Source organism: Streptomyces sp. NBC_01537 (assembly GCF_045040445.1).
GTDB lineage: Bacteria > Actinomycetota > Actinomycetes > Streptomycetales > Streptomycetaceae > Actinacidiphila.
The window spans coordinates 1,246,799-1,302,454 of the sequence record NZ_CP109392.1 but is presented as its reverse complement, the minus strand read 5'-3'; the positions used below and the strand labels follow the sequence as shown (position 1 = coordinate 1,302,454).

Annotated in this window: 55 protein-coding genes and 1 pseudogene (2 of these 56 only partly in view); 22 read left to right on the top strand and 34 right to left on the bottom strand. The window is 71.3% G+C overall.

The annotated features are described in order from the left end of the window. Positions 1-261, top strand: partial view of a MarR family winged helix-turn-helix transcriptional regulator gene (locus OG607_RS06075; RefSeq protein ID WP_405719746.1) — the 3' portion only. 246 nt of this gene lie to the left of the window's left edge; the window shows 261 of its 507 coding nt (coding positions 247-507); its start codon lies off the left edge, out of view; the stop codon is at positions 259-261. Here OG607_RS06075 and OG607_RS06070 read toward each other — a convergent pair. From OG607_RS06070 to OG607_RS06060, 3 genes are all read right to left on the bottom strand, one after another. Further along, entirely contained in the window at positions 258-1,001 is a 744-nt protein-coding gene (locus tag OG607_RS06070) for an EthD domain-containing protein (protein ID WP_405719744.1), read from the bottom strand. The genes OG607_RS06075 and OG607_RS06070 overlap by 4 nt on opposite strands. A gap of 37 nt (positions 1,002-1,038) precedes the next feature. Beyond that, a complete protein-coding gene (locus OG607_RS06065) occupies positions 1,039-2,325 on the bottom strand; it encodes an MFS transporter (protein ID WP_405719742.1) in 1,287 nt (428 codons plus the stop codon). Between the two features lie 262 nt (positions 2,326-2,587). Beyond that, on the bottom strand, positions 2,588-3,532 hold the full coding sequence (locus tag OG607_RS06060; protein ID WP_405719740.1) for a LysR family transcriptional regulator: 945 nt from the start codon (positions 3,530-3,532) through the stop codon (positions 2,588-2,590). Between the two features lie 127 nt (positions 3,533-3,659). Between OG607_RS06060 and OG607_RS06055 the strand changes: the two genes are divergently transcribed. Genes OG607_RS06055 through OG607_RS06025 form a run of 7 tightly spaced genes read left to right on the top strand, consistent with a single transcriptional unit; the run spans position 3,660 to position 10,414 of the window. Further along, positions 3,660-4,658, top strand: coding sequence for a fumarylacetoacetate hydrolase family protein (locus OG607_RS06055; RefSeq protein ID WP_405719738.1), 999 nt, complete (start codon positions 3,660-3,662; stop codon positions 4,656-4,658). After that, the gene (locus OG607_RS06050; RefSeq protein WP_405719736.1) at positions 4,655-5,614 is read left to right on the top strand and encodes a cyclase family protein; all 960 of its coding nucleotides are present in this window, start codon (positions 4,655-4,657) and stop codon (positions 5,612-5,614) included. The genes OG607_RS06055 and OG607_RS06050 overlap by 4 nt, the downstream gene beginning before the upstream one ends. Positions 5,615-5,636: 22 nt before the next feature. Beyond that, positions 5,637-6,767, top strand: a complete 1,131-nt coding sequence (locus OG607_RS06045) for an FAD-dependent oxidoreductase (RefSeq protein WP_405719734.1) — start codon at positions 5,637-5,639, stop codon at positions 6,765-6,767. Beyond that, positions 6,764-7,762: an amidohydrolase family protein gene (locus OG607_RS06040; RefSeq protein WP_405719732.1), complete on the top strand. Its 999-nt coding sequence runs from the start codon at positions 6,764-6,766 to the stop codon at positions 7,760-7,762. The genes OG607_RS06045 and OG607_RS06040 overlap by 4 nt, the downstream gene beginning before the upstream one ends. A gap of 4 nt (positions 7,763-7,766) precedes the next feature. Then, positions 7,767-8,699 (top strand): VOC family protein, encoded by a 933-nt coding sequence (locus OG607_RS06035; protein ID WP_405719730.1) that lies wholly within the window; start codon positions 7,767-7,769, stop codon positions 8,697-8,699. 12 nt (positions 8,700-8,711) lie between these two features. Then, positions 8,712-9,638 carry a fumarylacetoacetate hydrolase family protein gene (locus OG607_RS06030; RefSeq protein ID WP_405719728.1) on the top strand — a complete coding sequence of 309 codons (927 nt, stop codon included), beginning with the start codon at positions 8,712-8,714 and terminating at the stop codon, positions 9,636-9,638. Further along, a complete protein-coding gene (locus OG607_RS06025) occupies positions 9,635-10,414 on the top strand; it encodes an SDR family NAD(P)-dependent oxidoreductase (protein ID WP_405719726.1) in 780 nt (259 codons plus the stop codon). The genes OG607_RS06030 and OG607_RS06025 overlap by 4 nt, the downstream gene beginning before the upstream one ends. A 33-nt stretch (positions 10,415-10,447) precedes the next feature. Here OG607_RS06025 and OG607_RS06020 read toward each other — a convergent pair whose 3' ends face one another. Next, on the bottom strand, positions 10,448-10,900 hold the full coding sequence (locus tag OG607_RS06020) for a LysR substrate-binding domain-containing protein (protein ID WP_405719724.1): 453 nt from the start codon (positions 10,898-10,900) through the stop codon (positions 10,448-10,450). Between OG607_RS06020 and OG607_RS06015 the strand changes: the two genes are divergently transcribed. Together OG607_RS06015 and OG607_RS06010 are read left to right on the top strand one after the other, a co-directional pair. Next, positions 10,883-11,257 (top strand): SDR family NAD(P)-dependent oxidoreductase, encoded by a 375-nt coding sequence (locus tag OG607_RS06015; RefSeq protein WP_405719722.1) that lies wholly within the window; start codon positions 10,883-10,885, stop codon positions 11,255-11,257. The two genes, OG607_RS06020 and OG607_RS06015, sit on opposite strands and share 18 nt — an antisense overlap. 103 nt (positions 11,258-11,360) lie before the next feature. Beyond that, positions 11,361-12,491, top strand: a complete 1,131-nt coding sequence (locus OG607_RS06010) for an ABC transporter substrate-binding protein (protein ID WP_405719720.1) — start codon at positions 11,361-11,363, stop codon at positions 12,489-12,491. Positions 12,492-12,560: 69 nt separating this feature from the next. Here the strand turns inward: OG607_RS06010 and OG607_RS06005 are convergent, their stop codons facing one another. Continuing rightward, positions 12,561-14,099 carry a carboxylesterase/lipase family protein gene (locus OG607_RS06005; RefSeq protein WP_405719718.1) on the bottom strand — a complete coding sequence of 513 codons (1,539 nt, stop codon included), beginning with the start codon at positions 14,097-14,099 and terminating at the stop codon, positions 12,561-12,563. 371 nt (positions 14,100-14,470) lie between these two features. Here OG607_RS06005 and OG607_RS06000 point away from each other — a divergent pair, with 371 nt between their 5' ends. The 3 genes from OG607_RS06000 to OG607_RS05990 all read left to right on the top strand — a co-directional run bounded on the left by OG607_RS06000 (position 14,471) and on the right by OG607_RS05990 (position 23,323). Next, the gene (locus OG607_RS06000; RefSeq protein ID WP_405719716.1) at positions 14,471-14,845 is read left to right on the top strand and encodes a CU044_2847 family protein; all 375 of its coding nucleotides are present in this window, start codon (positions 14,471-14,473) and stop codon (positions 14,843-14,845) included. A gap of 36 nt (positions 14,846-14,881) precedes the next feature. After that, positions 14,882-19,216, top strand: coding sequence for a trypsin-like peptidase domain-containing protein (locus tag OG607_RS05995; protein ID WP_405719714.1), 4,335 nt, complete (start codon positions 14,882-14,884; stop codon positions 19,214-19,216). Between the two features lie 156 nt (positions 19,217-19,372). Beyond that, on the top strand, positions 19,373-23,323 hold the full coding sequence (locus OG607_RS05990) for a translation initiation factor IF-2 N-terminal domain-containing protein (RefSeq protein WP_405719712.1): 3,951 nt from the start codon (positions 19,373-19,375) through the stop codon (positions 23,321-23,323). 33 nt (positions 23,324-23,356) lie between these two features. Here OG607_RS05990 and OG607_RS05985 read toward each other — a convergent pair. Continuing rightward, positions 23,357-23,578, bottom strand: a pseudogene (locus OG607_RS05985) (hypothetical protein); the annotation flags it as partial. 143 nt (positions 23,579-23,721) lie between these two features. Here OG607_RS05985 and OG607_RS05980 point away from each other — a divergent pair. After that, positions 23,722-24,216 (top strand): SUKH-4 family immunity protein, encoded by a 495-nt coding sequence (locus OG607_RS05980; RefSeq protein WP_405719710.1) that lies wholly within the window; start codon positions 23,722-23,724, stop codon positions 24,214-24,216. Positions 24,217-24,278: 62 nt separating this feature from the next. Here the strand turns inward: OG607_RS05980 and OG607_RS05975 are convergent, their stop codons facing one another. The 5 genes from OG607_RS05975 to OG607_RS05955 all read right to left on the bottom strand — a co-directional run bounded on the left by OG607_RS05975 (position 24,279) and on the right by OG607_RS05955 (position 29,076). Continuing rightward, a complete protein-coding gene (locus tag OG607_RS05975; protein ID WP_405719708.1) occupies positions 24,279-24,404 on the bottom strand; it encodes a hypothetical protein in 126 nt (41 codons plus the stop codon). Between the two features lie 104 nt (positions 24,405-24,508). Further along, the gene (locus OG607_RS05970; RefSeq protein ID WP_405719706.1) at positions 24,509-26,155 is read right to left on the bottom strand and encodes an AMP-binding protein; all 1,647 of its coding nucleotides are present in this window, start codon (positions 26,153-26,155) and stop codon (positions 24,509-24,511) included. Positions 26,156-26,269: 114 nt separating this feature from the next. Beyond that, the gene (locus OG607_RS05965) at positions 26,270-27,091 is read right to left on the bottom strand and encodes a LuxR C-terminal-related transcriptional regulator (RefSeq protein WP_405719704.1); all 822 of its coding nucleotides are present in this window, start codon (positions 27,089-27,091) and stop codon (positions 26,270-26,272) included. Between the two features lie 109 nt (positions 27,092-27,200). After that, entirely contained in the window at positions 27,201-28,181 is a 981-nt protein-coding gene (locus OG607_RS05960) for an NADPH:quinone reductase (protein WP_405719702.1), read from the bottom strand. Between the two features lie 22 nt (positions 28,182-28,203). Continuing rightward, positions 28,204-29,076, bottom strand: a complete 873-nt coding sequence (locus OG607_RS05955; protein ID WP_405719700.1) for a helix-turn-helix transcriptional regulator — start codon at positions 29,074-29,076, stop codon at positions 28,204-28,206. Between the two features lie 217 nt (positions 29,077-29,293). Between OG607_RS05955 and OG607_RS05950 the strand changes: the two genes are divergently transcribed. After that, positions 29,294-30,058 (top strand): SDR family NAD(P)-dependent oxidoreductase, encoded by a 765-nt coding sequence (locus OG607_RS05950; protein ID WP_405719698.1) that lies wholly within the window; start codon positions 29,294-29,296, stop codon positions 30,056-30,058. Between the two features lie 49 nt (positions 30,059-30,107). Further along, positions 30,108-30,953, top strand: coding sequence for an SDR family oxidoreductase (locus tag OG607_RS05945; protein WP_405719696.1), 846 nt, complete (start codon positions 30,108-30,110; stop codon positions 30,951-30,953). Positions 30,954-31,034: 81 nt separating this feature from the next. Here the strand turns inward: OG607_RS05945 and OG607_RS05940 are convergent, their stop codons facing one another. The 3 genes from OG607_RS05940 to OG607_RS05930 form a co-directional block, all read right to left on the bottom strand. Continuing rightward, a complete protein-coding gene (locus OG607_RS05940; RefSeq protein WP_405719694.1) occupies positions 31,035-31,532 on the bottom strand; it encodes a heme-degrading domain-containing protein in 498 nt (165 codons plus the stop codon). A 107-nt stretch (positions 31,533-31,639) separates the two neighbouring features. Beyond that, positions 31,640-32,959 carry an acyltransferase gene (locus OG607_RS05935; protein WP_405719692.1) on the bottom strand — a complete coding sequence of 440 codons (1,320 nt, stop codon included), beginning with the start codon at positions 32,957-32,959 and terminating at the stop codon, positions 31,640-31,642. A 94-nt stretch (positions 32,960-33,053) separates the two neighbouring features. Next, complete coding sequence (locus tag OG607_RS05930; RefSeq protein WP_405719690.1) at positions 33,054-34,139, bottom strand: DUF5937 family protein; 1,086 nt, start codon at positions 34,137-34,139, stop codon at positions 33,054-33,056. Positions 34,140-34,238: 99 nt separating this feature from the next. On the opposite strand from OG607_RS05930, the gene OG607_RS05925 reads away from it, so the two are divergent. Both OG607_RS05925 and OG607_RS05920 read left to right on the top strand, forming a co-directional pair. Beyond that, positions 34,239-35,516, top strand: coding sequence for an MFS transporter (locus tag OG607_RS05925; protein WP_405719688.1), 1,278 nt, complete (start codon positions 34,239-34,241; stop codon positions 35,514-35,516). Further along, on the top strand, positions 35,517-35,864 hold the full coding sequence (locus OG607_RS05920; protein WP_405719686.1) for a DUF779 domain-containing protein: 348 nt from the start codon (positions 35,517-35,519) through the stop codon (positions 35,862-35,864). It abuts the gene before it with no gap. Positions 35,865-35,880: 16 nt separating this feature from the next. On the opposite strand, the gene OG607_RS05915 is transcribed toward OG607_RS05920, so the two are convergent. Genes OG607_RS05915 through OG607_RS05900 form a run of 4 tightly spaced genes read right to left on the bottom strand, consistent with a single transcriptional unit; the run spans position 35,881 to position 38,294 of the window. Then, positions 35,881-36,345: a DUF1003 domain-containing protein gene (locus OG607_RS05915; RefSeq protein ID WP_405719684.1), complete on the bottom strand. Its 465-nt coding sequence runs from the start codon at positions 36,343-36,345 to the stop codon at positions 35,881-35,883. Positions 36,346-36,369: 24 nt separating this feature from the next. Beyond that, positions 36,370-37,149: an SAM-dependent methyltransferase gene (locus OG607_RS05910; protein WP_405719682.1), complete on the bottom strand. Its 780-nt coding sequence runs from the start codon at positions 37,147-37,149 to the stop codon at positions 36,370-36,372. Beyond that, positions 37,146-37,430 (bottom strand): DUF397 domain-containing protein, encoded by a 285-nt coding sequence (locus OG607_RS05905; protein ID WP_405719680.1) that lies wholly within the window; start codon positions 37,428-37,430, stop codon positions 37,146-37,148. The genes OG607_RS05910 and OG607_RS05905 overlap by 4 nt, the downstream gene beginning before the upstream one ends. After that, positions 37,431-38,294, bottom strand: a complete 864-nt coding sequence (locus OG607_RS05900) for a helix-turn-helix domain-containing protein (protein WP_405719678.1) — start codon at positions 38,292-38,294, stop codon at positions 37,431-37,433. 133 nt (positions 38,295-38,427) lie between these two features. Here OG607_RS05900 and OG607_RS05895 point away from each other — a divergent pair, with 133 nt between their 5' ends. Further along, positions 38,428-38,907, top strand: coding sequence for an ATP-binding protein (locus OG607_RS05895; RefSeq protein ID WP_405719676.1), 480 nt, complete (start codon positions 38,428-38,430; stop codon positions 38,905-38,907). Continuing rightward, positions 38,904-39,284, top strand: coding sequence for a hypothetical protein (locus tag OG607_RS05890; RefSeq protein ID WP_405719674.1), 381 nt, complete (start codon positions 38,904-38,906; stop codon positions 39,282-39,284). Before OG607_RS05895 ends, OG607_RS05890 begins: the two co-directional genes overlap by 4 nt. 218 nt (positions 39,285-39,502) lie before the next feature. On the opposite strand, the gene OG607_RS05885 is transcribed toward OG607_RS05890, so the two are convergent. From OG607_RS05885 to OG607_RS05855, 7 genes are all read right to left on the bottom strand, one after another. Next, complete coding sequence (locus OG607_RS05885; protein ID WP_405719672.1) at positions 39,503-40,297, bottom strand: GNAT family N-acetyltransferase; 795 nt, start codon at positions 40,295-40,297, stop codon at positions 39,503-39,505. Positions 40,298-40,391: 94 nt separating this feature from the next. After that, positions 40,392-41,612, bottom strand: coding sequence for a cytochrome P450 (locus OG607_RS05880; protein ID WP_405719670.1), 1,221 nt, complete (start codon positions 41,610-41,612; stop codon positions 40,392-40,394). Next, on the bottom strand, positions 41,537-42,832 hold the full coding sequence (locus OG607_RS05875) for a cytochrome P450 (RefSeq protein ID WP_405719668.1): 1,296 nt from the start codon (positions 42,830-42,832) through the stop codon (positions 41,537-41,539). Before OG607_RS05875 ends, OG607_RS05880 begins: the two co-directional genes overlap by 76 nt. Then, positions 42,829-43,407, bottom strand: a complete 579-nt coding sequence (locus tag OG607_RS05870; RefSeq protein ID WP_405736584.1) for a GTP-binding protein — start codon at positions 43,405-43,407, stop codon at positions 42,829-42,831. The genes OG607_RS05875 and OG607_RS05870 overlap by 4 nt, the downstream gene beginning before the upstream one ends. A 16-nt stretch (positions 43,408-43,423) precedes the next feature. Next, positions 43,424-43,780 (bottom strand): DUF742 domain-containing protein, encoded by a 357-nt coding sequence (locus tag OG607_RS05865; RefSeq protein ID WP_405719666.1) that lies wholly within the window; start codon positions 43,778-43,780, stop codon positions 43,424-43,426. Next, positions 43,777-44,211: a roadblock/LC7 domain-containing protein gene (locus OG607_RS05860; RefSeq protein WP_405719664.1), complete on the bottom strand. Its 435-nt coding sequence runs from the start codon at positions 44,209-44,211 to the stop codon at positions 43,777-43,779. Before OG607_RS05860 ends, OG607_RS05865 begins: the two co-directional genes overlap by 4 nt. Next, positions 44,208-45,599: a sensor histidine kinase gene (locus tag OG607_RS05855; protein ID WP_405719662.1), complete on the bottom strand. Its 1,392-nt coding sequence runs from the start codon at positions 45,597-45,599 to the stop codon at positions 44,208-44,210. Before OG607_RS05855 ends, OG607_RS05860 begins: the two co-directional genes overlap by 4 nt. Before the next feature lie 392 nt (positions 45,600-45,991). Here OG607_RS05855 and OG607_RS05850 point away from each other — a divergent pair, with 392 nt between their 5' ends. Beyond that, the gene (locus OG607_RS05850) at positions 45,992-47,896 is read left to right on the top strand and encodes a hypothetical protein (protein WP_405719660.1); all 1,905 of its coding nucleotides are present in this window, start codon (positions 45,992-45,994) and stop codon (positions 47,894-47,896) included. A gap of 43 nt (positions 47,897-47,939) precedes the next feature. On the opposite strand, the gene OG607_RS05845 is transcribed toward OG607_RS05850, so the two are convergent. Continuing rightward, positions 47,940-48,599: an SAM-dependent methyltransferase gene (locus OG607_RS05845; RefSeq protein ID WP_405719658.1), complete on the bottom strand. Its 660-nt coding sequence runs from the start codon at positions 48,597-48,599 to the stop codon at positions 47,940-47,942. 10 nt (positions 48,600-48,609) lie between these two features. Then, on the bottom strand, positions 48,610-49,149 hold the full coding sequence (locus OG607_RS05840; protein ID WP_405719656.1) for a DUF402 domain-containing protein: 540 nt from the start codon (positions 49,147-49,149) through the stop codon (positions 48,610-48,612). Between the two features lie 86 nt (positions 49,150-49,235). On the opposite strand from OG607_RS05840, the gene OG607_RS05835 reads away from it, so the two are divergent. Beyond that, positions 49,236-50,159 (top strand): GNAT family N-acetyltransferase, encoded by a 924-nt coding sequence (locus OG607_RS05835; protein ID WP_405719654.1) that lies wholly within the window; start codon positions 49,236-49,238, stop codon positions 50,157-50,159. A 216-nt stretch (positions 50,160-50,375) separates the two neighbouring features. On the opposite strand, the gene OG607_RS05830 is transcribed toward OG607_RS05835, so the two are convergent. The 7 genes from OG607_RS05830 to OG607_RS05800 form a co-directional block, all read right to left on the bottom strand. After that, the gene (locus tag OG607_RS05830; RefSeq protein WP_405719652.1) at positions 50,376-51,719 is read right to left on the bottom strand and encodes a M14 family metallopeptidase; all 1,344 of its coding nucleotides are present in this window, start codon (positions 51,717-51,719) and stop codon (positions 50,376-50,378) included. A 113-nt stretch (positions 51,720-51,832) separates the two neighbouring features. After that, positions 51,833-52,084: a ferredoxin gene (locus OG607_RS05825; protein WP_405719650.1), complete on the bottom strand. Its 252-nt coding sequence runs from the start codon at positions 52,082-52,084 to the stop codon at positions 51,833-51,835. 2 nt (positions 52,085-52,086) lie between these two features. Further along, positions 52,087-53,352 carry an NADH-ubiquinone oxidoreductase-F iron-sulfur binding region domain-containing protein gene (locus tag OG607_RS05820; protein WP_405719648.1) on the bottom strand — a complete coding sequence of 422 codons (1,266 nt, stop codon included), beginning with the start codon at positions 53,350-53,352 and terminating at the stop codon, positions 52,087-52,089. A 3-nt stretch (positions 53,353-53,355) separates the two neighbouring features. Continuing rightward, positions 53,356-53,934, bottom strand: a complete 579-nt coding sequence (locus OG607_RS05815) for a ferric reductase-like transmembrane domain-containing protein (RefSeq protein ID WP_405719646.1) — start codon at positions 53,932-53,934, stop codon at positions 53,356-53,358. Further along, positions 53,931-54,881: an FAD:protein FMN transferase gene (locus tag OG607_RS05810; protein ID WP_405719644.1), complete on the bottom strand. Its 951-nt coding sequence runs from the start codon at positions 54,879-54,881 to the stop codon at positions 53,931-53,933. The genes OG607_RS05815 and OG607_RS05810 overlap by 4 nt, the downstream gene beginning before the upstream one ends. Next, positions 54,881-55,177, bottom strand: a complete 297-nt coding sequence (locus OG607_RS05805; protein WP_405719642.1) for a hypothetical protein — start codon at positions 55,175-55,177, stop codon at positions 54,881-54,883. The genes OG607_RS05810 and OG607_RS05805 overlap by 1 nt, the downstream gene beginning before the upstream one ends. A 184-nt stretch (positions 55,178-55,361) precedes the next feature. Next, positions 55,362-55,656, bottom strand: the 3' end of a protein-coding gene (locus OG607_RS05800; protein WP_405719640.1) for a TetR/AcrR family transcriptional regulator. The gene runs 335 nt beyond the window's last position; the window shows 295 of its 630 coding nt (coding positions 336-630); its start codon lies off the right edge, out of view — the gene reads right to left on this strand; the stop codon is at positions 55,362-55,364.

Below are 55,656 nucleotides of genomic sequence, written 5' to 3'. Positions count from 1 at the left end.
TGCGAGGCCGGTCTCGTCGACCGGAGCGAGGACCCCGCCGACGGGCGCGGCCAGCTGGCCGTCCTCACCGACGAGGGGCTCACTCTTCTGGAGCGGGCCGCGCCCGGTCACGTGGAAGCCGTACGCCGGGCCGTCTTCGACGCCCTCACCCCGGACCAGGTACGACAGCTCGCCGATATCGGCGAGACGATCAGCGAAGCCCTGCACCGGGTCGAGGCCACCGAGACCGACCCGGCGGTGCTGCCCTGGCGCCGTCGCTAGAAGACGGTCACCTCGCGGCTGTAGAGGACGAACGAGTGTGAGGGGTCGTAAAAGGCGCCGGCCCCGGCGGAATGCTCCCTCAGCGACCGTTCGTAGGAGGGGAAGTGGGTCAGCGCGTCGTCCGGGGAGTCGTAGCAGAGGGCGGCGACCCCTTCGTACGCGGGCTTGTCCCGGCCGCCGAAGTGGCGCAGCACCTTCTCCGCCCCTGGCACCGGCCGGTGCTGGACGTAACCGCGCAACGCCTTGGCCAGTGACTCCTCCCCGCCCAGCGCCTTCTCGTGCGCGGCGTGCCACCGCTCCGTGAAGCCTTCCGGGTCCAGGGCCGGCCCTTCCGACCTGCGGAGGAAGTGAAGCACCTTCACCCGGCCCTCGTTCTCGGAGGCCGGCGGGGGGATGAGAACCGTGGGGCGGGCCAGCAGGGCCAGGGCGCTGGGCATGTCGTTGAAGTGGGCGCCGTCGGGGCCGATGACCTCGCGGGTGTACGGATCGGCCATCGTGGCGGCCAGCGCCTCCATGTTCTCGAAGTGCAGCTCGGTGACGGAGTCCCGGCCGACGTCGGTCAGGTACGCCGGGTCCTCCTCGCTGCCGAATGACGAGTCGAACACGTGGTTCTGGACGTAGCGTCGAACCTGGAGGGGATTCGCGGCGGCGAGGGAGCCGTGCACGTACTGCAGGTAGTGCAGAAATGCCTGGTGCGTCATTCCCGGCCTGCGGCGGATGGCGGCGATCAGATTCAGCATGTTTCTCCAGCTCAAAGAGTCCCGTCTCGATGGGTGTTCAGTGGGCCGTCTGCTCGCGCAGTTCCGCCGCCGCGACCGGCCGGCGCCGTCGGCCGGCAAGGCCGAGTGCGACGGCGGTGCCTGCGGCGACGACCGCGAGTACCCCCAGAGCGTCTGCCCGGCTGCCGACCGCGGAGGTGAGCGCGAGCACCACGAGCGGGCAGATGAACTGGCCGATGAAGAAGGAACCCGTCCACAGGCCGGTGCCGCGACCGCGGTCGGCGTACTCCAGCTTGGACATGGCGAGGGTGAGCAGGCTCGGCAGCATGACGCCGCCACCGAAGCAGTTGATCACGGCGCCGACGGTCAGGACGACAGGGTTGGGCGCGAACCAGATCACCGAGAAGCCGAGGGCGCACACGGCGAAGACGGCGGGCAGCCAGGCGTCCGGGCTGCGGCCGAGTCTGGTGAAGACAGCGGCGCCGATCACGGTCGCGAGGCTGGCGACGGCGATGGCCAGTCCGATCACGCGGGTGTCGGTCACGCCCATGTCGTCCAGGAGGAAGGACATCTCCACCTGGACGGTGTAGAAGACGACGCTGCCGAGAACGGTCAGCGCGCACGTCCCGGCGAGCAGCCGCCAGGGGAAGGGCCGCTTGGCGGCCGGCTCCGAGGCGGTGGGGGAGGGGGCTTCCGTCCGGCCGGCCGGACGGGGCCGGGGCAGGAAGGCGGCCATGGCGGGGGCGAGCAGCAGGCTCATGGCGTATGCCCAGAACGGTGTGCGCCAGCCGGCCGATCCGGCCGCGCCGCCCAGGACGAAGAAGGCCGTCGCGGAGATCGAGGCGCACATCGTCTGCAGGGCCAGGTAGCGGTCGCGTTGCCGGCCGGAGTAGTAGTCGCCGATCAGCGTGGTGCAGCAGGTCATGATGGCGGCTTCGGCGACGCCGACGAGGGCGCGGCTGGCGACGATCGCGCCGAGGGAGTCCAGCCACAGCGGGGCGGTGCCGAGGACCGCATACAGCAGGGTGGCGATGACGAGCAGGCGCTTGCGGCCGAGCCGGTCGACGATGACGCCGGCGAAGGGGGCCAGCAGCGCCAGGGACAGTGCGGGGATCGTCAGGGCCATCGGGACCAGCGCGGCGGCGCCCGGCACGTCGGCGAAGTGGTCCTGCATCTGCGGCAGGACCGGGGCGATGAGCACGGCGCCCAGGATGGGCAGACAGCTGCCGGCCATCAGCAGGGTGATGCGGAGCCGGTGGCCGGGACCGGACACGGTCTGCTCGGACGGGACGTCCTGCGCGGCTGCGAGCGGCGGGGACGGGAGCGGGGGCACGGGTGCGGGCATGCGGGAACTCCACCTGGCGTAGCGGGAAGGGAAAGGGCTGGTGCGGCCACCGTTTCCGAGGCCGCCCGGAGCACGGGGCAGGGCCGGAGCCTGCGGCACCGATGACCGCCGTGACGTCCGTCGCGCAGGGCCGGGTCGCCGAGCGCTTGCACCGGCCCGGCAGCGGTGAGCGGGGCGGCTCCGGCGCCGGGTGAGACGACTATGGGCCACTGGCCAGGTCCTGCCTAGCCCCCTCCCGATCGAGATCGAAGATGTTGATCATTCATGTCCTGGATGCCGCGGCGGCGACGGGGCCGGGCGCGGACGCCGTCAGCTCCGCTCCCACGCGGGCGGCGGTCTCGCGCAGCCAGATGTGGGCCGCGTCATGGGTGTGGACCGGGTGCCACCACAGCGCCTCGTGCAGGGTGACCGCCTCGTAGGGCGCGTCCATGACGCGTACGGCGGCCACCCCGCTCAGCCGCTCGGCCAGGCGCTGCTGCACCAGGGCGATCCGGCGGGTGCCGGCCACCAGGAAGGGCAGCACCTGGAAGCTGTCGACGGAGACCTCGACGCGGGGGTCGACGCCGAGCATGCTCAGCTGCCGGGCGGCAGGCGCGTCGTAGGTGCGCTGGTAGGTGACCCAGGGCAGCCGGGCCAGGTCGTCCATGGTCAGCCGGTCGCCGACCTCGTCATTGGCCTCGGCGACGAGTACGGCCCAGCGGTCGGCGAACAGCTCGACGGCGGGGAAACCGCTGATGACGCCGTGCGGCATCAGCAGCCCGTCGGCCGTGCTGAGCAGCGTCTCGGTGTCCTCCGTGACATCGGCCGGGGTCTGCTGGAAGCGCAGCCGTACGCCAGGGGCCTCGGCGTGCACGGTACGGGCGAGTTCGGCGCCGAAGACGGCAACGGCGTAGTCGGAGGCGAGCAGGGTGAACTCGTGCTCCTCGCTGCCCGGGGCGAAGTCGGCCCGGCTGCTGAAGACGCGTTCCAGCAGGTCGCAGGCGGTGGCCGTGCGGTCGAGCAGGGCTCGGCCGAGGGCCGTCAGTTCGTACTGTCCGCCGACGCGGGAGAGCAGCTCGTCGTCGAAATGGCGGCGCAGGCGGGCCAGGGCTGCGCTCATCGCGGGCTGGCTGAGCCCGATGCGCTGCCCGGCGCGGGTGACGTTGCGTTCCTCCAGCAGGGCGCGCAGGGACAGGACGAGATTGAGATCAAGGCCGGACAGGTACACAGCGCCTCCAGGTCGAGGCCGCCCCGAAAGCAGCACTATTCACACAGTGGATGATCGAGATCCAAAGAATCGATTTCCCAGATTACGGGAGGTGCGGCCAGATTAGTCACATCGCAATCAGGAGGACATGCCCGTGAAACCCGCAGCCCCTTCCACGTCCTTCTCCGGACCTTTCGCCCTCGGCACCCTCTCGGCCCCTGACCAGGCAACTTTCCCCGGTCTGGTGATACCCGACGGCCGTGTGCTGGACCTTCGCACGGCCCTCGGAGAGCCCGCCCTGACAACCCGGGGGATCCTCGAGCGCTGGGACGAGGTGCTCCCGCGTCTGCGCGCCCTCGCGGCGGAGACGACGGCCGCCTGGCAGCCGCTCGACGGCCTGCGGGTGCACGCACCCGTCGAGCCCCGCCAGGTCTTCCAGTCCGGCGCCAACTACCGGCAGCACGTGATCGACCTGGAGGTGGCACACCGCGCGCCCGACGATCCGCGCACAGTGGAGGAGGCACGGTCGGAGATCGCCGCGGTCATGGACCGGCGGGCCGCCGAGGACCTGCCGTACGTCTTCATCGGCCTGCCGAGTGCCATCACCGGCCCGTACGACGACGTGGTCCTTCCCGCGTGGGCGGAACAGCCGGACTGGGAGCTGGAACTGGCGGCCGTCATCGCCAGGCCCGCCTACCGGGTCTCGGTCGAGGAGGCCCTGGAGTACGTCGCCGGGTACACGATCGCCAACGACCTCACCGACCGTGCCACCGTCTTCCGCCGGGACATGAAGGCCATCGGCACCGACTGGCTGCGCAGCAAGAACGCGCCCGGCTTCACCCCGCTCGGCCCGTGGATCCTGCCGGCGGAGTCGATCGCGGACCCGGGCGACCTGCGGGTCACGCTGAAGCTGAACGGCGAGGCCATGCAGGACGAGTCCACCAAGGACATGATCTTCGGCGTCGCCCGTCTGGTGTCGTACGCCTCCCAGAGCGCCCGGCTCCTGCCAGGTGACCTGGTGCTGACGGGCAGCCCGGCCGGCAACGGCATGCACTGGGGGCGCCTGCTGCGCGACGGCGACGTCATGGACGGCTCGATCACCGGGCTCGGCGCCCAGCGCACCCGCTGCGTCGCGGAGGCGTCATGAACCGGCTCGACCCCGAGGGCGCGATCGCCGAAGCCGCCAAGGCGTACTCCAACTGGGGGCGTTGGGGCGAGGACGACGTCCTCGGCACCCTCAACTTCCTCGACGCGGCCAAGCGCCGCGAGGGAGCCGCGCTCGTACGGCGGGGCGTGAGTTTCTCGCTGTCGCAGCGGTTCGACATGGACGGCCCGCAGAAAGGCTGGCGGCGCCGCACCAACCCCGTCCACACCATGCTGGACACGGGCACGGACGCGGCGCTGGGCAACCAGGGCTTCCCGCACGGCATCGGCGGCGCCGACGACGTGATCGCGATGCCGCTGCAGTGCTCCACCCAGTGGGACGGCCTGGGGCACATCTTCGACCACGGCAAGGCGTGGAACGGGCGGGCTGCCGAGAAGACCGTCACCTCGGACGGCGACCTGGTCACCGGCATCGAGCACATGGCTCCGTACGTCGCCGGACGCGGAGTCCTCCTCGACGTCGGCCGCGTGATCGGCGGCGAACTCGGTGAACTGCCGGACGGTTTCGCCATCACCGAGGAGCACCTGACCGCGACGGCCGAGGCGCACGGCGTGGCGGTCGGCCGTGGGGACATCGTCGTCGTGCGGACCGGGCGGCTGGCCCGCGCCCGTCGCGAGGGCTGGGGCGACTACGCGGGCGGAGGCTCACCCGGCCTGTCCTTCACCACGGCCGGCTGGCTGCACCGCACCGAGATCGCCGCCATCGCCACCGACACCTGGGGCTTCGAGGTGCGGCCCAACGAGTTCGACAACGCCTTCCAGCCGCTGCACCAGGTCGCCATCCCCAACATGGGCCTGCTCATCGGCGAGATGTGGGACCCCGACGCGCTCGCGGACGACTGCGCGCACGACGGCGTGTACGAGTTCTGGCTCACCGCCGCCCCCCTGCCCATCACCGGAGCCGTCGGCTCCCCCGTCAACCCGCTCGCCGTCAAGTAACCAGCGGAACAAGGGAGTTCCCGTGACAGACCCCCGTAGTGTCCTCGTCGTCGGCGGCGGCGCCTCCGGCAACGCCGTGACGATCCTGCTGCGCCGCGCCGGTCTCGCCGTGGACCTGATCGAGGCCCGGCCCGACTGGAACGCCACCACCGGCTCCGGCATCACCCTCCAGGGCAACGCCCTGCGCGTCCTGCGCGAACTCGGCGTCTGGGAACAGGTGGGCGCCTCGGGCTGCGCCTTCGGCTCGCTGGGTGTCATCGCCCCCGACGGCACCCTGCTGCACGTGGCCGAGGACATCCAGACCGGCGGCGACGACCTTCCCGCCACCCTCGGCATGCAGCGACCCCGGCTGCAGCAGATCCTCATCGACGCCGTCCGCGCTTCCGGCGCCACCGTCCGCCTGGGCACCACCGCCGACATCCTGGACCAGGACGCCGACGGCGTCTCGGTGCGCTTCAGCGACGGCACGACAGGCCGCTACGACCTGGTGATCGCCGCCGACGGGCTGGGCTCCGCCACCCGCGCCGCGATCGGCATCACCGCGAAACCCGAGCCCACCGGCATGGCCATCTGGCGCACCCCGGCACCCCGCCCGGCGGGCGTCACGCGCACGGACCTGGCGTACGGCGGCCCGGCCTACATCGCCGGCTACTGCCCTACCAGCGAGAACACCATCTACGCGTACGTGGTCGAGGGCTGTCGCGACCGTGCCTCGATCGATCCGGCTTCGTACGCGGACGAGATGCGCCGGCTCACCCAGGGCTACGGCGGCGCCTGGACCGAGATCACCCGGCACATCACCGACCCGGCGAAGGTCAACTACACCTGGTTCGACCGGCTGCTGGTCGAGGGCTCCTGGCACCGCGGCCGGGTCGTCCTGATCGGCGACGCCGCCCACTGCTGCCCGCCCACCCTCGCGCAGGGCGCGGCCATGTCCCTGGAGGACGCCACCGTCCTGGCCGAGCTGCTCACCAGCGGCCGGGCCTGGGACGACGAGCTGTTCCAGGCGTACTACGAGCGCCGCATCCCCCGGGTCCGGACCGTCGTCGAGGCCTCCGTACAGCTCGGGCAGTGGCAGCTGGACGGCGTACGGGACGCCGACGTGCCCGGCCTGTTCGGCCGCACGATGACGATGCTCAAGGAGCGGCCGTGACACCGCCCACGGTCGACGTGCACGCGCACGTCCTCCTCCCCGAGGTCGAGGCCCTCGTGGCCGGCCTCCCCGGTCTGGCCGAGGCCAGGGCGCTGGACGCCCGGCGCAACGGCCCCGCCTCCCTGGCCGTCAGCGGGCCCATGGTCGGCGAGCGCATCCCGAAGCTGACCGACGTCACCGTACGGCTGGCCGCGATGGACGCTCAGGGCGTGGACGTACAGCTGGTCAGCCCGTCGCCCTCGCACTACCACTACTGGACCGACGAGCAGACGGCGGAAAAGGTGTACCGGCTGGCCAACGAGGCGACGGCCGCGCACTGTGCCCAGGCGCCCGCCCGGCTGTACGGGCTCGGACTCGTCCCCCTGCACCATCCGGACCTGGCGGTACGCGCTCTCGACGACGCCCTGGAGCAGGGCCTGCTGGGCGTCGAGCTCGCCGGCCACGCCCCGGGGCGGGAGCTGTCCGATCCCGCGTACGAGCCGTTCTGGTCGCGGGCCGAGGAGACGGGCGCGATCCTCTTCCTGCACCCCTTCGGCTGCACGCTCGACGAGCGGCTGGACCAGTGGTACCTGTCCAACACCGTCGGCCAGCCCACCGAGAACGCTGTCGCGCTCTCGCACCTCATCTTCTCCGGAGTGCTCGACCGGCACCCCGGGCTGACCCTGATCGCCGCCCACGGCGGCGGCTACCTGCCCACCCACATCGGCCGCTCCGACCATGCCTGGTCCACCCGCTCCGACGCGGGCGCGGGCTGCGCCCACCTGCCCAGCAGCTATCTGCGCCGCCTGTACTTCGACTCCCTCGTCCACGACCCGTACGTCCTGCGGGAGCTGGTCCGGGTGGCCGGAGCCGACCGCGTGCTGCTCGGCTCCGACTTCCCCTTCGACATGGGCACCGAGGACCCGGTCGGCGCGCTGCGCGCCGCGCGGCTGCCCGACGCCGACTTCCACGCCGTACGGGGCGGCAATGCCGCCGCCCTCCTCCTCAAGGACTGACACCATGCGCCTGCTCACCCATCTGCGGCACGTCGATCTCGCCGTGCCCGACTACGACAAGCAGCTCGACTTCTACGCCGGCGTCTGGGGCCTGACCAGGACCGCCGAGGACTCGGGCATCTCCTTCCTGGCCGCCGAGGGCTCGCCCGAGCAGTACGTCGTCCGGCTGCGCAAGGCCGACGAGAAGCGCCTGGACCTCGTCTCCTACGGGGCCGCGAGCGCCGAGGACGTCGACACGCTCGCCGAGCGACTCCTCGCCGATGGCGTGCAGCTGATCTCGCAGCCGGGCAAGGTCGACACCCCCGGCGGCGGCTACGGCTTCCGTTTCTTCGACGTCGACGGCCGCACCATCGAGGTGTCTGCCGATGTCGCCGTCCGGCGGCACCGCAGGATCGAGGAGAAGGAGGCGATCCCGGTCAAGCTGTCGCACGTCGTCCTCAACTCCCCGGATCTGAACCGCACCCGGGAGTGGTACGAGCGCCACCTCGGCTTCCGCCTCTCCGACACCCTCATGCACCCGAGGATGGGCGAGGCGATGCACTTCATGCGGATCAGCAACCAGCACCACTCCATGGCCATCGCCCAGGGCCCGCACACCGCCCTGCACCACATCTCCTTCGAGATGCGCGGCCTCGACGAGTACATGCGCGGCTCCGGCCGTGTGATCCGGTCGGGTGCCCGCAAGCTCTGGGGGCCGGGCCGGCACCTGGCGGGCGACAACACCTTCACGTACTTCCTGGACCCGCAGGGCAACACGGTCGAGTACACGACGGAGCTGGAGGCCCTCGACGAGGACACCTGGCACCCGCACGTCTACGACTTCTCCCGGCCCGAGGTAAGCGACCAGTGGGGCACCGCGAACCCGATGAACGAACTGGTCGCCAAGGAGTCGTTCAACGACGTCGACCGCGGCGTGTTCGTCGCCCCGCCGGTGTAAGGGGCGCCCGCCATGCGTATCGCCACTTACCTGTACGAGGGCCGTCGCCACTGCGGCGTCGTGGAGGGAACCGTCGTACGGGCCCTGCCGGACGGCACCTCACCACTCGACGCCCACGGGGCCGGCCCCGTGGGCCCGGCCGTCCCGCTCGCTGACGTAACCCTGCTGCCGCCGCTGGAGCCGCCGACCATCCGGGACTTCGTCACCTTCGAGGAGCACGTCGAAGGCGTACGGCGCTCCGTGGACGGCGCCGGCGGGGTGCCGGAAGCCTGGTACGACGCCCCGACCTTCTACTTCACCAACCCGTACGCGGTCATCGGCCCCTACGACGACATCCCCGTGCCCCCGGGGTCACACCTCCTCGACTTCGAGCTGGAGGTCGCCGCCGTCATCGGCCGGGAGGGGCGGGACCTCACGCCCGAGCAGGCCCGGGACCACATCATCGGCTACACGATCCTCAACGACTGGTCCGCGCGCGATCTCCAGTCCCGTGAGATGCAGGTCCGCCTCGGCCCGTGCAAGGGCAAGGACACGGCCGCCACTCTCGGCCCGTACCTCGTCACCGCCGATGAACTGGAGCCCTACCGCGACCCCGACGGCTTCCTGCGCCTTGCGCTGACCGCCGAGGTCAACGGCGAGGTCGTCGGCAAGGACCTGCTGTCCAACATGAGCTGGACCTTCGAGGAGATGACCGCCTACGCCTCGCGCGGCACGATTGTCCGACCGGGCGACGTGCTCGGCTCGGGCACCTGTGGCAACGGCGGCTGCCTGGCCGAGCTGTGGGGCGTACGGGGCGCGCTGTCCCCGCCGCCGCTCAAGCCCGGCGACACCGTCACCCTGACCGTCGAAGGCATCGGCTCCGTCTCCAACACGGTCGTCGCGGGCGCCGCCCCGGTCCTTCTGCCGACCGCCCGCCGCCGCACCCGGGAGCGGCCGTGAAGAGGCTCGACGGCAAGGTCGCCCTCATCTCCGGGACGGCCCGCGGCCAGGGCCGGGCGGCGGCGCTGCGTTTCGCGGCCGAGGGTGCGATCGTCGTCGGCGGCGACCTGCTGCACGAGGCCGCGCTGGAGACCCAGCGCATGGTCGCCGAGGCGGGCGGCACGGCCCTCACCCCCGGCCCGCTGGACGTCACCGACGAAGGCTCCGTCCGGGCCTGGGCCGAAGAGGCCGTGGACGCTTTCGGAGGCATCGACATCCTCTACGCCAACGCCGGCGCCGTCCGTTTCGGAGCCGTCGACACCCAGCCGTACGAGGACTTCGCCTTCACCATGCGCGCCGAACTGGACTCGGTGTGGTTGGCCGCCCACGTCGCCTGGCCCCATCTGGTGCGCAGCCGGGGCTGCATCCTGACCGTCGGCTCGACGGCCGGACTGACCGGCTCGCTCACCAACCGCCGCACCGCGCACTCCGCCTCCAAGGGCGCGGTGATCGCGCTGACCCGCCAGCTCGCCGCCGAGGGCGCCCCGCACGGCATCCGTGCCAACTGCGTCAGCCCCGGAATGATCGACACCGAGGGCTCACGCGGTGACCTGCTCGCCGGCGACCACCCCATGCGCACCATCGCCCGCCACATCCCGCTCGGCCGCGTCGGCCTCCCCGACGAGGTGGTCAACGCCGCCGTCTTCCTCGCCTCCGACGAGGCGTCGTACATCACCGGCGCCAACCTCGTCGTCGACGGCGGCTGGTCGACGGTGCTCCCCGGAGCCGCCGACTGAGAGGCGATGAAGCGATGGCCCAGAAGCCATGGTTCAGGCCGTGTCCGGGCCGGGCGATCCGTCGCCGGGCAGGCGGGCGAGGGCAAGGCGCAGGAACGCCTGGGCCGCGGGTGAGGCCGGGGCCGGGTCGCGGTGGGCGAGAGCAAGTGGCTGGAGCGCCTGGGGGTCGTCGAGGCGCAGCACGCAGTCGGCGTGGTCGTTCGGGACGATCTCGTCGGCCACCGGGCGCGGCACGATGGCCACGCCGATGCCCTCGAGCGCCAGCGAGGCGAGATCTCCCGCGCCGCGCAACGCGCAGACGCCCCGGCGGCGCGCTCGCGCGCGGTCGAACGCGGCGTCCACCTGCACGCGCAGCCCCGTGTCCGGAATGCATTCGAGGACGCGCTCGTCGGCCAGCTTCCCAGGGTCGGTGACGCCGCTCCCGCGCAGGCGGTGCTGGCGGCCCACGACCACGAGTTCGGCGCCCGCATGCTGGACCAGGGCCACGGCTCGATCGTCAACATCGGCTCCACGGTCATCGTCCGCGGCAGCGCGCGGGCCCCGCAGTACGCCGCCGCCAAGTACGGCCTCCTCGGCATCACCAAGTCCTACGCCCAGGCCTTCGCCCCCACCGTCCGGGCCAACACCTTCGCCCCCGGCTTCATCGAGACCGAAAGGCTCCTCAGCCGCCAGGACTGGAAGTCCGGCCGCCGCGAGGAGCTGATCGCCAAGACCCCACTGGCCCGCATCCCCGGCCCCGCCGAACTCGCCGGCACGGCCCTCTTCCTCGCCACCGACGACGCCGCACACATCACCGGCGCCTGCCTCGACGCCGACGGCGGCTTCAACATGATCGGCGCCTGACAGCCGCGGTGTGATGTTTGAAGTTTCAAGTCACGTGTTGTAGCGTGCTGCGGAGAAGTGTTTGAAGAATCAAACATGAGCGCACGAAAGGCAGCACATCGCCATGAAGCTCACCAAGAAGAAGCGACTGGGCGCGGCCATCGCCACCGGTGTGGTGTTCGCCGCGGTCGCCACGACCGCGATCGCCCAGGCCACCCCGTCGGCAGCCGTGAGTGAGCAGGACCAGCTGCAGGCGCTCTACCGGGCGGCCAAGGCCGAGGGCGGCAAGGTCACCGTCTACATGGGCGGCGACGCGCCCGGCCAGTGGGACTCGCTGGCCTCCGCCTTCACCCAGCAGTTCCCCGGCATGAAGATCCACCTGGTCACCGACCTGAGCAAGTACCACGACGCGCGGATCGACAACCAGCTCGCCACCCACCACGTGGTCGCCGACGCCGCGATCCTGCAGACCGCCCAGGACTTCGACCGCTGGAAGAAGGACGGCGACCTGCTGAAGTACAAGCCGGTCGGCTGGGACAAGGTCTTCACCAACGCCAAGGACAAGGACGGCTACTACACCGGCGTTTTCTACGGTGCCTTCTCCTACATCGTCAACACCAAGCAACTCCCCGCGAGGGCGAGCGACTTCAAGGGCACCGACCTGCTCAAGCCCGAGTACAAGAACAAGCTGATCCTGACCTACCCCAACGACGACGACGCCGTCCTGTTCGGCTACAAGCAGATCGTCGACAAGTACGGCTGGCGTTACCTGGCCAAGCTCGTCCAGCAGAACCCCAAGCTGATCCGCGGCGTCCCCGGCTCCTCGGCCGGCGTGGCCGGCGGCGACTACCTCGCCTCCATAGCCGTCGGCGGCGACGCCCGCCCCAACGGCGCCCAGGTCTTCTCCAGCACCGAGCGCTTCAACTCCTGGGCCCAGCGCGGCGCGATCTTCAAGCAGGCCCCGCACAAGGCCGGCGCCAAGTTCTTCCTGAGCTGGCTCAACGCCAAGGCCACCCAGCAGAACGCCATCGCCACCTGGACCTGGTCCGTACGCAAGGACGTCGCCCCGCCGGCCGGCCTCCAGGCGCTGTCGTCGTACAAGAACACCGACCCCGCCGCGTTCGCCAAGTTCATGTCCAACCGCGCGGCGGTCGAACGCTTCCGCTCCCAGGTCGAGCTGTACTTCGGCCAGGTCCAGGGCACCGACCCCGGCGACCCCGACGGCACCCTCGGCCGTACCCCCGGCGCCTTCTGAGACGCCGGATCGTGGGCGGGGTCTTCCGACCCCGCCCACGATCCGGAGGGCTGCGGGCGAAAGTCCGCGCTACCGGCTGTTCAGCGGCAGCACGGGGAAGGTGTGGCTCTGCCAGATCAGGCGGGAGGGCTCTTCCGGGTAGGCGGTGACGGCCGACTGGCTGTCGAAGCGCTGAACGAGGCGTTGACCGGTGTCGTACGCGGGCCAGCCGGGGTCGCCGTGGGCGGCGAACGAAGCCCATGCGGCGCGCATCCGGGCGGACAGCGCCTCTGCCTCCGGGGAGGGGGTTTCACCGATCAGCATGGCCGGCTGGCCGCGGTCCAGGTTGCCGAAGACGAGGGGTACGTCGAGGCCGTGGCAGGCGCCGAGGGCACCGCCCATGCCCGGGGCCGGCCAGGCCAGCTCGTAGACGTGCGCGCGGCCGCCGGCAGCCGTCTGGGCCTCGGCGAGGTGGAGCGACGGCATGCGGAACAGCCAGTCGGAATGGACCAGTTCGTACAGCTCGTCCGGGCCCGCCGCCGGGAAGGCGTCGCGGTAGCGGCGCGCGCCGTCCGCGCCGGGTGCGAAGACATGGAGGGCGTTCGCCGCCTGCTCCTCGGTCACCTCACCGAGCAGACCGTTGAGGGCGGTGAACAGGCGCTGCTCGTCGCGGGTGTGGCCGACGAGGAGCTCGATGTCGCGGCCGGCGCCGTCGGCCAGGGCCTGCCACGGTGTGACGGCCAGGACCTCGCCGTCGACGACGGGCGAGAAGGGGATCGTTCTGTGCGCGGGCAGGCCCCAGCGTTGCACCCACTGGTCCATCTTGGCGCCGACCGTGTCGGCGGCGGTGGACAGCCGCTGCGGGGCAACGCCGGACAGGTCGGCCACCGTGGGCCGCAGCCCCAGCTCGGCGGCGCAGGCTGCAGCGATGTCCGCGGCAAGCTCCGGCGAGAAGAACGTGCCCGGCGCGCTCTGCGCGACGGCCCGGCGGAAGAGCCCGGCCGCACGGCCCATCGCCAGCAGCGCGGCGACCGATCCGCCACCCGCCGACTGGCCGAAAACCGTGACCCGGTCAGGGTCGCCGCCGAAGGCCCGGATGTTGTCGCGCACCCACTCGAGAGCGGCGACCTGGTCGAGCAGACCCCGGTTGGGAGGAGCCCCCTCGATCTGCGCGAAGCCCTCGATACCCACGCGGTAGTTGAACGTCACCACGATGACGCCACCGTCCCGCGCGAGCCGGCCACCGTCGTACTCGGGGAGGCCGGACATGCCGATCACGTAGGCGCCGCCCTGGATCCACACCATCACCGGCAGCCCCGCGCCCGGGTCGGGTTCGGGCGACCAGACGTTCACCGTCAGCCAGTCCTCGCCCGCCGCGTCCTGCGACAGCGCGTCCATGCCGAAATGCCCGCCCTGCGGGGGCGGCGGGCCGTACGAGACGGCCTCCCGCACCCCGCTCCAGCCCCCCACCGGTCGCGGCGCGGCGAAGCGCAACCCGCCCACCGGGGGCTCGGCGAACGGGATCCCACGGAAGACCGCCACCCCCGCCTCCCGGCTGCCGCGCAGCCTCCCGGCCGCCGCGCGGACTTCGGGCCGGGACCCGGATGGCTTGGACTCGGCAACGGTCATCACAACTTCCCCTCAACCAGGAGGAGAGGGCTCGCGGCGGCCCCGGACCCTGCGGATCATCCACCGCGGCTGGATGCCGCGCCAGCGATTTACGGACGACTCGGACTGCTGCGGACTGTCCGTCCGGTGCGGTAATCGTGCTGATTGCCACGTCCAAGGAGCATCTGAGCTTGCGCCAAACCTGATGGAGGGCCGGCGCCTCGCTCGCCGCGCGGTCAGCGCTGTGAGGACGGCCTCGGGTCCGTCGAGATCGACGGCTGGCTCGGCCCGCACATCGAAGGCGTCCGGGCTCACGTACAGCAGTGTGCTGCTCAGGCCACGGCTCCGCCGTGCCGCTACGATCTCCAACTCCCGAGTAATGGAGGAGAGACATGAGCGATCGCCCTGTCCACACGGTGGAAGTTCCTCTGGGTGATGGCAGCGACGAGTGCGTACGTGTCCAGATCCGGGAGGTGGACGAGACGCTTGTCCGCGTGGGCCGAGGGGGCCGCTCCATCGCGCGGGCCGAACGGTCGCTCGGTCAGATGCTGGACACCGTACGCCCTGTGGCGGAGAGCTTCGTGGGGCGGTTCAAGGGGCTTGCGCATCCGCCGGACGAGATCACGCTGGAGTTCGGGGTGTCGCTGTCTGCCGAGGCGGATGTGGTGATTGCCAGCACGGCGACAGCGGCCAATTTCTCCGTGAGCCTGACCTGGAACAGGAGTGACGCGAGAGGCGCCAACGGAGATACTTCACAGGGGAGTTGATCCCGACAACGGGGGCACGGTGGCACGGAGGTCTCAGTGACGGGGGTTCAGGAGCGGGAGGCCGAGGAGGCGGAGCCGGCACTGGTCTCGGCGGTCGTCCGGGTCAAGGGGCCGGAAGGGGCGATCGGCGGCGCAGGCTTCCTCATTGCTCCGGATCTGGTGCTGACCTGCGCCCATGTGGTGTCGGACGCGCTGGACCGGCGCCGGGAGGACACGGTTGAGGCCGGGACCGAGGTCACGGTCGATCTGCCACTGGCCGGTAACGCCGACGGCGTCGACGGGGGCGACCAGAGTGCCGAGGTCCAGCGCTGGATACCGATCAGACCCGATCAGACCGGGGACATCGCTGTCCTGCGGTTGCGGAACCGGATCCCCGGAGCCCGTCCGCTTCCCATGGCCGACCCGCAGCGCGGCGTATGGGACCACGACGCGCGCACCGTGGGCTTCACCGACGACAACCCGGGGGGAATCTGGCAAAGCGGCAGGTTCCGCGGGCCCACCCACCAGGGCTGGATTCAGCTCTCGCGGGCCGACGGTGAGGCCGTGTACGTCAAGGGGGGCTTCAGCGGCAGCCCTGTCTGGGACAACGAACTGGGTGCTGCCGTCGGGATGATGGTGGCGGCGCAGCCCGTGCGCGAGGCCCAGCAGGCGTTCGTCCTGCGGATGAGGACCCTGCTCAAGGAAGTACCCGAACTCGCCCCGTTGGTGAGCCCGGCCACGCCCTTCCGTGGTCTTTCCACCTTTCAGGAGGACGACGCGGATGTCTTCTTCGGCCGGGACGATGACATCGACCGAGTGGTCACCGCCCTGCGCGGCGATCAGTCCACCGTTACGGTGTACGGGCCGTCGGGCTGCGGTAAGTCGTCGCTCGCGCTGGCCGGTGTGGTGCCGAGGATGCGGCAGGACGGCTACCGGGTGCTGCAGATGAACGCCGCACACTTCTCTTCCCTGCGGACCGCGCTCGCCACCGAACTGTTCGAGATCGCGAGGTCGGGGCAGTACGGGCCCCCGCGCGCGGAGAGCGCCGACCAAGTGGAGCTTTGGCTCGCCGAGTTGGGGCTGGCGGACACCGTCCACCGCGCCCTGGGTTCGTCGGCCGGCCGGCTCCTCGTCGTACTCGATCAGGCCGAAGCGCTCCTGGACCGTTCCGAGGCGCTGGCCGAGGAGGCCGCCGGTCTGCTGTTCCCCGAGCGGCAGCAGGACAGGGTACGGGTGCTGGTCACGCTGCGGGCCGACTTCATGGACGCGGCGCTGAACCACGCACGCCTCGGCTCCGCGCTGAAGAGGGGCGTGACGGTCCCGCTCACGCCGATGTCCCGGGACCAGCTCGCAGAAGTGATCAGTGAGCCGGTCAAGCGCATCCCGGCCGTGGAGTACGACCCGGGCCTGGAGCGCCGCATCCTCCACGAAGCGGGCGGCGAACCGGGAATCCTGCCCCTGCTGGGATTCGTCCTGGCCCAGCTGTGGGACCACAAGGCCGCCGGACGGCTGCGGACCTCGACGTACGACGAGAACGAGGGCGTGTCCGGAGCCCTGAAACGCCATGCCGAGCAGGCATGGAAGGAGTGCGTCGAGAAGCAGCACAAGGGCAAGGACGGGGGCAACGACGGGGATGGGGACGGAGACGGAGACACGAAGGAGGCGCTGCGGCTGCTCACCGGCCTGGTCCGGGTGCTGCCGGGGAGTGAGGCTCCGCTGCGCCGCATGCTCACCCGCGAGGAAGCCGGTGAGAGGCGGTGGCGGATCGCGAAGTCGCTCGCCGCGCGGCGGCTGCTCGTACTGCATGGGGACGAGGGCGAACCGCAGAGTGTCGAACTCGCCCACGAGGCGCTGATCAGCGCCTGGCCGACGCTCGCGCAGCAGGTCAAGGCAGACGGAGAGTTTCTGGCCGGCAGGGCGGAACTCGGGCACGACCTCGACCGTTGGCAGAAGGCGAACAGGCCCCCGGACCTGCTGCCCGGCTCGCTGCAACTCCTCTCCCTGCAGAGCCGCTTGCACGGCCGCGAGGCGGACCTGGCCCAGGAGCAGCGGGAATTCCTTGCGCTGGCCAGCCGACGCCAGCGGGCACTGCGGGTTCGGGCGCGTGCGGGGTGGGTCACGATTGCCCTGGTCCTTGCGCTGATCGCAGGACTGGGCACGTTTCTCGTGCAGGAGTCACAGGTGAGTGCACAACGGGAGGCCGAGGGACGGTCGAGGGCGCTTGCGGTGCAGTCGGACGAGTTGACGGACAGCAACCCCGGGCAGGCCGCTCTGACGGCGCTTGCGGCGTATGAGACGGCGCCGACGCAGGAGGCCCGCAGCGCGCTGCTGCGCCGGTACGAGGAGCTGAAGGACGCGGCGTGGACACTGACGGGAGCCGAGGGGCCGATCCGGGCGGCGGCCATGAGCGCGGACGGCGCGGTGACACTGGTGACGACCGAGCTCGGTCGCGCGACCCTGTTCGTGCGCACGGCCAAGGGCAGGGTCAGGCAGGAGCAACTCCGCCTCTCCGCCAACGTCTTGTCCCCTGTGGTCAGCCGAGACGGACGGCGGATCGCCTATCTGCGCGAGGCGGACGGGGTGGTGGTCTGGCGTGACGTGACGCCTTCGGGGAAGCGGCTGGTGGGAGCGGCGCATCCGCTCCACGGTGGTGAGATCAAACACCTCACGCTCGGCGCGCGGGTGGGCGATTCCAAGATCATGGACTTCTCCCCGGACTCCCGCCGATTGGTCGGGCTGTTGACGGAAGAGGCCGGAACGCCGACACAGCCCGCGGTGCGAGTGTGGGACCTGGACACGGGAGAGCTCCGGATGCTGCCGAAGCGGGTCTCGGGCTTTCAGGAGGTGTGGTTCGGGCCGGACGAGGACTCATTGGTGGCCCAGCGCATTACCGATGTGGCATCGCTGAAGGCTTCGGTGGTGACGGTCGACATCGGTACCGGGAAGATGCGCGAACTGGCGAAGGGGACCGCCTGGTCGGGTACCGGAGTGTCGGGCGACGGCAGTGTGGTGATCGCCTGCCGGGAGGGATCCGGCTCAAAGACGAAAGAGGCCCGGTTTCAGGCCATACGCGTGGCGGACGGGCGGGTACTGAGCGACTACGGCCGAGGGACCGAGAGCTCTTGCACGGACATCGCCGTCGACAAGACAGGTCAGCACTTCGCGCTGAAGGCCGCGACGGACGAGTGGGACCTCGTCGACACGCGACGAGGCGGGAAAGCACAGCGGTTCTCCGGCCCCGACCTCGACTACTCGACCGTGACCGCACGCCTGCCCCTCCTCGGGACTCCGCGAGAGCCAGCCATCGTCGCCCGGGACGGGAAAGCGGTGACCGGGTGGGCACTGGCGAAGGATGACGGCAGCACCGCCTACAGCCCTCCGCAGCTACTCGGCGACGGAAGCAGGATGGTGGTCCGCGTGGGCGAAGACGGCGACAGCCTGCGCGTCATGGAGACGGAAGGCGAGGAACGAACCCTTGCCGAAGTGACCAGCGATGCCGAAACGCCCCCGGACGCGAAGCAGGAACTCCGGGTCAACCGCGCCGAGACGCTTGTGGCGGACGTGTCGGACCTGAACCGGATCACCATCCGTACACTGCCCTCGCTGCGCAAGGTGGCCGAGTTCACCACGGCAAAGCCACCCACCGACAAGGACGGGAAGCCGGAACTGCTGCAGTTCCGCTTCCTCAGCGACGATCAGCTCGTAACGGTCTCCGGCACGCGCGTCGAGCACTGGGACGCCCGCGAGGAACGCCACCTGACGCAATCGTTCGACCTGCGTGACCTGCGGCTCACCACACAGAGCGAGCCGACCTACTTCGTGGGCGGCCGCCCCGCGCCGGGGTACGTGGGGGTCACCGTGGCCGGCGAACCGTACGTGCATGCCATCAACCTGCGAACAGGCAAGGAGAACAAGAGCCTTCATGTACGCCTCGGCGATGACCTCAACGTGGCCGTACCTCTGGAGGACTCGCGCTACATGGCCGTCATGACCACGGGCAGCATGGTTGAGCTGTGGTCGGTACGACCCGGGCAGACGCCGAAGAGAGTGGCAGGCCCGATCGGGCCGCTGAACCCAGACCGCTGGGCGGCCGGCGGCACCGGAGGCTCCGGATTCTTCCTCGCCAACAACAGTTCCGTACGCTTCCTGAAGGCGGACGACCCCGGGTACCGGGAGACGTACGAATTCGCGGAGGACCAGGGCTTCCTGGCGGCCACCAAGGACGGCAAGGCGTTGCTGCGCTCACCCGTGTCCGGAGGCCGCCTGGGGTTGATCCGCCTCGACCCCGCCCTCTGGAAGCGGCACCTGTGCGCCGTCCTCGGTCGTGACTTCACCGACGACGAACGCGGGGGTCTCCCCGACGGCCTGCCGACCGAGATCTGCCCTTCCTGATCCCAAGCACCACCGATGGCACAGTCGAGAGCGTTGAAGGGATCAGTAGACACCGGAGACGGGCACTCACACTGCCCGCCGAGATCGAGGCTGCGGCGCGGGCTGCCATTTCATCAGCTGCTCCACCGCAACCAGGCGTGACGCAGAAGGAACAGAGTGGCCAGGGTTCGGGTATACGAGATCGCCAAAGAGTACGGAGTCGAGAGCCGCGTCATTCTGGCCAAGCTCCAGGAACTCGGTCTGTCAGCAAGCACGGCCTCTTCCTCCGTCGACGCCCCGGCGGTGCGAAAACTGGTGGACGCCCTGTCCGGACCCACCGCAACGGCCCGTGCAGCATCACTGATCCACCACCCCTTCGCCGGGCATGCGGACCGGCTGTTCTCGGTGGCGTTCAGTCCCGATGGCACCACTGTGGCCACCGGCGGTCATGGCGCCACCCGGTTGTGGGATCCGGCGACGGGTGAGGAGCTGCGCACCCTCACCGGTCACACCGGTCCGGTGCGCTCGGTGGCGTTCAGTCCTGATGGCGCCACTGTGGTCACGGGTGGCGACGACGGCACGCGGTTGTGGGATCCGGTGACGGGTGAGGAGCTGCGCACCCTCACCGGCCGTAGCGGCTCGGTGTTCTCGGTGGCGTTCAGTCCTGATGGCGCCACTGTGGTCACGGGTGGCGACGACGGCACGCGGTTGTGGGATCCGGTTTCGGGTGAGGAGCTGCGCACCCTCACCGGTCACACCGGTCCGGTGCGCTCGGTGGCGTTCAGTCCTGATGGCGCCACTGTGGTCACGGGTGGCGACGACGGCACGCGGTTGTGGGATCCGGTTTCGGGTGAGGAGCTGCGCACCCTCACCGGTCACACCGGTCCGGTGGTCTCGGTGGCATTCGGTCCCAATGGCGCCACGGTGGCCACCGGTGGTCATGGCGGTGTCGTGCGGTTGTGGGATCCGGTGACGGGTGAGGAATTGCGCACCCTCACGGGCAACACCAGCCCGGTGTTCTCGGTGGCGTTCAGTCCTGATGGCACCACCCTGGCCAGCAGCGGTTTCGATGGTGTAGTGCGGTTGTGGGATCCGGTGACGGGTGAGGAGCTGCGCACCCTCACGGGCAACACCAGCCCGGTGTTCTCGGTGGCGTTCAGTCCTGATGGCGCCACTGTGGCCACGGGTGGCGACGACGGCACGCGGTTGTGGGATCCGGCGACGGGTGAGGAACTGGACACCCTCACAGGCCGTAGCGGCTGGGCTGTGTCGGTGGCGTTTGATCCCGATGGCACCACGGTGGCCACCGGCGGTTTCGATGGTGTCGTGCGGTTGTGGGATCCGGTGACGGGTGAGGAGCTGCGCACCCTCATCGGCCGTAGCGGCCCGGTGTTCTCGGTGGCGTTCAGTCCCGATGGCACCACCCTGGCCAGCAGCGGTTTCGATGGTGTCGTGCGGTTGTGGGGTCCGGTGACGGGTGAGGAGCTGCGCACCCTCACCGGTCACACCAGCCCGGTGCGCTCGGTGGCATTCAGTCCCGATGGCACCATGGTGGCCACCAGTGGTCACGGCGGCACCGTGCGGTTGTGGGACCCGGCGACGGGCAAGGAAGTGCGCACCCTCCCCGGCCACACCAGCCCAGTGGCGTTCAGCCCCGATGGCACCACCCTGGCCACCGGCGACCTCGGTGCCGTGCGGTTGTGGGATCCGGCGACGGGTGAGGAACTGCGCACCCTCATCGGCCGCGGCCGCATCGGCCAGGTGCGCTCGGTGGCGTTCAGTCCTGATGGCGCCACTGTGGCCACGGTTGGCGACGACGGCGCGCGGTTGTGGGATCCGGCGACAGGTGAGGAACTACTGCGCACCTTCACCGCCCACGCTGGCCAGGTGCGCTCGGTGGCGTTCAGTCCCGATGGCACCACCCTGGCAACCGGCGGCAATGACGGCATCCGGTTGTGGGATCCAGCGGCAGGTGGGGAACTGCTGCGCACCCTCACCGGCCACACCGGCCCGGTGGTCTCGATGGCGTTCAGTCCCGATGGCACCACTCTGGCCAGCACCGGTGACGACGGCACCATTCGGACATGGGATCCCGCAACAGGTCAGCAGCAGGCCGGCACGGGGTTCGACGAGGCCCTGCGGTTCCTGCGGCCCCTGCCGGGACTGCACAGTGACACGTCCAGCTCCGACGACCTCCTCAATAACGCGGCCGACGTCGAGATGCTGGCCAGGCTCGCCGCTGCCAGGGACACCCGGCCACCCCTGGCCATCGCGCTACTGGGAGCATGGGGCGCAGGCAAGTCCAGCTTCATGGACCAGATGCGCCGCCAGGTCGCGCAGTTGGCTGACCTGTCAGCGAACAACCCCGGCCGCAGCGCGTTCGCCTCCGAGGTGCGGCAAATCCGCTTCAACGCATGGCACTACAGCGACGATCACTTGTGGGCCGGCCTGATCGAGCATCTGTTCCAATCTCTGGCTGAGGCGCCCGGGCAGGAGGCAGTGGCCTCCGACCCGGCGACGGTCCGGGCAGAGCGCGAGCGGCTGATCACGCGCTTGGCCTCGCTCCAAGACGATCAGCGGCACCTGAAGACGCAACTCGCCCAGACCGAGGCCTCCCGACCGGGCGGGTTCGTGGCGTTTCTGGGCTCTCCGGTCGAGGCGTTGCGGATGCCGTTCCTCGCTGGACGCATGATTGTGCGCGACGCCTGGCGGGGCAAGTGGGTCATCATCGGTTTGGTCGTGGCTGCCGCTGTTGCCTATCCCAGCCGGCACTGGCTGACCGCCTGGGCGGCCGCGTTGATCGGGGCCGCCGGTGTACTGGTGCCATCGGTGCTGCCGGTGTGGTTGGTGGTCCGGCGCTGGCACCAGCAGGGGCAGACCATCACGAGCAGACTCCGCACGTCCCTGGAAGGCCGTCAGCGCAGGCTGCGCGATGAGGTGAGCGCAGCCCAGTCCCGACTGGCCGAGGTGGACGCCGCAGTGCGGCTGGCCGACTTCCTGGCCGATCGCAGCGGGCCGAATGCCTACCAGGAGTACCGGGGGCTGCTCGGACAGGTGCACCGGGATCTGCTCCAGCTCAGTGACACACTGCGTGAGGTACGCGCGCAGTGGGAGAGCGCGCGCCCGGCCACACCGCCACCGCTGGAACGGATCGTGCTGTACATCGACGACCTCGACCGGTGCTCGCCGGCACGCGTCGTCGAGGTGCTGGCAGCGGTGCATCTCATGCTCGCCCTGCCGCTGTTCGTGGTCGTGGTCGCGGTCGACGCACGCTGGCTGCTGAACTCCCTGCAACATCACTACCGGGAACTGTTCGCCGCGGAAGCAACGGACGCCCCCGTCGACCCGCAGGACAGCGCCACCCCCCTGGACTACCTGGACAAAATCTTCCAGATACCGTTCGCCGTCCCCTCGGCCACACCCGAGACGACCGGCCGCTACCTCAGCACCCTGCTCGGGGAACCCACGCCCACGGCCGGCCGGCCGGCCGCCTCTGCCGCGCCCGGGCATGGCCTGGCACCCCAGCCGAGCCGGCCAGCGGGAGCACCCGGTTCCGCTGGTTCCACCGAGCCCGTCGAGTTCTCCGGTGCCGGGCACGGGATGACACCGGACCCGTTCCGCGAGGTGTTCCAGCTGCCCGGCGGGATGCCTGCGGGAGCCCAGCCAATGGTCCCTGACCTGCAGCCCGAACAGCTGACGCTGCAGGCCGTTGAGATCGCCTTCATGTCACGCCTCGGGGGCTTGACCCCGACCCCGCGGGCCGCCAAGAAACTCGTCAACCTTTACCGGCTGGTCCGCATCGGCGTAGACCGCAATGAGTTGCCCGCCTTCGTCGGCACCGAACGGAACCCCGGAACCCACCAGGTCGTCCAGCTCCTGCTGGCCGTGCTCGTCGGCAGCCCCCGCCACTCGACCGCTGTCTTCGACGCGATCCTGAAAGCGGACCCGGCAGATGACATCTCCACGGTCCTGAAAGGCGCACCGCAGGATCACACCGCCGAACACCACCTGGCCGGCCTCATCGAAGAGCTCAGCGCCACTTCGCCGATCATCACAGCTACCACCATCTACCAGTCGTGGTGCCCCCACCTGGCGCGCTTCTCCTTCCACACCCGCAGCCTTGCCTAACACCAGCAACCTGACGCTGGATGAGTCCACCGGTCACAAGAGCAGGCTGACCGGCGTACATGGCGTGGGCAGCTGTACCTCCAGGTCGCCGGTGCCGTGGTGGCCGAGCTCCCCCACGTCCCGGGAGAATCCGGGAACGAGGTCGACCTTATTCGGGTCGGCCTTGAGGCAGACGAGCAACTTGGCCTTCTCCGGCGGGCATACGCAGGCGAGGTTCCGCAGCCGCTGGCAGGCCCGTTACTGCTTGCGCTGGACCTTGGTGATGTCGTCGTATTCGCGCACGTCGTCACGGACCGCGAGGCCAATCAGTTACGGTCGACCGGGGCAAACAGGGCCTGAAACGCTCCGGCATGGTGGACGGACCCGCCGTGAGGCGATCCGCGCGGCGTTCGCGGGGCATGCGGACGGACCGCCAGGGCAGTAGGACGCCTCCGGAGGACCACGAGATCGCGAGGATGCTGGCCCCTGTCGCGGCCGGCGAACTCCTCGTTCCCTACCCTGGCATGTGGGCCCACCCGCCGTACCGACCGCGAGCCGGGCGGCCGGTGATCGCCCATGATCCGGGCGTCACCGTGATTGTCGTCGACCGCGACAGCGGCACCGTCCTGCTGCTCGACGAGGACGGGGAGTCCGTGCCCAACAGTTCCCCGGCCATGCTGGTGGAATGCGCCCGCCGCTACACAGCAGCCGTACGCACTCCGGACACCGACGACGACCGGTGGGAGGCCATCGGCAGGTACCTGCTGGCTCAGATCCGCGCGATCGATCCCGCTGCGGCCGACGGCGAGAGTTTTTGGGCGGTGGCCGCCGAGGAGGTCGGCGGACCGAGGCCCAGCGGGCCGAGGTGTTCACACCCGACCAGTGGCGACGGCTCACCGCGGCGGCCGACCTGACGGTCGCTCCACCTCTGCACGGACTCCGCATGGCCCTGGACGTGATGGCCCGGACGGCGTCCCTACGCGCCCGGCCCCTGCCACGGCCGGAAGTCCTGGTCGTCTGCGGCGACCACGCCGGTGAGCCGTCCCGCGATCTGGAACCCGACCTCCTGGACAGGCTGCCGGGCCTGCGGCTCATCTGCCACCTTGCCGCGCCAGGCACGCCCTCCCGGGCACCGTCCGCGCCCGGAATCCCCACGGTCGTGGTCGAAGGCAGCGACCCGGCCTCGGCGATCGTCGGCGGTGCGGGCTATGTCGCCGTGCCGTCGCCCTGCTGGAGGCCGAGCAGATCGATGGCGGCGGTGCGCATGGCGACCTTGCGGATCTTGCCCGTCACGGTCATCGGGAACTCGTCCGTGATGTGCACATAGCGCGGGATCTTGTAGTGCGCGAGCTTTCCGGTGCAGTACGCCCGCAGCGATTCGGCGGTGAGCGGGACGGCTCCTTCGCGCATTCGGATCCAGGCCATCACCTCCTCGCCCAGCCGGTCGTCCGGCACGCCGATGACCTGGACGTCGAGGATGTCCGGGTGGGTGTACAGGAACTCCTCGATCTCGCGCGGGTAGATGTTCTCGCCGCCACGGATGACGAGGTCCTTGATGCGGCCGGTGATGCCGACGTAGCCCTCGTCGTCCATCACCGCGAGATCACCGGTGTGCATCCAGCCGTCGGGGTCGATCGCCTCGGCGGTCCTGTCGGGCTGCTCCCAGTAGCCGAGCATCACCGAGTAGCCGCGCGTGCACAGCTCGCCGGGTGTGCCTCTCGGCACGGTCCGTCCGCTGCCCGGCTCGACGACCTTGACCTCGACGTGCGGGTGGACCCGGCCGACGGTGGAGACCCGGCGCTCGACGGGGTCGTCGGCGCGGGTCTGGGTGGAGACCGGTGAGGTCTCGGTCATGCCGTAGCAGATGGCGACCTCGGTCATGCCCATGCGCTCGATGACCTGTTTCATCACCTCGACCGGGCAGGGCGAGCCCGCGAGGATGCCGGTGCGCAGGCTGGACAGGTCGTAGGTGTCGAAGTCCGCTTCGGCCAGTTCCGCGATGAACATGGTGGGCACCCCGTACAGGGAGGTGCAGCGCTCGGACTGCACGGCCTCCAGGGTCGCCTTCGGCTCGAAGGACGGCGCGGGGATGACCATGCAGGCGCCGTGGCTGGTCGCCGCGAGATTGCCCATGACCATGCCGAAGCAGTGGTAGAAGGGCACCGGGATGCAGATCCGGTCGGCTTCGGTGTAGCCGCACAGCTCGCCCACGAGGTAGCCGTTGTTGAGGATGTTGCGGTGGGAGAGAGTGGCGCCCTTGGGGAAGCCGGTGGTGCCCGAGGTGTACTGGATGTTGATGGGGTCGTGCGCACGCAGGGTGCCCGCGATGTCCGCCAGTACGGCCGGGTCGGCGTCCCGGCCGCTTCGCAGCAGCGCCTCCCACTCCGGGCCGGCGAGCAGTGCCACGTGCTCCAGCTCCGGGCAGCGGGGCCGTACGTCGTCGATCATCGCGGCGTAGTCGGAGGTCTTGTGCGTCGCGGCGGCGACCAGCAGCCGGACCCCGGCCTGGTTGAGCACGTACTCCACCTCGTGCACGCGGTAGGCCGGGTTGATGGTCACCAGGATCGCGCCGATCCTGGCGGTGGCGTACTGCGTGAACACCCATTCCGCGCGGTTCGGCGACCAGATGCCCACGCGGTCGCCCTTGCGGATCCCCTTCGCCAGCAGGCCCAGCGCGAGGACGTCGACCTCTGCGGCCAGCTCGCGGTAGGTCCACCGGCGGCCGGCCGTACGGTCCACCAGGGCGTCGCGGTCCGGGAAACGCCGCACGGCAGCGGCGAGGTTCTCCCCGATGGTGTCGGTCAGAAGCGGTGTCCGCGACTCACCCGCCGCGTAACTCGTTTCGGCAACCATGCTGCGAACGCCTCCCCATTGAGACCTGCCCGGACGATGTCCGCCAGCGTCACCGATGGGGAGACAGGGCCGCTACTGCCATTCGGGGGTAGCGGGCCGGATCAGTCGGCCGGATCAGAGCCGGTAGCCCATGGTCCGGGCGGTGTTGACGGCCTCCATGCGGTTGCGGCTGCCGAGCTTGCGCATGACGCTGCGCAGATAGGCCTTCACCGTGCCGGGTGACAGGCCCATCAGCTCGGCGATCTCCGTGTTGGCCAGCCCCAGCGCGGCGCAGCGCAGGGCTTCGTGCTCGCGCTGGGACAGGGCAGCGGCATGCCTGGGGCTCTGGGCGCCGCCCTCCGCATCGGCGAGCATCCTGTGGCGGATCCCTTCCAGTTCGGCGCGGACGGCCGGGTCGTGGATGCGCGCCAGGAGCGAGCCCAGATCGCGGTAGGTGTCCCGCAGCCGGGTGTCCGCAGGCGCGGGACGCCTCTGCCGCGCTCGCAGGTCGGCGGTGAGGCGTTCTTCGGCCCTGCGCGCGACGGCCACGGCGAGGCGTTGCACGCGCTCGCCGATGTCCAGCCGCTGCCGCAGCGCGGCGTAGCACACCCCGCTGACCCGGCCCTCGGTAAGCAGTGGCACGGCCAGCATCGCGTGCAGGCCCTCGCGCGCCACCGGGAGGTCGTACTGATGGCTGATCCCGTCGGCCCGCGCATAGTCGGTGACCGTGACCGGCCGGCCCAGCGCCATCGCCTTGCCGCCCAGGCCTGTGCCTTTCAGCACGACCAGATTCCGCAGCACGGCCGTGCGTGCCCCGTACAGTCGGCTGATCACCAGCCGTTGCCCGTCGGGCTGCACGCGGGCCCCGAACGCGATGTCCAGGCCCGCGTCGTCGACCAGCTGCGCGAGTGCGCTGTCGATGACGTCCGCCCATCCGTCATGAACCGACGCGTCCATTGGCAACACCTCAATCCGGGGATTCGTCCGCGCTCACCGTGGCACGACGCGGGATGAGCGTCCACCGCCAGGAACCCTCAGCGCAGGTCGGTGTTGGCGCGTTGGCGGGTTACCTGGGGACGGTGAGCAGGACGCGGCCGCGGCCTCCGGCATCGACGCGGTCGTGGGCCTTGGCGATGTCCTCGAGCGGGTAGCGGTCGCCGATATCGACGGTGAGCGCGCCGACGGCGGCCGCGGAGGTCAGGTCGCGGGTGGCCTGCCGCCTGGCCTCGGCCGGGAAGTCGTCGCTGCCGAGCAGCCGCAGGGTGACGTTGTTGAACAGCAGGGGCCAGAAGGGGATTTCGGTGCGGTCGGCGCGGGTGGCATAGGCGGCGATGACCGCGTTGCCGGCGGCGATGGCGTTGTCGAGGTCGGCGTTGTCGGACAGGGCCACCTCGATGATCCGGTCGACGCCCCGGGGCGCGTACGCGCGGATCGCCGCCGCCGGGTCCGCCTGGTCCAGGGCGACGGCGTGGGAGACGACGGCAGGGTCGACGCGGTCGAGGTCCGCGCTGCGGCGGACGGTGGCGAGGACGGTGGCGCCGGCCCAGCGGGCGAGTCCGGCGGCCAGGGAGCCGACTCCGCCGAGGACGCCGTGGACGAGCACGAGCTTGCCGTCGACAGGGCCGTCGGCCAAGACGGTGCGGTGGGCGGTGATCCCGGGGATGCCGAGGCTCGCGCCGAGTTCGTCGCTGAGGTGGTCGGGCAGGGGGACGGCCTGGTGGCCGGGTACGACGGTGTACTGGGCGGCGGTGCCGAAGGGCCGGTAGGACTGGGCGCCGTACACCCAGACCCGCTGTCCGGCGCGGCGTTCGTCGACGCCCTCGCCCACGGCGTCGACGACTCCGGCGGCGTCGCTGTGCGGGATCACCCGTGGGTACGGCATCGACGAGCCGAGCCAGCCGCGCCGCTTCTTGGTGTCGCCGGGGTTGACGCCCGAGACGGTGACGCGGACGCGGACCTCGCCGGGGCCGGGCCGGGGGTCGGGCAGTTCGCCCACCTGCAGGACGTCGGTCGCGGGGCCTTGTGCGTCGTACCAGGCGGCAAGCATGGGCGGGTACCTCCGGTGGCGGTCAGCTCGCGGGTTCGTCGAGCGGCCTGGTCGTGGGTGTGCTGGTCCAGCTGGCGAGGATGGTGAGGGCTTCGGCGGAGGGTGAGCCGGGTTCGGGGGTATAGATGACGAGGGTCTGTTCGGGGTCGCCTTCGACGGCCAGGACCACGTAGTCGAGGGCGAGATCGCCGACGACGGGGTGGTGGAAGCGTTTGGCGCCGGCGGTGTGGGCGACGACGTCATGGTCGGCCCACAGGCGGCGGAACGTCTCGCTGTGCAGGGACAGCTCGCCGATCAGTTCGGTGAGCTGCGGGTCGTCGGGGTGGCGTCCGGCGTACAGGCGCAGGGTGGCGACGCAGTCGCCGGCGACCCGTTCCCAGTCGGTGTACAGCGCGCGGGCGGCTTCGTCGAGGAAGACGAAGCGGGCGGCGTTGCGCTCGCGGTGGGGGCGGGCTGCGAAGTCGGTGACGAGGGCGTGGCCGAGCCGGTTGGCGGCCAGGACGTCCATGCGCCGGCCCTGCACGATCGCGGGTACGCCGAGCGCGTCCAGGGCCCGGTACAGCGCGGGGCGGACCCGCTGCGGGCTGAGCGGACGCTTGCGGCGGGCCCGGGTGGTGGTGGGTTGGGCGAGGTCGAAGAGGTGGGCGCGTTCGGTCTCGTCCAGTTGCAGGGCGCGGGCGACGGCCTCCAGAACGGCCCGGGAGACGCCCTGCGTGCGGCCGCGCTCCAGGCGTACGTAGTAGTCGACGCTGACCCCGGCGAGCTGGGCGACTTCCTCGCGGCGCAGCCCCGGCACCCGTCGGGCGCCCGGATGCGGGGCGATACCGGCCTGCTCGGGAGTGACCCGGGCCCGGCGGGTGCGCAGGAACTCACGGATCTCGGCGCTGCGGTCCATGCGTCCACCGTACGGCGGACCCCCACCCCTCTCAGCCCGTGAAAGGGGTACTGCCGGACCCCCGTAGGAGCAGTACCCCGTACGGGCGCCTGGGGGCGGCCGACGGGTGGTTGCCTGGGTAGCGGGCCCACTGCACGTGATTCACCGGATGTGACGCCCCCACCCCCACCCCACCGCCATCGCCTGCGCCGTACGGCCGGAGAAGAGGACAACTCCCATGGCATCGAAACTGACCGGCACCGTCGCTCTCGTCACCGGCGCGAGCAGCGGTATCGGCGCGGCCACCGCCCGCGAGCTCGCCGGGCAGGGTGCCTCGGTCGCGCTCGTGGCGCGCCGCGGGGACCGTCTGGAAGACCTCGCCGCCGAGATCGGGAAAGCGGGCGGCACCGCGCTGGCGGTGGAGGCCGACATCACCGACCGCGCCCGGGCCGAGGCCGCCGTACAGCGGACCGTCGAGCACTTCGGACGGCTGGACACCCTGGTCAACAACGCGGGCCTGATGCTCCTGGGTCCCGTCGTCGGCGCGGACGCCGAGGACTGGGACCGCATGATCGCCGTCAACGTCCAGGGACTGCTCCACACCACCCACGCCGCCCTGCCGCACCTGCTGCACGCCGCCGAGCAGGGACCGCGCCGGGTCGCCGACATCGTCAACATCAGCTCGATCGCCGGCCGGGTCGCCTGGAACGGCTACGGCGTCTACAACCTCACCAAGTTCGGCGTGAACGGCTTCACCGAGTCCCTGCGCCAGGAAGTCACCCGGCGGCACGTGCGCGTCGGCGTCCTGGAGCCGGGCGGCGTGGACACCGAGCTGGGTTCGCACAACAGGCCCGAGGTCCGCGACGCGATGATCGACCCCTTCTACGAGGCCACCGAGGTCCTCGCTCCCGAGGACATCGCCGACGGCGTCGCCTACATGGTCACCCGCCCGCGTCACGCCTCCGTCGGCGAGCTGTGGATCATGCCCACCGACCAGGCCTGACCGCGGCGCAGCACATCACCACCACACCACCACTGAAAAGGAATCCCTCATGAGCAAGGTCATCTTCGTCACCGGCGCCGGCCGCGGTCTGGGCACCGACATCGCCCGCGAGGCCCTCGCCGCCGGCCACCAGGTCGTCGCCACCGGCCGTCGCCCCGAGGAGGTCGAGAAGACCCTCGGCGGACCGCAGGACAACCTGCTCGTCACCAAGCTCGACATCACCAGCCCGGACGACGCCCAGGAAGCCGTGCGGGCCGCCGTCGAGCGCTTCGGCCGCATCGACGTCCTGATCAACAACGCCGGCAATTTCTTCGCCGGCTACTTCGAGGAGATCCCGCCCGCGCAGATGCGCCAGCAGATCGAGACCAACCTCTTCGGCCCCATGAACATCACCCGCGCCATCCTGCCCATCCTGCGCAAGCAGCGCGACGGCCACATCATCACCCTCTCCTCCTCCGCCGGCATCATCGGCCAGGAATTCTGCGTCGCCTACGCCGCCTCCAAGTTCGCCGTCGAGGGCTGGATGGAGTCCCTGCACCACGACATCGCGCCCTACGGCATCCGCACCACCGTCGTCGAGCCCGGCTTCTTCCGCACCGAACTGCTCGTCGACGCCTCCACCACCTGGCCCGAGCCGACCATCGAGGACTACGCCGAGCGCACCACCGCCACCATCGCCGCCTGGAAGAGCATGAACGGCCGGCAGACCGGCGACCCCGCCAAGCTCGCCCACGCCCTGCTGACCATCGCCGGCCAGGACAAGCCGCCGCTGCGCTTCGTCGCCGGTGCCGACGCCATCGAAGGCGTCGAGGCCAAGGCCAGGGAACTCCTCGCCCAGGCCGAAGCGTCCCGCGAACTCGGCGGCAACCTCGCACACGACGACGCCAACGCCTGAGGAAGGAGTCATGGGCGGACGGCCGTACGGGCGTGGTGGTCCCTGTCCGGCCGTCCTCTCTCCGGGGCCGGTGTTCGGCGGTTACCCCTCGCCCCCGGCCGCCTGCTCGTCGATGAACATCTCCAGCGCCTTCACCACGAGGGCGTGGTCCTCCTGCTGGGGCAGTCCCGAGACGGCCACCGTGCCGACCACGCCGACCCCGATGACATGCAGCGGCACCGCCCCGCCGTGCGCCGCGTAGCGGCTCGGGTCCAGGCGTGAGGCGTCCTCGAACGTCGTGCCGCGGTCCCGGAACCGCTGGCCGACCAGGTACGAACTGCAGCCGTAACGCTCCACCACCCGGCTCTTCCGCTCGATCCAGGCGTCGTTCTCCGGCGTGGTGCCCGGCAGGGCGCTGTGGAACAGCTGCTGGCCGCCCCGGCGAATGTCGATCGTGACCGCGCTGCCCTGAGTCCGGGCGAGTTCGACCAGGAGCGACCCCAGCCGCCAGGCGTCGTCGTTGTCGAAGCCCCGCAGCCGCAGCCGCAGGTCCTCCTCCTGGAGCCTCGTGGTGAGGTCCGGACCTTCGGTCCGTGTCATGTCCTGCCCTTCCTGTCGACCGGATCCGCGATCACCTGGTGTACCCGTTCCTGCAGTATCCGTCCCGCCGGGAGGGCTGGCCGGCCTCCTCCGTGGACCACCACGCGTCACGCGGCCTCCTCCAAGGCCTCCCCGGGCTTCTCCGCGTAACGCACGCCCATCCGTTGAGCGAGCATCACCAGCCCCGCGCCCACCGCCAGCCCCGCCGCAGGGAGCACCGGGAACCGCCCGCCGTACGCGAACCCCTGCGTCGCGAATCGGGTCAGCGCCCCGACGCTCGCGGCCAGGCCGATCCAGAGCAGCAGGGGACGCCGCGGATCGGCCTGCGGACGGTTCCGCTCGTACAGTGCCGCCAACAGACCTTCCAGAGGACGCAGCCCGGCCACGGCACCGGCCAGGACGACGCCCAGTACCAGCAGCCAAGGCACGCGCAGCCACCACCACGCCGCCGACCCGAAAGCGGGCTCGGGCGCGAGCCCGGGGAGGTACAAGGCGGCGGCGACGATGAGGACGGGCAGCATGTGCCACAGGTAGAGCGTCATGCTGGCGCCGCCCACGGGGCGCACGGCGCGCCACACCCGCTCGCGGTCCAGGAACCGTCGTGCTGCCGGCGCGACCAGGAGGCACAGGCCCACCTGTGCCACCGCCCACGCCAGCATCGCCGCCGACGGGGGATTGGTGTTGCTGGGCGTCTGTCCGGTCACCAGGATCAGGCTGACCGGGAACGGGCCGGGGCCGACCAGGGCCCAGAAGGAGAGCCCGCCGCCCAGCGCCATGCCCGCGGGCAGCCACCGGCTGCCCGCGGTCAGCAGCCCGTCCCGCCAGCAGAAGCCCAACTGGTAGGGCACGGCCCATACGAGGACGTAATTGAGCAGGCCGACGTACGGCGCGTGTACGGCCACCACGAGCAGGTCGGTCACCAGGGCGGCCGCGCACATGGCCACGGGGACGCGAAGCCCCCAGCGCCGGTGTGCCGCGTGCAGCGGCGGTGTGAGGGCGCTGAGGATCAGGTACACCGGCAGGAACCAGAACTGCATCGCCATGGCCCAGCCCACCAGCGCGAGGGTGGCCGGGTCGACGCCGGCCGCCGAGCAGACCGCCACGGCGAGCAGCATCAGCCCGCTGTAGACGGCTGTCGGGAGCAGCAGCCGTACCGCCCGCTGTCCCACCCATCCGGCCGCCGTACCGCCCGCCGCCCGCGCGCGCGACCAGGAACCGCCCGCCGCGTGGCCGCCGGCCAGGAAGAACAGCGGCATGATCTGGAAGCCCAGGGTCAGCCACTGGGTCCAGGGGATGGTCGCCAGCAGTTCCGGCGCGGTGATCTCACCGTCGGGGCCCCGGACCAGGCCGGTGATCAGCCAGTGGCCGAGCACCACGAGAACGATCGCCCACGCGCGGAGGAAGTCGACGTAGCGGTCTCTGTTCATGCGTCCCATGCTGACGGCAGAGACGGTGCGGCCGCGGTGGGAAACCCTTGCCGCAACCGATCCGTGTCCGGTACGACACCGGCGTGACCTGGTGTCAGCGCAGCACCGCCGACACCAGGTCCGCGCCGAGCGCCGTGGCGGCGGTGAGGTCGAGCGCGTAGTGGACGTAGCGCCCTTGGCGCCGTGCGGTGAGCAGTCCGGCCCGGCGCAGTACCGCCAGGTGGCGGGAGACCTCGGGCGGGGTCAGCTCCCAGGCGCACGCCAGCTCGCCGGTGGTGTGCGGGCCTCGGGCCAGGGTGCGCACCAGCCGCAGCCGGACCGGGTGGGCCAGCGCCTCCAGCCTGAGCCGTACGGTCTCCAGCGGCACCGGCTCGGGCGTGCTGCGCGCCGCGACCGGGTACTGCAGCGTCGGGGGGCGGCCGGGGGAGTGCGCCGTGACGAGATGCGGGTGGCCGAAGACGCTGGGGATGAAGGTGACGCCGCAGCCGCGCGCGGTGGTGGCGCTGTCCTGCAGCTTGTCCACGAGGATGCGTTCGCCCTCGCGGTCCAGGGTGACGGCCGCCGAGACCGACGTCAGAACCTCGCCGAACCCGTGCCGGGCCCTGAGGTCGGCCTTGAGCCGGATGTCCGCCGCCAGTTGCGCCGCGATGCCCGGCCAGGCGGCGTCGAAGAACGCCTCGCCGCACTGCTGGAGCGTCTCGCGCACCCGCGCCCGGACGGCGGCCGGGTCCGCCAGGAGACGTTCGGCGAACGCCTCCTGGAGCGCGCCCCTGGCCTGGGCGCGGTCCAGGGCGCGCTCGCGGGCCGCGTCGTCGGCGAGCGGGGACGGCCCGGCGAAGAGCAGCCGGTTGCTGCCGCAGGTCGTGACCAGCGCGGAGGTCACATAGGCGTCGTCGTCCAGGCCGTCCACGTCGTCGAGTTCCGCGGCGAGCGTCGCCCGGGGGGCGGCCGGCAGCAGGAAGTCGGCGCGCGAGGACCGCCACAGGAACTCGGCCTCCTGCAGCCGCTCCGCCAGCTCCGGCCGCAGCGCGGCCCGGACGCCCGCGGCCCACGCCGCCAGCTGCGGGTGATGCTCCGGAGAAGCCAGTACGTGCAGCATCGCGGTCAGCTCGGCCAGCGGCGAGGCGGCGAAGCGCAGCCGTTCCGGCGGCACTGAGGTGATGTCGATGCGCAGGGTCACCCGTCCATCATCGCTGGTCGTCGGGGCCTGACCCGCCCCGGTTGACGGGAACCGTCAACCGACGTGACGAGCCGATGCCCCGCCGCGCACGGTGACGGCATGACGACCACCGTGCACCGCGCCGCATCCCGCGAACTCGTCCGGGCGTCCGGAGGCCCCCGCTACGCCGTCGCCCTGGCCGTGGACGCGCTCGGCACCGGCCTGCTGCGTCCGTTCCTGCTGCTCTACGGGATCAAGGTGCTCGCGCTGTCCGCCGCGACCACCGGCATCGCCATGACGGCGGGCATCGTCACCGGCCTGGCCTGCACACCCGCCATGGGCCGCTGGCTGGACCGGGGCGCACGCAGCGACGCCGTGGCCGCGGCCATGCTGGTGCGGGTCCTCGGCGTGGCGCTGCTGCTGACCGCCCCGACCGGAAACGCGGGGATGTTCGCGGCCGCCGCGCTCTTCCTCGGCATCGGCAACCAGGCCTGGCCCGCCGCGCACGCCGCGCTGGTGGCGACCGTCTCCCAAGGCCGCATGCGGGACGCCGCCCTGGCCGCCGCGCGGTCCGTCCGCAACGCGGGCCTGGGCGTCGGCGCGCTGATCGCCATGGGCTGCCTGGCCGGCGGCACCCCGGCCCTCAAAGTGCTGGCCGCCGTCACCGCCGTCGGCTACACGGCCGCGGCGGCGCTGGCCTGGTCGGTCCACGTCTCCGCCGCCCCCGCCACCGCCCCGGTCGCCGGCCGGCCGGACGAACCCGCCCCGCGCATGGGCGGCGTACTGGTGGCCAACGTCGTCTACGCCTTCTGCCTCAACGTCCCCGAAGTCGCCCTGCCCCTGGTCCTGGTGACACAGCTGCACGCCTCCCCGGTCTGGTCGGCGGGGATCCTCGTCATCAACACGGTGCTCGTGGTCACCCTGCAGGTCACCGTGACCGTCAGGATGTCCCGCTTCTCCCGCCGCTCCGCGCTGACCGCCGCCGGCGGCGTCCTCGCCCTCTCCTACCTCGGCTTCCTCCTGGCCACCCCGCTGGGCGGCGGCCTGGCCGTCCCCGCGATCACCCTGGTGTCCGTACTGTGCACCCTCGGCGAGATCATGTACGCGGGCAGCGCCACCGCGCTCGTCGTCGCCACCGCCCCACCGCACCTGCTGGGCCGGGCCCTGGCCCGCTTCCAGCTCTCCACCGGCCTCGGACTCGCGGTCTCCCCGGCCCTGATGACCACCCTCGCCGCCCACGGCCCCGCCGCCTTGTGGGTGCCCCTGGCCGCCGTGACCCTGCTGGCCGCCACGACGGTCCGGGGCCGCCGGGCTCCTGAGGGCCGTGCAACCTGCTTGCAACCCCATGCGGTGCACGGTGGTCCCGTCACCCGACGCCGCTCACGACAGGAGCCGTAGATGGATGTGAACCGGGTCGACCTCACCCCGGCCGCCGCGCAACTGCTCCGTCAGCTGCGCGGGGCCCACGGGCCGCTGATGTTCCACCAGTCCGGCGGCTGCTGCGACGGCAGCTCGCCGATGTGCTTCACGGACGGCGAGTTCGTCACCGGTGACTCCGATGTGCTGCTCGGCTCGCTCGACGTCGAGGGCGTGGCCGAACCGATCGGCTTCTGGATGTCGGCCGACCAGTTCGAGCGCTGGCGGCACACCCACCTCACCGTCGACGTCGTGCCCGGGCGCGGCGGCGGCTTCTCCCTGGAGGCGCCGGAGGGCGTCCGCTTCATCATCCGCTCCCGGCTGCTGTGACGGCCGCGGGACACCCCTAGAGCCCCCGTGGGTCCACCGGCGTTTCCCCGGCGCGGCTCTGGGCGACGACGGCCTGGACATGGGCCTCGATCTCCTCGGGGTTCAGGCCCAGGGCCTTCCCTATGTGGACCGCCCACACCTCGGAGCGCACATTCGTCTCGAAGTCCAGGTCGGCGCGCACGTTCTCGCGGGCCGCCTGCCGGTTCTGGCTGATCATGACGAAGGTCGACAGGAAGATCGCCTCCAGGCTCACGATCATCGTGAGCAGCCCGTACGGATACGGGTCGAAGACCCCCGCCTTGCCCAGCAGGCCCTCGTTCAGCGCGATCCAGACGCCGAACCACACGGCGTGGACGTAGACGAAGACCATTCTGCCCGCGAAGGAGGTGATCGCGTCCGCGATCCGGTCCTGGGTGCTGCGCAGCCGTGCGTAGACGTCCTGCTCGTGACGGAGGCGGACAGCGTGGGATTCGGAAGTCATGCGGCACATCCTGCCCGGCCGGCGTCAGAGCTTTCGGGCCACCCCCGCGTACAGGGGGGCGGGGCCGACGGGCGGCTCGGCGGGGTCGGGGCGCCAGTCGGAGACCAGGGCGACGCCGGGGTCGAGGAGGGCGAGGCCGTCGAAGAAGCGGGCGAAGTCGGCGAGGGGGCGGGGGAACAGGCCGGTGCCGCCGTGGCGGAAGTGCTCGACCGCCTGGGTCATCTTCTCGGCGTCGACGTCGGGGGTGAGCTGGGACAGGACGAGGAAGCTGCCGGGCGGGAGGGCGGCCACGTAGCCGCGGACGAGGTCGTAGACGCCGTCGTCCTCCTCGGAGATGAAGTGGGTGAGGGCGACCAGCGACAGCGCGATGGGCTCGGAGAAGTCGAGGATCGCTTGCGCCTGCCCGAGGATCTGCTCCGGCTCGCGGACGTCGGCCTCCAGGTAGTCCGTGGAGCCCTCCGGGGTGCTGCGCAGCAGGGCCTCGGCGTGCCGTAGCACGATCGGGTCGTTGTCGGCGTAGACCACGCGCGCCTCGGGGGCCACCGACTGGGCGATCTGGTGGAGGTTGGGCTCGGTGGGGATGCCCGTGCCGATGTCGAGGAACTGGCGGACGCCGTCCTGGGCGAGCAGCCGGGTCGCCCGGTGCATGAAGCTCCGGTTGGCCTGGGCGGAGGTCTTCACATTGGGGTCGAGGGAGAGGATGCGCTTGCCCAGCTCCTCGTCGACCGGGTAGTTGTCCTTGCCGCCCAGCCACCAGTCGTAGACTCGCGCCGAGTGCGGCTTGCTGGTGTCGATCGTGGTCATGCGGGGCTCCGTCGGTTGTCGGTCGGCTGACGTCGTAAGGGAAGAAGGAAGTCGGCCTCGCCGGCCTTGGCTCCCTCGATGAAGGCCTTGAACTCGCTGTAGGTGCAGATCAGTGCGGGCCCCTCGGGGTCGGTGGACTGGCGCAGGGCGATGCGGCCGTCACCGAGGCGCATGGCCTCGATGCAGTTGCCGCCGTTGCCCCCGCTCCACGGCTTGTGCCAGCCCTCGGCGCCGAGGTCGGCGGCGCGCATGCCGTTGTGTATCCGGACCGTCCGATCCATTCAGAGCTCCTTGCGGAAATCCCGCAGGATCTCCTTTGTGCGGTGTGCGGTCGCCGCCTGCGTCACCATGTGGTCCATGACCTCCAGGTGCGAGGCGACCTCGCTCCGTTCGTCGAGATAGACAGCGCCGGTCAGGTACTCGACGTAGACCATGTCCGGCAGTTCGGGAACGGCGAAACGGAACAGGACGAACGGCCCGTACGTGCCGGGGTGGTGGCCGGCGGAGAACTCGGCGATCTGCACGGTGACGTTCGGCATCTCGGCGGCCGCGAGCAGCCGGCCGGCCTGCGCGCGCATGACGGCCTGGGAGCCGACCGGCCTGCGCAGGACGGTTTCGTCGAGCACGACCCACAGGTGCGGGGCGCCTTCGGCGCGGGTCAGCAGGGCCTGGCGCTCCATGCGCAGGGCGATGTGCCGCTCGATCTCGTCCGGCCTGGCCCGTCCCAGGGAGCCGGTGCGCAGGATGGCCCGGGCGTAGTCCTCGGTCTGGAGCAGGCCGGGGACGAAGTGCGGTTCGTAACTGCGGATGAGGCTCGCCGAGCCCTCCAGGCTGACGTGGACGCTGAACCAGTCCGGCAGAATGTCGTGGAACCGCTGCCACCAGCCGGGCCGGTTGGCCTCCTCGGTGAGCATGAGGAAGGCGTCGGCCTCGGCCTCGGGGATTCCGTAGGACTTCAGCAGCATGTGCACGTACGGGATCTTCAGCGAGACCTCGGCCGTCTCCATCCGGCGGATCGTCGCGGGGGCCACGCGGAGTATCCCGGCGGCTTCCTCGCGCCTGAGCCCCGCCTTTTCGCGCAGGTCCTGAAGGCGTCTGCCGAGGACGACCTGACCCACCGTCGGGGCCGGCCGCGGTTCACTCACGTATGCCTCCCCCGGTGCCTCCCCGCAAGCTCCTGGGCAGCAGTCTGACACGGCGGAGGCGGACGCCGGGCTCACTCTGCAGATTTCAGAGTGGCCCTTGCCAAGTGCTCGCGTGGGCGCGCATAGTAGCGCCGTGACCGCACCCGGTAGCGCGATGACTTCCTGGCCGCCGCCCGGCCGTGACAGCTCCATCGGCGGCCGCCAGTACACCTTCGCGCTGCCTGCGCGCGCCGAATCGGTCGCGCATGCCCGGAGCCGGACACGAGCGAGACTCACCCGCTGGAACATCGACGAGGAAACGCGCCACTCGGCAGTGCAGGTGATCTCCGAACTCGCCGCCCAGGCCGTCATCCAGGCGGGTGGCGACACGATCCTGTGCGAACTCGGCGATCACGGACTGCGGCTCCACGTCGCGGTTCACGACCAAGGGGTTGGCCCGAACAGCCCTCGGGCCAACCCCAACCCCAACCCCAACCCCGAATCGGAGTGGAACGAGAGCGGCTGCGGGCTGCTCATCGTCCAGACACTGAGCGCTTCCTGGGGCACTCATGCGACCGCGTCGGGATCCGGACGGGTCGTGTGGGCGGAACTGCCGTACGGCGCGGGGCTTTGACCACTCCTCCGGCTGTGCAGATCGGCCGGCTGCGCCGGCCCCGCGTGGGGGCGCGGCTGGCCATCCCGGCCGATCTGCCGGCCACCCTCGGCTGTGACGCGGTGGGCATGCCCACCGGATACGGGAAGATCGTCATGGACCGCCTGCCCCGGATCGGCTGCGTGTTCGCCGACAGCGCCCGACTGTGGTGGATCGTCCCCTCCGGCTCCGACACCGGCATGGACTGGCCCTGGGTCGCCCGCTATTCGGTCGGCGCCCACATACCCGGCCGGGCCCGGCTGATCCACCGCCCCAACGAGCCCGGGCTGTACACGCCGCCGATCCCGCTGTACGTGACGCTGTGTCATGTCGCGGGAGTGCCGCCGGTGGACCCCTAGGGGCTGGTCTGACCTGGCCTGGGCCGTGTCTGACAAATGGCGCCGGCCGCCCGAAGGGCGGGCCCCGCGGCGTCTGGTGCGTGCGATCGCAAGGCGGAGGATCGCCCTCGTAGTGGGCTGCTCGGGCGACTCCGACAGCGCGGCGAGCGCGCGCCCGCCGCGCCATCGGCTGCTGTCACTGCGGCGTCGTGGGGCAGACGGGATTTGTCAGACACGGCCTAACCCCCGTACACGTATGGCGTCGTCGTGCTCAGCTGGGCGAAGCCGAGCCGCAGCAGGATCGGGCGGCTGGTGTCGGCGGCGTCGACCTGGAGGTAGCCGTAGCCGCGCTCGGCGGCGAGCCGGGCGCGGTGGGCGACGAGGGCGCGGTAGATGCCACGGCCGCGCCAGGCGGGGAGGGTGCCGCCGCCCCAGAGGCTCGCGAATTCGGTTCCGGGATGGAACTCCATGCGGGCCGCGCAGACCGGGAGGTCGCCGGCCATGGCGAGGACGAGGGACAGCGTCCCGGGGTCCTCGGCGAGGTGGGACAGCATCCGGGACCGCAGGCGGGCGGCGCTGGTGCCGAAGGCCTGCTCGTGCACCTGGGCCACGAGATCGACCCCGGCTGGGTCGGTCACCGGGACCAGGCGTACGCCCTCCGGGAGCAGGGCGTCGGAGTCGGTGGCCAGATCCTCCACCCGGGCGACCATCAGGGCCTCCGCCGGCTCCGGTACGAAACCGGCCGCCCGCAGGCGCGCGGCGAGGTCGGCCGGGCGGTCGTGGGCGTACAGCTTCCACTCGAACTCGTCGCCGAGCGAGCCGAAGTGCCGTACCTGCTCGGCGATCGCCGCGTCGGCGGTGTCCTCGGCCAGGTCCGACCAGAGGACGCCGTTCCAGTCGTCCGCGCCGCCGGTCTGGCGCACGACCGGGCCGGACCGTTCGACCCGCGTCCCGGGATCCGCCGGGGCGCCGAGGCGCATCCGGCGGTCGTACAGGGCGAGCAGGGCGGTGAGGTCTTCATGATCCAGGTCCATCCGGCCACTCCAGCACCGGATGGGCGAGGGCGCCAACGGGTTTTCGCCGGGCGGGGCAGGGCGGGAGTCCGCCCGCCCCGCCCGGCGTTCCCGGCTATCCGGCGGTGAGGCGCACCGGCAGGGCCCGTACGCCGTGGCCGATGAAGCCCTCGGTGGGCCGCAGCTCATCCGCGGGGACGGCGAGCGTCAGCTCGGGGAAGCGGGCGAAGAGGGCCGGGAGGGCGATGGACGCCTCCAGGCGGGCCAGGGGCGAGCCGATGCAGTAGTGGACGCCGAAGCCGAAGGCCAGGTGCTCGAAGTCGCCCCGGCGGGCGTCGAACTCCTCGGCCGTCGGGCCGTGCAGCTCGGGGTCGCGGCTGGCCGCGAAGAAGGAGGCCAGGATCGCGTCGCCCTTGGCGATGGTGACGCCGCCGGGCAGCTCGATGTCGTCCACGGCGAAACGCAGCGGGAGGTTGGCGATGGACGGCGCCCAGCGCAGCGTCTCCTCGATGACGTCGTTCCAGGAGATCTTCCCGGCGAGCACGTCGGCGAGCTGGTCGGGGTGGGTGAGCAGGGCGTGCACGGCGTTGCCGATCAGGTTGACCGTGGTCTCGTGCCCGGCGCCGATGACCAGCAGCAGGGTGTCGATCAGTTCGGCCTCGCTGAGGCCGCTGCCGTCCTCGTCGTCGCGGGCGGCGATCAGCACACTCGTCAGATCGTCGCCGGGCGTCTCGCGCTTGGCGGCGACGAGCGCGGCGAGCAGACCGTGGACCTCCATGTAGGTTGCCATGGCCTGCTCGGGGGTGGCCGTGGTGTCCATGATGGCCTCGATGAGGCGCGCGGTGTCGGCCTGCTGGTGCTCGGGCAGCCCGAACAGCTCGCAGATCACCTGCATGGGCAGCGGGTGCGCGTACCCGCCGCGCAGTTCGCCCTCGGGGCCGCCCCGCTCGAGGCGGTCCAGCAGCTCGGTGGCGATCTCCTCGATGCGCGGGCCCAGGGCGTCGGTGCGCCGCTTGGTGAAGGCGGGCGCGACCAGCTTGCGCAGGCGGCGGTGGTCCTCGCCGTACGCGCTGAGCATGTTGGTGACGCCGATCCAGTTGGCGACCCAGGTCTGCTGGTACTCGCCGTTGATCCAGGCCGGCCAGTGCTGACGCGGGTCCTTGGAGACCCGGTCGTCGGTCAGCAGCTCCTTGAGCACCGCGTTGCCGGTGACCGACCAGGCACGGATGCCGCCGGGCAGCTCCACGAGTGCGGCGGGGCCTATCTCGCGGAGGAGAGCGGCCTCTCCGGCGAGGTCGGCGCCTGCGGGGTCGAGGAGGACGGGCTGCTGTTCCAAGGTGTGGCTCCTGCCTGGTCGGGCGTGATCGGGCTGAAACGGGCCGGAAGGCCGGTGAGGGCGCGGTGGAAGGGTCCGGGGCGCCACACGAGCTCTTCGCGGGGGACGGTGAGTTCGAGGTCGGACAGGAAGCTGGTCAGCCGCTCCACGGCGGTGACCGCGATCAGCAGCGCCGGGTTCTTCACCGGGCAGGCGTGCGGTCCGGCCGCCCAGGCCAGGTGCGCGCCGCCGTCGGTGCGGGGACCGGGCGGCAGGCCGTCGGGGCCGGTGTTGGCCGCCGAGTACGAGACCATGACCAGCTCGTTCGCCTTGATCCAGGTGCCGTGGAAACGGACGTCGTGGCGCGGGAAGTGCGCCGAGTAGTTGGCCAGCGGAGGCTCGCTGCGCAGCACGTCCTCGATGGCGTCACGCGCGGTGAGGGCGCCGCCGGTGAGGGTGTGGTAGTAGCGCTGGTCGGAGAGCATCCGGGACAGGGCGTTGGAGATCAGGTTGGCCGTCGGCTCGTTGCCCGCGCCGAGGGTGAGGAAGACCTGCTGGAGGACCTCCTCCGGGGACTGGCCCTCCGGGTGGTCCAGGAACCACGAGGTGAGGTCGTCGCCGCGCTGCTCCAGCTTGAGGGCGACCAGCTCGGACACGTAGCCGTAGAACTCGCCGCCGCCCTCCGTGGCCTCCTCGGGGCTGCGGGCCTCCATCATCTTGGACAGCGCGGAGACCAGCCGGGCGCCGTAGGCGTCGGGCAGCCCGAACAGGGCGTTGAACAGCAGCAGGGGCAGCGGCCGGGTGTACTCGGTGACCAGGTCCACGTCGCCGCGCTGGGCGAACCGCCGGATGAGGGAGTCGGCGACGCCGATGACCCGCTCGCGCAGCAGGTGCGGCTCGATGCGGCCGAAGCTGTCGGAGATGACCCGCCGGTAGCGGGTGTGCGCGTCCCCGTCGTTGAACAGCGCGTTGGGCCGCCACTGCATCATCGGCAGCACCGGGCAGTCCGGCGGCAGCGTCTCCTGCCACACGCGCGGGTCCTTGGACCAGGTGCCCGGGTCGCGCAGCAGGTCCAGCGCGGCGCGGTAGTCGGTGACCAGGTGGGCGGGCACACCGGGGGAGATCTCCACCGGGGCGACCGGTCCGTACTGGCGCAGCCGCGCGTAGACCGCGTGCGGGTCGGCGGCGAAGTCCGGTCCGTACAGCGGCACGGTGCCGTAGGGGGGAGCGGCAGGGGTCACAGCGTGGCTTCCAGGGAGGATTCGGCGATGAGATGGGAGGCGAGGGTGATGAGGGCGTCCACGGCCGAGCCGGGGTCGCGCACGTCGCAGACCACCAGCGGGGTCTCCGGGGCGAGATCCAGGTGGTCGCGCAGCACTTCGGGGGTGTACGCGGGCGCGTCGGGGAAGGCGTTGACGGCCACCGCGTAGCTCAGCCCGGCCTCCTCGATCAGGTCGATGGCGCCGAAGGACTCGGCCAGGCGCCGGGTGTCGGCCAGCACCAGCGCGCCCAGGGCGCCCCGGGCGATGTCCTCCCACAGCGGCAGGAAGCGGCGCTGGCCGGGGGTCCCGTACAGATAGAGCACGATGTCGCCCGGCAGGGTGCGGCGGCCGAAGTCGATGGCGACGGTCGTGGTGGTCTTGTCGCGCACTCCCGCGAGATCGTCGACCAGGGCGCCGGCCTCGGTCATCACCTCCTCGGTGTGCAGCGGGCGGATCTCGGACAGCGAGCGGATGAGGGTGGTCTTGCCGACGCCGAAGGGGCCCGTGACCAGGATCTTCACCAGGAGCTGGTCCGGGCTTCCGGTCAGGTAGATGTCGCTGTCTGCCGGCTTATCGAATGGCGCGTAGTCCACTGAGAAGCCTCTCTAGGATCTGCCGGTCGTGCTTCTGGGCCGCCGGGATGGGAGCACGGGCGATCAGGTGCCCGGCGTCGACGAGGTCGGACACCAGCACCTTGGTGACACTGACGGGCAGCCGCAGATAGGCGGCCGCCTCGGCGAGGGACAGCGCGCCGCCCGCCAGGAGTTCGAGCAGCCGGAGCTGCGGCGGGTCCAGGCCCTCCGGGACGACACCGCTCGCCGCGTTGATCACGGAGAGCTGGTCGAGGGTGTTGCGGCTGGGCCGGGCCCGCCCGCCGGTGGCCAGATAGGACGGTACGAGTCGCCTTCCGCCTCGGCCCGCCGTCATGACGCCTGGGCGGAGCCGTGGTCGCGGGGGGCGGTGCTCATGACTTTCCGGCCCAGGGTGTTGACCTGGATCTGCATGTGGTGGGTGACCACACCCATGTCCACCCCGGTCGCCGCGAAGACCGCCAGCACGGTGTTCTGCCCGGCCGGGACCGCGAAGACGAAGCCGTTGCTCGTCTCCACCACGACCTGCCGGACCTGGGTGTCGATGTCCCCGGACAGCGCCGCGCCCATCGTCCGCGCGGCCCCCTGCAGCGCCGACATCATCGCCGACGCCCCCTCGCCCGCCTCCCGGGTCAGGCCCGGCGACGCGCCCTGCACCATCCCGTCGGTGGACAGCACCAGCCCGTGGACCACCCCCGGCAGCACGAGCAGCGGTTCCAGGACCCAGGACATGTCCTGCTGGACGGAGCTTCGTTTGGCGGTGGTCATGCGCGGTCCCCTTCGCGGGTCTGCTCGGTCTGCGGGACGTCCTGTACGGCCTGTACGGCGTCCTCCACGACGGCCCGTCCCGAGGCGGTGCCCGCCTGGAACGAGGCCCAGGTGGCGCCGGTCTCCTCCGGCGTACGGGCGTGCTCGGCGGACTCCGGCTCCGGCTCCGGCGCGGCCGGGGCGGCGGTGGCGGAGACGGGGCTGCGCCTGCGGCGGCGCGGCAGCTCGTCGTGCCCGGGCGCGACGACGGCCGCCACGGGCGCGGCGGGCGCGGTCGGGGCCGCGGCGCGGGGCGGCAGCGGGGCGCTCACCGACATCGGCTGCTCCTCCTCGTCCATGACGGTGAGGAGATTGCCGGGGATGAACACCACGGCCCGTACGCCGCCGTAAGGAGCCGGCTTGTCGACGGAGACCGCGAAGCCGTACTGCCGGGTGAGCCGGCCGATGGCGGCGAACCCGGAGCGCGGCGGGTCGCCCAGCTCGGTGAGCCGGACCGGCAGCCGGCCGGACATCATGGCGGTCGCGTACTCGACCTCGTCGGCGTGCATGCCGACCCCGGCGTCGTCGATGACGATGCAGGCGCCCGAGGTGGTCTGATGCAGGCTCACATCCACCGCGAGCGTGCCGTGCGAGTGGTGCACGGCGTTGGCCAGCAGTTCGGTGACGGTGATGGCGATCGGCTCCACCGCCCGCGAGACCACGCCGACCGCGTCGGCCAGCTGGCTGGTGACCTGGATCCGGTGGAATCCGCGCACCCGGGACTGCGCGCCCACGACGATGTCGCCGAGGTGGGAGTCCGCCCGGCTGAGGCCCGGCCAGGCCCCGCACAGCACGCCGGTGGCCTGGATACGGCGCAGGTTCTGCTCGTTGAGCTGGTCCAGGGTGAGCAGGTCCTCGGCCAGCCGCGGGTCGTCGTACCGCTCCTGCATCTCGACGATCTGCGACTGCAGTTGGTAGCTCATCGCCTGCATGACGGTGGTCGCGCCGCGCATGGTGGCCTGCGCCGCCTCGTCGACCCGCTGCCGCTCCGCCTCCACGGCCTTCGCGAGCAGGTCCAGGGCGGCGCTGTGGTCCTGCCCGATCCCGGACTCGTCGAACCCGCTGTGCAGCGGTCCCGGGACCGGCAGATGGCGGTGCGCGAGATGCTCCGCCATGGCAGGCAGGCGGCTGGCGACCAGATGCCGCGTCTCGTCGGCCACGGCCTGCGCGTGCGCGGCGAACTGCTCCTTCTCCCGGTCCGCCGAGTCCAGTTCGGCCCGCGCCTGCTCCGCGTCCTGGCGCAGGGCGCTCACCTGGCGCCGGGAGCGCACCAGGATGGGCGCCATGACCGCCCCTGCCGTGGTGCCGGCCGCGAGGCACCAGGTCAGGGCCTCCGGTATCTGTGTCATCGGTTCCTCGTTCAGCGGGTGTCGGGCGGTGCCCCGTGCACGAAACAAGACGGAACTTTAGCGTCCGATCCTGTACGAAAGATCTCCGAACGGCCAGAAAAAAGGGACGCTTTACGAACAGGATCCGAACGAGTTGATCACATCTCGGCTCCTCGCGTTCACCGGATTCCGCAACCGTCCGTTACGGAAGGGTTCTTCCGGAGTGACCGGAGGGCGCAGTCCGCTCCACCGAACCACGGCTTCCTGTGCGGCCGCTGAGTACCGGGTCGGGCCATGGCTGGCATAGCGATTGACCATTTCCCCTTGTTTCCCTCAGGTTGCTTGACTCGTGAACGCGAACCTAGGGCCGGCCATCCCCACATGGCCAGGCATGGATGACAAGGGAGTTGTTCATGGCACGACAGAGCATGCCGCAGATGACCAGACGCGCGATCCTGGTCGCCGGAACCGCCACCACCGGGGCCCTGCTGGTTCCCGCGCTCGCCACCGCCGCCGGAGCCGCGACGGTCGGGAAGATCTCGGTCGGCGCCGGGGAGACCTACGAGCTCACCGCGACCACCCGCGTGAACGTCCTCACCATCGCGGAGGGCGGCAGCATCACGGTTCCGGACGGCTACAGCCTGTCGATGACCGTCAACGGCGTGGACACCGGCGAGGCCATCATCGGCACCGGCGGCACCGACACCGCGATCCAGGCCGGCACCTACCGCGGCGACATCGTGCTCACCGTGGCCACCGCCAACGACATCACCTACAACGGCCTCGTCTTCCCCTTCCGCCAGGCGATCCACGTGGACGCCGACGGCGTGGTCAAGGCCTCCTCCGTCCTGGCCGGCGTGGTCGGCGGCCGCCTCACCGACGCCTACGCCAAGGACGTACGCATCTCCTCGACCGGCGAGGCCTACAACGGCGTCTTCGCGGCGGGCAGTTACACCCTCCAGCGGCCCCGGATCCGCTTCACCGGCAACGGCCGCTCGGACTTCGTCGGCTACGGCGCGGCCGTCCTCGGCACGGGCACCGACACCACCCTGGTGGTCGAGGGCGCCGACATCGACACCAAGGGCGCGGTCCGCACCGCCGTCATCGCCGACGGCGGCAGCAACGTCATCGTCAAGAACTCCACGATCCTGACCAAGAACGGCGTCCTGCCCGACGACTACCAGTCCACCGTCAACACCCCCTACATGGAGGACGCGCCCTGGATGCTCGGCATCTCGGGCAACGTACGCGCCACCAACCTCCTCGGCACCGCCACCAAGGCCACCTACATCAACTCCTCGGTCTTCTCCGAGGCCTGGGGCGCCCTGTCCGTCGACAACGGCTCCAACACCCAGCTCACCGCCATCAACTGCGAGTTCGGCAACACCGGAATCGACGGCTACGGCACCTACGCCATCGGCAACGCCACCGAGCGCATCCTCGGCTCGCGGCTGGAGGTCGCCACGTACGCGGCCATCAACCGCGGCGGCGCCATCCACTACGGCGACAGCACCCGCGCCGCCGTCGCCCAGCTCAACGAGGACCTGGAGCTGGGCCTCACCGCCCGCGAGCTGGCCGCGATACCCGTGCGGCCCACGGTCATCAACTCCCGCCGCTGGGGCTTCATGTGGCACGGCGCCGGCTCGGTGGACATCAGCGGCGGCACGGTCGTCAACTCCGAGAAGTCCACCTTCCTGGACAAGGGCCAGCAGGTCACGATCACCGTCGACGGCTCCGACGGCGCGAAGCTCAACCCCCGCAACGGGATCATCCTGCAGGTGATGGAGGACGACGACCCCGGACCGGTCATGGTCGACGGCGTGCTGCTCAACGCGGGCGTCTACACCGAGCCGACGGGCGCCGCCACCAAGGACAGCAGCTTCGACGTCACCGCCGTCCACACCGCCGACGCGGCCGCGACCTTCACCGACATCGCGCTCAAGGGCGACTTCTACAACGCGATGCGCAAGGGCAAGAACCTGGTCCTGACCTTCGACGGCTCCCGCGTCGAAGGCGTGATCTCCGCGACCTCCGCCGTGCACGCCGTCAGCACCATCACCTCGGCCGAGTACCGGCAGCTCGGCGAGGTCACCAACACCGCCCAGGCCGCCGTCAACAACGGCGTCATCGTCACCCTCGGCAGCGGCTCCTCCTGGAAGGTGACCGGCACCTCCCACCTCACCAAGCTCGTCCTCGCCTCCGGCGCCTCCGTCACCGCCCCGCGCGGCAAGTCCGTCTCCCTGACGGTCGACGGCACCGCCACGGCCATCACGGCGGGCAGCACGTACAGCGGTGCGCTGGTCCTCACGGTCGGCTAGCGCGTCCCGCGTCCCGCGCCCTCAGCCGCCGGACGGGCTGAATTCAGCCCGTCCGGCGGCTGCGCAGCACGTCGTATCCGACGAAGGTGAACATGCGCGTGCCGGGCGCCAGCTCCAGCGGCTGGGGCTCTCCCGCGAAGCGGTGCACCCCGACGCCGAAGCCGGCGCCCGGGTCGGACAGCCATTGCCGCTCGAAACCGCGCGCCTCCAGCCACTCGCAGATCTGCGGCACCAGATCCGGCGCCTTGCGGTGCCGGGTCCACACGAGCGTCGCGCCGTGCGCGCAGAGCTGGGCGCAGTATCCGACGGTGCGCTCGATGTCCTCGTCGGTGATGTTGCCGAACACCCCGCACATCAGCACCAGATCGGCGGGGACCATGCCCCGGTAGGTGCCGGTCAGCCCGGCGTCGCCCACCACGACCTCGACATTGCGCAGGCCCGCCGCCCTGGCGGCGCGCTGCGCCGATGCCGCGTTGCGCGTGTCGAGTTCGACCAGGCGTGCGGCGACGTCCTCCCGGCGCGGGTGCTGCGGCAGTACGCCGAGCAGATCGCGCCCTTGTCCCGCGCACACACTCACCGCGTGCAGCGGCCCCGGTGGGCAGGCGTCCAGGGTCTGCCGGATCTGTTCCCGGACGACCTGGAGCCGTCGCGCGAGGTTGGAATCCGGCAGGTCGTAATGGTCGTGCCATTCGCTCCAGTCCATGGTCCGCCCTCTAGAAGCGCGCGGGCGAGTCATGGCTCAGCAGCGGCCCGAACGCGTCGCGGCGGGCCAGCTCCTCCAGCTCGTCGAGGGCGCGCCGGGCCTGCCGGGCGGCGTCCGGGTCGCGGTCGTCGAGGCCGCTGTCGAGGAACTCGTCCTCGTCGAGGCGCAGGACGGTGGCCCGGTCGGCGGAGAGCCAGAGGTCGAGGTCGAGGTCGGCGACGGTGAGGGAGCCGGAGGGTCCGTCGATGACGGCGGGGCGGGCGATGTCGCAGTACCAGCCCTTGAGGGTGCCGTCGGCGGCGTGGACCTCCTTGACGGAGTACCAGCGGTCGCGCCAGTAGTGCTCGGTGAAGAGGTCGCCGTGCTCGAAGGTGACGAATCCGAAGTCACGGCTCGCGGCTCCGGCCCAGGGGGCGCGTACGACGGCATGCGTGCCGTCGTCGGCGACGACGGTCGCGGGGTAGCGGACGTCGGGGCGCGGGTGCTTGACGAGCCGGACCGTCACAGCGCTTCCGGGGGTGAGCACGGCTGCCGTATCAGTGGCGTTCATGCGCCACAGCCTTACGCACGGGGGCGCCGGGCGGCCACCGAAATTCGGCGGCGGCGGCCGGGGGCCGTGACGTAAAGTCCGTTGCCATGACCTTGATCGTGCGCGAGTTCCGGGTCGGCGACGCCGAGGGAGTTTCCGGTGTGGTCAGGGCGGCGCTGCCCTATATGGGAGCCAACACCCCGGAGGTCATCGCCTGGAATGCCGCGAACGCGCCCGCCGCGCAGCGCTACCGGCTGTTTGTCGCGGACCTGGACGGTCGGGTCGTCGGCTGCGGCCGCACCGGCCTGTTCCACGACAGCAGCACACCCGGTCAGGCCTACGTCAACGTCAATGTGCATCCGGCGGAGCGCCGCCGGGGCGCCGGCGCCGCCCTGCTCGCGGCGGGCGAGGAGTATGTCGCCGGGCTCGGCGCGACCGCGGTGTACGTGTGGGCCCTGGACGACGACGGCTCGGTCGCCTTCGGCGAGAAGCGCGGCTACCGGGCGGGCAGTTCCTCGGCCTTCCAGCGCCTCGACCTGACGGCCGGGCTGCCCGCGCGTCAGCCGCTGCCGGACGGTGTCGAGCTGCGTACGGCGGCCGATTTCACCGCCGATCCCCGGCCGTTGTACGAGGCCGACGCCGAGTCGATCGAGGACGAGCCCAACGACGTGGCGACCGACGCCCCGCCGTACGAGTCCTGGCTCGCCAACGAGTGGTCCCGCCCCGAGCTGGATCGGGCGCTGACCACCGCTGTCCTGGTCGACGGTGTCGTGGCGGCGCTGTGCACCGCCCACACCGACGGCGGCACCCGCTACTTCTCGGCCGGCACCGGCACCCGCCGGGGGTATCGCGGCCGGGGGCTGGCCAAGCTCGCCAAGAACGACTCGCTGCACCGCGCCCGCGCGGCCGGCTACACGGAGGCGTTCACCGGCAACGACCTCGGGAACGGGCCGATGCTGGCGGTCAACAAGTGGTTCGGGTATGTCCCGTGCGCGACCGAACGGCGGATGGTGCGCGGGCTGGGCCTCTGATCCGGCCCAGGGCCTGTCCGGCGGATCTTGGCCGGGTCCGCGACGCCACAGTGACATCAGCCGCTGGCGCGGCGGGCGGCACCTCGCGGCGTTGCCGGAATGCCCACAGACAAACCAGTCTGTGGGCATTCCGGCGCCTTGCGATGTACCGCACCAGACGCCGCGGCCTATCCGACCCTGATCCGCCGGACAGGCCCTAGCCCGCGCACCCCTGGCTCACGTGCAGTACGTCGACTGCTTGCCGATGGCCCGGTACATGCAGTCAGCCTCCTCCAGGAGCAGCAGCGTGGCCTCCCGGTTGCGGCTGGTCTGCGCGGCGATCACCTCGTCGGGCGGGTAGAAGCCCGAGGAGCCGCTCGCGGTCGGGTACATCTCGAAGGTGTAGGCGAATATCTTCTGGTTGCCCCACAGCCAGTCGTCGATCGACCCGTCGGTGATGTAGAGGTCGCTGGACTGCTCGGGGGTGTAGCCGTTGGTGGCGGCCATGGTGTTGCCGAAGGTGGCGAAGGTGTTGTACTGGTCGGCCGTCATGCCGGTGGTGGTGTTCGTGGTCGTGTAGCCGAAAGGCCACAGGACCAGTTCGCTGTACGTGTGCCAGTCGATGGCGGCCTTGATCTGCTGCGTGCCGCCGACGACCCGGCTGCGTACGAAGTTGGCGACGACCTTCACCTCGGTGGCGGACTCGGCGGCGGAGCCGCGGTAGGTCAGGCTGGAGGTGGAGCCTGAGGAGCCGCCGCAGCAGCCCCAGTTGTAGGCCCAGTTGCGGTTGAGGTCGGTGCCGACGTACGAGGAGCCGGAGTTGGGCTGGCGGTTCTTGCGCCAGCTGCGGTAGCTGCCGGTGGCTATGTCGTACTCGCCGCCGTCGGGGTTGAGGTCCGGGATGACCCAGATCTCACGGGTGTTGACGATGTTGGCTATCCGGCTGTCGGAGGCGTAGTTGTCGCCGAACTGGTGCAGCAGGTACAGCGCCATCTCGACGGTGAGGTGCTCACGGGCGTGCTGGTGGTGGGTGAACAGCACCTCGGGCTCGGACTCGTCGGTGCCGACGTTGTCGCTGATCTTGATGGCGGTGATGTTGCGGCCCTCGTAGGAGGTGCCGATCACCTGCTGGGACATGATGGTGGGGTGCGCGGCGACCAGGGTGGCGATCTCCGAGGTCATCTCCGCGTAGTTGTGGTAGTTCGAGTCGGCGCTCGGGAAGTTGTCCACATGGACGGTGCCGTCGTCGGCCTCGGGCTCCTCCAGGACGGCGAGCCGGTAGCCCAGCGCCCGGACCTTCCTCGCCTGGGCGGCGGTCGCGCTGATGACGACGGTGTGTTCGAGCACCGCGTCGATGGACGCGCCGGTGGCGGTGAGCCGGTTGCGGTCGGCGAAGGTGCGGGGGCCGGCGACCTCGTACTGCTGGACGGACTCGTCGGCGGCCGCGACCGCGGCCTTCGTGGGCCGGCCGCCTTCCGTCGAGGGTGACGCGTCGGCCTGCACGGCCAGCGAGCCGGCCAGGGCGAGAGCGAGCAGAGCGGCGGTGGCCGTTGCCCGTCTGCCGGTTCGGGGGAACCTCATGAACGTCCTCCTGGATGTGGGGGATATGCGCAGGAGTGCGGGGTGCGTTCACGATGTTCTTTGCGTTGACATGGGCTCGTCAATGGCGGTTCGTGGTTTTGGCTTGAAGCTCCCTATGCGTTTGCTGTGTACGACTGCGGTTTCGGCTTCAGCTTCAGTGCGAGCACCGGGCAGTCCGCCGCCGCCCGCCGGGCCCGCTTCACCGCCGCGCGGCGCACCGGCTCGCCGTCGAGGAGCGGATAGCCCCACTCGTCGAGCGTGATGTGCTCGGGCAGCAGCTCGGCGCACAGCCCGTGCCCCTGGCAGGCGGTCCAGTCGACGGCGATCGACTGCTCTGCCGCCCCCGCCTCCTTCGTACGGCTCATCGTCAGTTTCCTTCCGGGACCGGCAGCAGCGGGGTGTGGTCGGTCGCCCGGCAGTATCCGGCGGCGTGGCAGTCGGCCTCGCCCGCGAAGGCGGTCAGCGCGCTGCGCACGAGCCGTACGGTGCCGTCGGGATGGTGGCAGGCACCGCGGCCCTCGACCAGCCCGGACCAGCGGGCGATGTCGTCGCGGACCAGGGCGATCCGCTCCGGCGCGCCCGGCACGGCCAGTTCGGCGAAGGCGGCGGCGATCCGCGGCAGCCCGTTCAGGCAGGGGCCGCACTGGCCCGCCGACTGCAGGGCGAGATAGCGCAGTACGCGAGCGGTCTCGGCCAGCCCGCAACGGTCGGCCGGCAGCGCGGCGAGCACTCCCGCGCCGGGAGTGGCCCCGTACGGCGTCAGGTCGGCCGCCGAGAGCCGCAGCTGTACGGCATGGGCGGCCGGAATCCACGCCCCGTGGTAGCCGCCGACCAGCACGGCCTGCGCCGGATCGCCCTGCCCGAGCAGGAGCAGCCTGCGCAGCGGCGTGCCGTACGCGGCCTCCACCACCGCCGGCTCACGGCCGGCCAGGTGCACGGTGCACAGCATGCTGCCCGGCTCGTGGCTCGTGCCGACCGAGCGGAACCACTGGGCGCCGTAACGGGCGACCAGCGCCAGGTGGGCCAGCGTCTCGACATTCTGCACCAGGGTCGGGGCCCGGCCCACTCCGCGCTCGCGCACCGGCGGCTCGGGGTGCCGGGGCAGGGCCGCCCGCCCAGACAGGCGCTCGGCCAGGGCCGAGGACTCGCCGGACAGGAATCGGCGCGGCACCTCCGCGATCCGTACCGGCAGCAGGTCGATCCCGGCGCGGGCCCGCCTGCCCACCGCGTTCTGCAGAGCGGCCAGCAGCCCCGTGCCTTCCTCGACCGCGAGCTGCGCCTCGCCGGCGCCGACCGCCGCCGCGGCCAACTGCAGCCCGTCCAGCACCAGATGCGGCGCCCGGCGCAGCAGCGTCTTGTCCTTCTCGCTGGCGGGCTCGCCCTCCGCGCCGTTGCCGACCACGACCGGCTTGCGGCCTCCGCGCCGCCCGGCCTCCGCGACCGCCGTCAGCTTGCGGTGCACCGGGAACGCCGCGCCGCCGTGACCGGCGAGCCCGGCATCGGCCAGGGTCTGTATGAGGGTGCCCGCGGCGGCGTACGGCGGGGGGCCGTGCAGCGCGGCATGCGCGGGAAGGTTGTCGGCTCCGTACAGCGGCAACAGCCGTGCGGGCGCCGGGGCTTCGGTGACGGGCATCGGTCAGACTCCGATCGGGCGAGAGCTGGGGCGAGTGTTTTCCAGAAGGTCGGCGGGCCTGCGCCGCCGGGGCGCGAGCGTCATGCGCGCGGCGAGCGCGGCGGCCACCGCCACGACGCAGCCGATGCCGAGCCAGAGCAGCCAGCCGGACGCCAGGTCCGTGCCGATGCCCAGCCCGTGCACGACCGCCAGCGGCCAGGACGCGTACGCCAGCCAGTGCACCGCCCGCCAGGTGCCGTGCCCCAGCCGGGCCCGCAGCAGACTGGTCGCGACCACCGCGAGCAGCAGGTCGAACGCGACCGTGCCCAGGCCCAGCCACAGCGGCTCGTACGAGCCCGCGAAGGGCACCACCACATCGGCGACGGAGATGGACACATAGCTGTCGGCGACCGCCGTCACGATGTGCAGCCCGAGGAAGACCACGGCGATGAGCGACACGCTGCGGTGCAGGGTCACGGTCCCGAAGCGCGGCAGGCCCGGAAGCCTGGTGCGCAGATGGACCGCGACACCGAGCAGCACCACCGCGGTGAACAGGACCAGGCTGACCACCCCGGTCGCACGGTTGAGATACCAGAGCGTCATGCCGCAGCCCCCGCTTCCTCGCAGGGCCAGCCCGCGGTCGTGCGTACCGTGCCGTCGGCCGCCACCAGCCGGGCCGGCAGCCCCAGCGCGGTCAGCCACTCCTGCGCCGACTCGCCGCGCAGCATCGCCGCCGTGCTGGCGGTGTTGGCGTCCACGCAGGTCGCCGCCGCGACCGTGACCGTACGCCACGGGGTCCGGGCCGGCTGCCCGGTACGCGGGTCCACGATGTGGTGCAGCTCCTGCCCGCCGCGCCGCCACCGCCGGGCCGAGGTGCCCGAGGTCGCCAGGCCGCCGTCCCTGATCGCCACCGTCGTGTGCGGGCCCACCGGGGCCTCGTCCGGATGGCCGGTGATGTCCTGCACCCGTATCCGCCAGCCGCCCTCCGGCGGCGGCCCGGCCACCGCCGTGTCACCGCCCAGGCTCACCAGCACCCCGCAGCCCGAGGCCGCCGCCAGCATCCGCGCCGCCCGGTCGGCCGCCCACGCCTTGGCCGTGGCCCCGAGATCCAGCCGCGTCCCGGCGGGCATCGTCACCGTCCCGTAGACCTGGTCCAGCCGCACCTTGCGCCATCCCGGCACCGGCCGCACGTCCAGCCGCAGCGGCTTGCCGTCCCGCTCCACCAGCTCGAAGTCCTTGTCATACCCGAGCGCGTCCATCGCCGACCCCACCGTCGGATCCACATCCCCGCCGGTCAGTTCCGCCGCCCGCAGCGCCACCGCGAGCGCCTCCAGCAGCAGCGGGCTCACCGGCACCGCACGCCCGGCCGCCCCGTCCAGCGCCACCAGCTCCGAGTCCGGCCGGAACCTGCTGCACGCCTCGTCCACCTCCGCCAGATCCAGCTCCAGTAGATACCGGCACGCGTCCAGATGGTCCGGGTCCGTCACCACCAGCCGCACCAGACACCCCAGCGCCCGGAAGTCCGCCGATGCCAGCGTCGTCGTGCGCATCAGGAGCTCCCCGAGGTCGCGTCGCCGGAGTCCTGCGCGGCGGCGGTCGGGCTGCTGCTCGCCGCCTGCAGCGTCGAGGACGAGCTGGAGTCGGAGCTGCTCGAGCTGCTCGTCGAGCTCGACGAGCTTGAGGAGCTCGACGCGCTCGGTGAGCTCGAAGCGCTCGACGAAGTCGTCCCGCTCGAACCGCTGTTACCGGAACCCGAACCGCTCGCCGACACCGTGTCGTCCGGCATGACCCCGATCAGTGCGAACGTCCCGCACAGCGCCGCCAGCGCCACGCCCGCCGTCACCATTCCCGTACGTGCCGAGCCTCTGCGGACACTGTCCCCGGCCCCTCCTGACCCCCATGACATGGCGGCTGCTCCCTTCCCTGCTTGTCCCTGCTCGCGCTTTCGTTCTATGAGCAACCTTCAGGGACGGGCCTGAGAAACCTATGAGCCGCCAGTGATCCCCCAGTGAGCTTTCCGGGGCCCGGCCTTAAGACTCGCTATGAGACAAACTGCGGTCCAATACCCGCGCCCACTCCCGGACTACCCCGGCCCGCCGGGCGCTGTCGTCGCTGAGCAGGTTGGCCAGGCCGAGGCCGCGGGCCATGTCCAGGGTGGCCTGGATGATCTCGCGGACACCTGGGGCGCTCTCGTCGGCGTCGAGCAGTTCGATGGCGAGGCGGTGGGCCTCGCGGCCGAGGCGGAGTTCGAGGGCGGTGACGCGGGGGCGGAGCGGGTCCTCGTCGGTGGCGGCGACCCAGAGGCGGAGGGCGGCGCGGAAGAGG

What these genes read in the sequence shown, in the direction of transcription:
- OG607_RS06070 (WP_405719744.1), bottom strand. Translation starts at nt 1,001, where the DNA reads ATGCTGAATCTGATCGCCGCCATCCGCCGCAGGCCGGGAATGACGCAC.
- OG607_RS06065 (WP_405719742.1), bottom strand. Translation starts at nt 2,325, where the DNA reads ATGCCCGCACCCGTGCCCCCGCTCCCGTCCCCGCCGCTCGCAGCCGCG.
- OG607_RS06055 (WP_405719738.1), top strand. Translation starts at nt 3,660, where the DNA reads ATGCCCGTGAAACCCGCAGCCCCTTCCACGTCCTTCTCCGGACCTTTC.
- OG607_RS06050 (WP_405719736.1), top strand. Translation starts at nt 4,655, where the DNA reads ATGAACCGGCTCGACCCCGAGGGCGCGATCGCCGAAGCCGCCAAGGCG.
- OG607_RS06035 (WP_405719730.1), top strand. Translation starts at nt 7,767, where the DNA reads ATGCGCCTGCTCACCCATCTGCGGCACGTCGATCTCGCCGTGCCCGAC.
- OG607_RS06030 (WP_405719728.1), top strand. Translation starts at nt 8,712, where the DNA reads ATGCGTATCGCCACTTACCTGTACGAGGGCCGTCGCCACTGCGGCGTC.
- OG607_RS06015 (WP_405719722.1), top strand. Translation starts at nt 10,883, where the DNA reads ATGCTGGACCAGGGCCACGGCTCGATCGTCAACATCGGCTCCACGGTC.
- OG607_RS06010 (WP_405719720.1), top strand. Translation starts at nt 11,361, where the DNA reads ATGAAGCTCACCAAGAAGAAGCGACTGGGCGCGGCCATCGCCACCGGT.
- OG607_RS06005 (WP_405719718.1), bottom strand. Translation starts at nt 14,099, where the DNA reads ATGACCGTTGCCGAGTCCAAGCCATCCGGGTCCCGGCCCGAAGTCCGC.
- OG607_RS06000 (WP_405719716.1), top strand. Translation starts at nt 14,471, where the DNA reads ATGAGCGATCGCCCTGTCCACACGGTGGAAGTTCCTCTGGGTGATGGC.
- OG607_RS05980 (WP_405719710.1), top strand. Translation starts at nt 23,722, where the DNA reads ATGCGGACGGACCGCCAGGGCAGTAGGACGCCTCCGGAGGACCACGAG.
- OG607_RS05970 (WP_405719706.1), bottom strand. Translation starts at nt 26,155, where the DNA reads ATGGTTGCCGAAACGAGTTACGCGGCGGGTGAGTCGCGGACACCGCTT.
- OG607_RS05965 (WP_405719704.1), bottom strand. Translation starts at nt 27,091, where the DNA reads ATGGACGCGTCGGTTCATGACGGATGGGCGGACGTCATCGACAGCGCA.
- OG607_RS05960 (WP_405719702.1), bottom strand. Translation starts at nt 28,181, where the DNA reads ATGCTTGCCGCCTGGTACGACGCACAAGGCCCCGCGACCGACGTCCTG.
- OG607_RS05955 (WP_405719700.1), bottom strand. Translation starts at nt 29,076, where the DNA reads ATGGACCGCAGCGCCGAGATCCGTGAGTTCCTGCGCACCCGCCGGGCC.
- OG607_RS05950 (WP_405719698.1), top strand. Translation starts at nt 29,294, where the DNA reads ATGGCATCGAAACTGACCGGCACCGTCGCTCTCGTCACCGGCGCGAGC.
- OG607_RS05945 (WP_405719696.1), top strand. Translation starts at nt 30,108, where the DNA reads ATGAGCAAGGTCATCTTCGTCACCGGCGCCGGCCGCGGTCTGGGCACC.
- OG607_RS05940 (WP_405719694.1), bottom strand. Translation starts at nt 31,532, where the DNA reads ATGACACGGACCGAAGGTCCGGACCTCACCACGAGGCTCCAGGAGGAG.
- OG607_RS05935 (WP_405719692.1), bottom strand. Translation starts at nt 32,959, where the DNA reads ATGAACAGAGACCGCTACGTCGACTTCCTCCGCGCGTGGGCGATCGTT.
- OG607_RS05925 (WP_405719688.1), top strand. Translation starts at nt 34,239, where the DNA reads ATGACGACCACCGTGCACCGCGCCGCATCCCGCGAACTCGTCCGGGCG.
- OG607_RS05920 (WP_405719686.1), top strand. Translation starts at nt 35,517, where the DNA reads ATGGATGTGAACCGGGTCGACCTCACCCCGGCCGCCGCGCAACTGCTC.
- OG607_RS05915 (WP_405719684.1), bottom strand. Translation starts at nt 36,345, where the DNA reads ATGACTTCCGAATCCCACGCTGTCCGCCTCCGTCACGAGCAGGACGTC.
- OG607_RS05910 (WP_405719682.1), bottom strand. Translation starts at nt 37,149, where the DNA reads ATGACCACGATCGACACCAGCAAGCCGCACTCGGCGCGAGTCTACGAC.
- OG607_RS05905 (WP_405719680.1), bottom strand. Translation starts at nt 37,430, where the DNA reads ATGGATCGGACGGTCCGGATACACAACGGCATGCGCGCCGCCGACCTC.
- OG607_RS05885 (WP_405719672.1), bottom strand. Translation starts at nt 40,297, where the DNA reads ATGGACCTGGATCATGAAGACCTCACCGCCCTGCTCGCCCTGTACGAC.
- OG607_RS05865 (WP_405719666.1), bottom strand. Translation starts at nt 43,780, where the DNA reads ATGACGGCGGGCCGAGGCGGAAGGCGACTCGTACCGTCCTATCTGGCC.
- OG607_RS05860 (WP_405719664.1), bottom strand. Translation starts at nt 44,211, where the DNA reads ATGACCACCGCCAAACGAAGCTCCGTCCAGCAGGACATGTCCTGGGTC.
- OG607_RS05855 (WP_405719662.1), bottom strand. Translation starts at nt 45,599, where the DNA reads ATGACACAGATACCGGAGGCCCTGACCTGGTGCCTCGCGGCCGGCACC.
- OG607_RS05850 (WP_405719660.1), top strand. Translation starts at nt 45,992, where the DNA reads ATGGCACGACAGAGCATGCCGCAGATGACCAGACGCGCGATCCTGGTC.
- OG607_RS05845 (WP_405719658.1), bottom strand. Translation starts at nt 48,599, where the DNA reads ATGGACTGGAGCGAATGGCACGACCATTACGACCTGCCGGATTCCAAC.
- OG607_RS05840 (WP_405719656.1), bottom strand. Translation starts at nt 49,149, where the DNA reads ATGAACGCCACTGATACGGCAGCCGTGCTCACCCCCGGAAGCGCTGTG.
- OG607_RS05835 (WP_405719654.1), top strand. Translation starts at nt 49,236, where the DNA reads ATGACCTTGATCGTGCGCGAGTTCCGGGTCGGCGACGCCGAGGGAGTT.
- OG607_RS05830 (WP_405719652.1), bottom strand. Translation starts at nt 51,719, where the DNA reads ATGAGGTTCCCCCGAACCGGCAGACGGGCAACGGCCACCGCCGCTCTG.
- OG607_RS05825 (WP_405719650.1), bottom strand. Translation starts at nt 52,084, where the DNA reads ATGAGCCGTACGAAGGAGGCGGGGGCGGCAGAGCAGTCGATCGCCGTC.
- OG607_RS05820 (WP_405719648.1), bottom strand. Translation starts at nt 53,352, where the DNA reads ATGCCCGTCACCGAAGCCCCGGCGCCCGCACGGCTGTTGCCGCTGTAC.
- OG607_RS05815 (WP_405719646.1), bottom strand. Translation starts at nt 53,934, where the DNA reads ATGACGCTCTGGTATCTCAACCGTGCGACCGGGGTGGTCAGCCTGGTC.
- OG607_RS05810 (WP_405719644.1), bottom strand. Translation starts at nt 54,881, where the DNA reads ATGCGCACGACGACGCTGGCATCGGCGGACTTCCGGGCGCTGGGGTGT.
- OG607_RS05805 (WP_405719642.1), bottom strand. Translation starts at nt 55,177, where the DNA reads ATGGTGACGGCGGGCGTGGCGCTGGCGGCGCTGTGCGGGACGTTCGCA.